General features: G+C 37.7%; 52 protein-coding genes (1 of these 52 cut by a window edge). 11 read left to right on the top strand and 41 right to left on the bottom strand.

Features of this window, described 5'->3' with window-relative positions:
* The 4 genes in view from purL to purC are tightly spaced (at most 16 nt apart) and all read right to left on the bottom strand, a layout consistent with a single transcriptional unit that may run on beyond the window.
* Positions 1-148 carry the start of a phosphoribosylformylglycinamidine synthase subunit PurL gene (purL, locus tag ACFP65_RS03320; protein WP_379915857.1) on the bottom strand. 2,084 nt of this gene lie to the left of the window's left edge, so 148 of the gene's 2,232 nt are visible here — the first part of the coding sequence; it begins with the start codon at positions 146-148; the stop codon falls past the left edge of the window.
* The gene (gene purQ, locus ACFP65_RS03325; protein WP_379915859.1) at positions 145-828 is read right to left on the bottom strand and encodes a phosphoribosylformylglycinamidine synthase subunit PurQ; all 684 of its coding nucleotides are present in this window, start codon (positions 826-828) and stop codon (positions 145-147) included. Before purQ ends, purL begins: the two co-directional genes overlap by 4 nt.
* Before the next feature lie 2 nt (positions 829-830).
* The gene (gene purS / locus ACFP65_RS03330; protein WP_379915861.1) at positions 831-1,091 is read right to left on the bottom strand and encodes a phosphoribosylformylglycinamidine synthase subunit PurS; all 261 of its coding nucleotides are present in this window, start codon (positions 1,089-1,091) and stop codon (positions 831-833) included.
* A 16-nt stretch (positions 1,092-1,107) separates the two neighbouring features.
* The gene (gene purC, locus ACFP65_RS03335; protein ID WP_379915863.1) at positions 1,108-1,818 is read right to left on the bottom strand and encodes a phosphoribosylaminoimidazolesuccinocarboxamide synthase; all 711 of its coding nucleotides are present in this window, start codon (positions 1,816-1,818) and stop codon (positions 1,108-1,110) included.
* 317 nt (positions 1,819-2,135) lie between these two features.
* Between purC and ACFP65_RS03340 the strand changes: the two genes are divergently transcribed.
* The gene (locus tag ACFP65_RS03340) at positions 2,136-2,846 is read left to right on the top strand and encodes a DsbA family oxidoreductase (protein ID WP_379915865.1); all 711 of its coding nucleotides are present in this window, start codon (positions 2,136-2,138) and stop codon (positions 2,844-2,846) included.
* Positions 2,847-3,246: 400 nt separating this feature from the next.
* On the opposite strand, the gene ACFP65_RS03345 is transcribed toward ACFP65_RS03340, so the two are convergent.
* Positions 3,247-4,412 (bottom strand): IS3 family transposase gene (locus ACFP65_RS03345; protein WP_379915867.1). Its coding sequence is split into 2 segments (ribosomal slippage): positions 3,247-4,136 and positions 4,136-4,412, totalling 1,167 coding nucleotides; the frame shifts between segments, so codons are not numbered across the junction.
* A gap of 255 nt (positions 4,413-4,667) precedes the next feature.
* Here ACFP65_RS03345 and ACFP65_RS03350 point away from each other — a divergent pair.
* Positions 4,668-4,865, top strand: a complete 198-nt coding sequence (locus ACFP65_RS03350) for a helix-turn-helix transcriptional regulator (protein WP_379915869.1) — start codon at positions 4,668-4,670, stop codon at positions 4,863-4,865.
* Positions 4,866-4,869: 4 nt separating this feature from the next.
* Positions 4,870-5,277, top strand: a complete 408-nt coding sequence (locus ACFP65_RS03355; protein ID WP_379915871.1) for a hypothetical protein — start codon at positions 4,870-4,872, stop codon at positions 5,275-5,277.
* A 287-nt stretch (positions 5,278-5,564) separates the two neighbouring features.
* Here ACFP65_RS03355 and ACFP65_RS03360 read toward each other — a convergent pair whose 3' ends face one another.
* The 12 genes from ACFP65_RS03360 to purE all read right to left on the bottom strand — a co-directional run bounded on the left by ACFP65_RS03360 (position 5,565) and on the right by purE (position 18,267).
* The gene (locus ACFP65_RS03360; RefSeq protein ID WP_379915873.1) at positions 5,565-7,046 is read right to left on the bottom strand and encodes a flotillin family protein; all 1,482 of its coding nucleotides are present in this window, start codon (positions 7,044-7,046) and stop codon (positions 5,565-5,567) included.
* A 10-nt stretch (positions 7,047-7,056) separates the two neighbouring features.
* Positions 7,057-7,647 (bottom strand): hypothetical protein, encoded by a 591-nt coding sequence (locus ACFP65_RS03365; protein ID WP_379915950.1) that lies wholly within the window; start codon positions 7,645-7,647, stop codon positions 7,057-7,059.
* Between the two features lie 144 nt (positions 7,648-7,791).
* Positions 7,792-8,361 (bottom strand): hypothetical protein, encoded by a 570-nt coding sequence (locus tag ACFP65_RS03370; protein ID WP_379915875.1) that lies wholly within the window; start codon positions 8,359-8,361, stop codon positions 7,792-7,794.
* Between the two features lie 60 nt (positions 8,362-8,421).
* The gene (locus ACFP65_RS03375; RefSeq protein ID WP_379915877.1) at positions 8,422-8,778 is read right to left on the bottom strand and encodes a DUF4288 domain-containing protein; all 357 of its coding nucleotides are present in this window, start codon (positions 8,776-8,778) and stop codon (positions 8,422-8,424) included.
* Between the two features lie 151 nt (positions 8,779-8,929).
* Positions 8,930-10,384 carry a 6-phospho-beta-glucosidase gene (ascB, locus tag ACFP65_RS03380; protein ID WP_379915879.1) on the bottom strand — a complete coding sequence of 485 codons (1,455 nt, stop codon included), beginning with the start codon at positions 10,382-10,384 and terminating at the stop codon, positions 8,930-8,932.
* 76 nt (positions 10,385-10,460) lie between these two features.
* Positions 10,461-12,422: a beta-glucoside-specific PTS transporter subunit IIABC gene (locus ACFP65_RS03385; protein WP_379915880.1), complete on the bottom strand. Its 1,962-nt coding sequence runs from the start codon at positions 12,420-12,422 to the stop codon at positions 10,461-10,463.
* 173 nt (positions 12,423-12,595) lie between these two features.
* On the bottom strand, positions 12,596-13,432 hold the full coding sequence (licT, locus tag ACFP65_RS03390; RefSeq protein ID WP_379915881.1) for a BglG family transcription antiterminator LicT: 837 nt from the start codon (positions 13,430-13,432) through the stop codon (positions 12,596-12,598).
* Positions 13,433-13,762: 330 nt separating this feature from the next.
* A complete protein-coding gene (locus tag ACFP65_RS03395) occupies positions 13,763-14,755 on the bottom strand; it encodes a D-2-hydroxyacid dehydrogenase (protein ID WP_379915883.1) in 993 nt (330 codons plus the stop codon).
* 64 nt (positions 14,756-14,819) lie between these two features.
* A complete protein-coding gene (locus ACFP65_RS03400) occupies positions 14,820-15,260 on the bottom strand; it encodes a hypothetical protein (protein ID WP_379915885.1) in 441 nt (146 codons plus the stop codon).
* A gap of 72 nt (positions 15,261-15,332) precedes the next feature.
* Positions 15,333-16,631: an adenylosuccinate lyase gene (purB, locus tag ACFP65_RS03405; protein WP_379915887.1), complete on the bottom strand. Its 1,299-nt coding sequence runs from the start codon at positions 16,629-16,631 to the stop codon at positions 15,333-15,335.
* 30 nt (positions 16,632-16,661) lie between these two features.
* Positions 16,662-17,786 carry a 5-(carboxyamino)imidazole ribonucleotide synthase gene (gene purK, locus ACFP65_RS03410; RefSeq protein ID WP_379915888.1) on the bottom strand — a complete coding sequence of 375 codons (1,125 nt, stop codon included), beginning with the start codon at positions 17,784-17,786 and terminating at the stop codon, positions 16,662-16,664.
* Complete coding sequence (purE, locus tag ACFP65_RS03415) at positions 17,779-18,267, bottom strand: 5-(carboxyamino)imidazole ribonucleotide mutase (RefSeq protein ID WP_379915890.1); 489 nt, start codon at positions 18,265-18,267, stop codon at positions 17,779-17,781. Before purE ends, purK begins: the two co-directional genes overlap by 8 nt.
* Before the next feature lie 256 nt (positions 18,268-18,523).
* Here purE and ACFP65_RS03420 point away from each other — a divergent pair, with 256 nt between their 5' ends.
* The gene (locus tag ACFP65_RS03420) at positions 18,524-18,925 is read left to right on the top strand and encodes a hypothetical protein (protein ID WP_379915892.1); all 402 of its coding nucleotides are present in this window, start codon (positions 18,524-18,526) and stop codon (positions 18,923-18,925) included.
* 1,072 nt (positions 18,926-19,997) lie between these two features.
* On the top strand, positions 19,998-20,657 hold the full coding sequence (locus ACFP65_RS03425) for a helix-turn-helix domain-containing protein (protein ID WP_379915894.1): 660 nt from the start codon (positions 19,998-20,000) through the stop codon (positions 20,655-20,657).
* Between the two features lie 67 nt (positions 20,658-20,724).
* On the opposite strand, the gene ACFP65_RS03430 is transcribed toward ACFP65_RS03425, so the two are convergent.
* Positions 20,725-21,219: a DUF5626 family protein gene (locus tag ACFP65_RS03430; RefSeq protein ID WP_379915895.1), complete on the bottom strand. Its 495-nt coding sequence runs from the start codon at positions 21,217-21,219 to the stop codon at positions 20,725-20,727.
* A gap of 328 nt (positions 21,220-21,547) precedes the next feature.
* On the opposite strand from ACFP65_RS03430, the gene ACFP65_RS03435 reads away from it, so the two are divergent.
* Positions 21,548-22,381 (top strand): HAD family hydrolase, encoded by an 834-nt coding sequence (locus tag ACFP65_RS03435; protein WP_379915897.1) that lies wholly within the window; start codon positions 21,548-21,550, stop codon positions 22,379-22,381.
* Positions 22,382-22,480: 99 nt separating this feature from the next.
* On the opposite strand, the gene ACFP65_RS03440 is transcribed toward ACFP65_RS03435, so the two are convergent.
* The 16 genes from ACFP65_RS03440 to gnd all read right to left on the bottom strand — a co-directional run bounded on the left by ACFP65_RS03440 (position 22,481) and on the right by gnd (position 44,030).
* The gene (locus tag ACFP65_RS03440) at positions 22,481-23,206 is read right to left on the bottom strand and encodes an amino acid ABC transporter ATP-binding protein (protein ID WP_379915899.1); all 726 of its coding nucleotides are present in this window, start codon (positions 23,204-23,206) and stop codon (positions 22,481-22,483) included.
* Entirely contained in the window at positions 23,199-24,662 is a 1,464-nt protein-coding gene (locus ACFP65_RS03445; protein ID WP_379915901.1) for an ABC transporter substrate-binding protein/permease, read from the bottom strand. The genes ACFP65_RS03440 and ACFP65_RS03445 overlap by 8 nt, the downstream gene beginning before the upstream one ends.
* Positions 24,663-25,092: 430 nt before the next feature.
* Positions 25,093-26,718, bottom strand: coding sequence for a glycoside hydrolase family 13 protein (locus tag ACFP65_RS03450; RefSeq protein ID WP_379915902.1), 1,626 nt, complete (start codon positions 26,716-26,718; stop codon positions 25,093-25,095).
* A 24-nt stretch (positions 26,719-26,742) separates the two neighbouring features.
* The gene (gene pgmB / locus ACFP65_RS03455) at positions 26,743-27,405 is read right to left on the bottom strand and encodes a beta-phosphoglucomutase (RefSeq protein ID WP_379915904.1); all 663 of its coding nucleotides are present in this window, start codon (positions 27,403-27,405) and stop codon (positions 26,743-26,745) included.
* Between the two features lie 56 nt (positions 27,406-27,461).
* Positions 27,462-29,729 carry a glycoside hydrolase family 65 protein gene (locus tag ACFP65_RS03460; RefSeq protein WP_379915906.1) on the bottom strand — a complete coding sequence of 756 codons (2,268 nt, stop codon included), beginning with the start codon at positions 29,727-29,729 and terminating at the stop codon, positions 27,462-27,464.
* A gap of 9 nt (positions 29,730-29,738) precedes the next feature.
* Entirely contained in the window at positions 29,739-30,563 is an 825-nt protein-coding gene (locus ACFP65_RS03465; RefSeq protein ID WP_379915908.1) for a DUF1189 family protein, read from the bottom strand.
* A 35-nt stretch (positions 30,564-30,598) separates the two neighbouring features.
* On the bottom strand, positions 30,599-31,456 hold the full coding sequence (locus ACFP65_RS03470) for a sugar ABC transporter permease (protein WP_379915910.1): 858 nt from the start codon (positions 31,454-31,456) through the stop codon (positions 30,599-30,601).
* A gap of 1 nt (position 31,457) precedes the next feature.
* Positions 31,458-32,765, bottom strand: coding sequence for a sugar ABC transporter permease (locus tag ACFP65_RS03475; protein ID WP_379915952.1), 1,308 nt, complete (start codon positions 32,763-32,765; stop codon positions 31,458-31,460).
* Between the two features lie 105 nt (positions 32,766-32,870).
* Complete coding sequence (locus ACFP65_RS03480) at positions 32,871-34,154, bottom strand: extracellular solute-binding protein (RefSeq protein WP_379915912.1); 1,284 nt, start codon at positions 34,152-34,154, stop codon at positions 32,871-32,873.
* 113 nt (positions 34,155-34,267) lie between these two features.
* Positions 34,268-36,028 (bottom strand): glycoside hydrolase family 13 protein, encoded by a 1,761-nt coding sequence (locus ACFP65_RS03485; protein WP_379915914.1) that lies wholly within the window; start codon positions 36,026-36,028, stop codon positions 34,268-34,270.
* A 25-nt stretch (positions 36,029-36,053) separates the two neighbouring features.
* Complete coding sequence (locus ACFP65_RS03490) at positions 36,054-37,943, bottom strand: glycoside hydrolase family 13 protein (protein WP_379915916.1); 1,890 nt, start codon at positions 37,941-37,943, stop codon at positions 36,054-36,056.
* A gap of 4 nt (positions 37,944-37,947) precedes the next feature.
* A complete protein-coding gene (locus ACFP65_RS03495; protein ID WP_379915918.1) occupies positions 37,948-39,645 on the bottom strand; it encodes a glycoside hydrolase family 13 protein in 1,698 nt (565 codons plus the stop codon).
* A 143-nt stretch (positions 39,646-39,788) separates the two neighbouring features.
* Positions 39,789-40,748, bottom strand: coding sequence for a LacI family DNA-binding transcriptional regulator (locus ACFP65_RS03500; RefSeq protein ID WP_379915920.1), 960 nt, complete (start codon positions 40,746-40,748; stop codon positions 39,789-39,791).
* A gap of 246 nt (positions 40,749-40,994) precedes the next feature.
* A complete protein-coding gene (locus tag ACFP65_RS03505; RefSeq protein WP_379915922.1) occupies positions 40,995-41,300 on the bottom strand; it encodes a hypothetical protein in 306 nt (101 codons plus the stop codon).
* 160 nt (positions 41,301-41,460) lie between these two features.
* Entirely contained in the window at positions 41,461-43,002 is a 1,542-nt protein-coding gene (gntK, locus tag ACFP65_RS03510; protein ID WP_379915924.1) for a gluconokinase, read from the bottom strand.
* Positions 43,003-43,112: 110 nt separating this feature from the next.
* The gene (gene gnd, locus ACFP65_RS03515) at positions 43,113-44,030 is read right to left on the bottom strand and encodes a phosphogluconate dehydrogenase (NAD(+)-dependent, decarboxylating) (protein ID WP_379915926.1); all 918 of its coding nucleotides are present in this window, start codon (positions 44,028-44,030) and stop codon (positions 43,113-43,115) included.
* A gap of 128 nt (positions 44,031-44,158) precedes the next feature.
* Between gnd and ACFP65_RS03520 the strand changes: the two genes are divergently transcribed.
* The 4 genes from ACFP65_RS03520 (at position 44,159) to ACFP65_RS03535 (ending at position 48,922) form a co-directional block, all read left to right on the top strand.
* Positions 44,159-45,010: a MurR/RpiR family transcriptional regulator gene (locus ACFP65_RS03520; RefSeq protein WP_379915928.1), complete on the top strand. Its 852-nt coding sequence runs from the start codon at positions 44,159-44,161 to the stop codon at positions 45,008-45,010.
* Between the two features lie 18 nt (positions 45,011-45,028).
* Positions 45,029-45,784 carry a MurR/RpiR family transcriptional regulator gene (locus tag ACFP65_RS03525; RefSeq protein WP_379915930.1) on the top strand — a complete coding sequence of 252 codons (756 nt, stop codon included), beginning with the start codon at positions 45,029-45,031 and terminating at the stop codon, positions 45,782-45,784.
* 166 nt (positions 45,785-45,950) lie between these two features.
* The gene (locus ACFP65_RS03530) at positions 45,951-47,564 is read left to right on the top strand and encodes a PTS transporter subunit EIIC (RefSeq protein ID WP_379915932.1); all 1,614 of its coding nucleotides are present in this window, start codon (positions 45,951-45,953) and stop codon (positions 47,562-47,564) included.
* Positions 47,565-47,593: 29 nt separating this feature from the next.
* Positions 47,594-48,922, top strand: a complete 1,329-nt coding sequence (locus ACFP65_RS03535; protein WP_379915934.1) for a 6-phospho-alpha-glucosidase — start codon at positions 47,594-47,596, stop codon at positions 48,920-48,922.
* A 77-nt stretch (positions 48,923-48,999) separates the two neighbouring features.
* Here ACFP65_RS03535 and ACFP65_RS03540 read toward each other — a convergent pair whose 3' ends face one another.
* The 7 genes from ACFP65_RS03540 to ACFP65_RS03570 form a co-directional block, all read right to left on the bottom strand.
* Complete coding sequence (locus ACFP65_RS03540; RefSeq protein WP_379915936.1) at positions 49,000-50,316, bottom strand: amidohydrolase; 1,317 nt, start codon at positions 50,314-50,316, stop codon at positions 49,000-49,002.
* Positions 50,313-52,019 carry an adenine deaminase C-terminal domain-containing protein gene (locus tag ACFP65_RS03545; protein WP_379915938.1) on the bottom strand — a complete coding sequence of 569 codons (1,707 nt, stop codon included), beginning with the start codon at positions 52,017-52,019 and terminating at the stop codon, positions 50,313-50,315. Before ACFP65_RS03545 ends, ACFP65_RS03540 begins: the two co-directional genes overlap by 4 nt.
* A gap of 91 nt (positions 52,020-52,110) precedes the next feature.
* Positions 52,111-53,160 carry an ABC transporter substrate-binding protein gene (locus tag ACFP65_RS03550; RefSeq protein ID WP_379915940.1) on the bottom strand — a complete coding sequence of 350 codons (1,050 nt, stop codon included), beginning with the start codon at positions 53,158-53,160 and terminating at the stop codon, positions 52,111-52,113.
* Between the two features lie 33 nt (positions 53,161-53,193).
* On the bottom strand, positions 53,194-54,234 hold the full coding sequence (locus tag ACFP65_RS03555) for an ABC transporter ATP-binding protein (protein ID WP_379915942.1): 1,041 nt from the start codon (positions 54,232-54,234) through the stop codon (positions 53,194-53,196).
* Between the two features lie 60 nt (positions 54,235-54,294).
* On the bottom strand, positions 54,295-55,074 hold the full coding sequence (locus ACFP65_RS03560; RefSeq protein WP_225743024.1) for an ABC transporter permease: 780 nt from the start codon (positions 55,072-55,074) through the stop codon (positions 54,295-54,297).
* Positions 55,067-55,900: an ABC transporter permease gene (locus ACFP65_RS03565; RefSeq protein ID WP_379915944.1), complete on the bottom strand. Its 834-nt coding sequence runs from the start codon at positions 55,898-55,900 to the stop codon at positions 55,067-55,069. The genes ACFP65_RS03560 and ACFP65_RS03565 overlap by 8 nt, the downstream gene beginning before the upstream one ends.
* A gap of 562 nt (positions 55,901-56,462) precedes the next feature.
* Complete coding sequence (locus ACFP65_RS03570; protein ID WP_379915946.1) at positions 56,463-56,753, bottom strand: hypothetical protein; 291 nt, start codon at positions 56,751-56,753, stop codon at positions 56,463-56,465.
* 143 nt (positions 56,754-56,896) lie between these two features.
* Here ACFP65_RS03570 and ACFP65_RS03575 point away from each other — a divergent pair, with 143 nt between their 5' ends.
* Entirely contained in the window at positions 56,897-57,094 is a 198-nt protein-coding gene (locus tag ACFP65_RS03575) for a hypothetical protein (RefSeq protein ID WP_379915948.1), read from the top strand.
* Positions 57,095-57,444 lie beyond the last annotated feature (350 nt).

The following is a 57,444-nucleotide window of genomic DNA, read 5'->3' on the forward strand; positions in this document are numbered from 1 at the left end:
CTGAGAACAAGCCCGTTTCCGTATAATTCGGTAAGCGACCAAGAATCTCTTCTGAAATCGTACGGTACTCTGCGTCCGTCAAACCCCATTCCGCATAAATTCTTTGCTCTTTGATCATTTCAGCTGTTGGTTCCTGGATGGTTTTCATACGTTAGCGGTCTCCTTTGCGAAATTTTGTATCATAGATTTGAAAAAGCGCAGACCGTCTTCTGAACCTAAAAGTTCTTCGATGGCACGTTCTGGGTGTGGCATCATACCGAGTACATTTCCTTTTTTGTTTACGATTCCGGCAATATTTTCTATAGATCCATTAGGATTTTCTGATGCATAAGAGAAGATAATTTGGTTGTGATCTTTCAAGTCTTGAAGCGTTTCAGGATCACAGTAATAACTGCCTTCACCGTGAGCAATTGGAATCGTTAATTTTTCTCCTTGTTCATAAAGAGAGGTAAAGTTTGTTTCGCTATTTTCTACTTTTAGTTCAACCGTTTTACAAATAAAGTGTAGCTGGTTGTTTCTCTGCAAAGCTCCTGGAAGCAGGCCGGCTTCTACTAAAATCTGGAATCCGTTACAGGTTCCAAAAACAGGCTTTCCTTCTTCAGCGAATCTTTGAACTTCACTCATAATATTGGAGAAGCGAGAAATTGCGCCACTTCTGAGGTAATCCCCATAAGAGAAACCACCTGGTAGTAAGACACCATCGAATCCTTCTAGGCTTGTTTCAGTGTGAGAAACATACTCTGCTTCTTCTCCTGCACCATCTCTGATTGCATGAAGTAAGTCCACATCACAGTTTGAACCTGGGAATTGAACAACAGCGAATCTCATCCTTACACCGTCTCCTTTACTTTTTCAATTTCATAACGGTAGGTTTCCATAACCACGTTCGCTAACAGCTTGTCACAGATGGTTTCAATTGTTTCTTCAATGGCTCTTTCTTCTTGACTAGAAACCTTGATTTCAAAATACTTTCCAATTCGAATATCCTCAATTTCATCAAATCCCATACGGTGAACAGCACCTCTAACCGCTTCCCCTTGAGGGTCAAGAATCGATTCTTTATACGTTACATATACTTTTACGTTATACATGGGTTCAGTTCTCCTTTTATCTTTGAGTAAGTCGATTCAATATTTCTTCATACAGTGGAATGATATCTCCCAGATCTTTTCTGAAAACATCTTTATCTAACCTATCGTTCGTGTTTAGGTCCCATAGTCGACAAGTATCTGGTGAAACTTCATCGGCCAAAAGAATCGTGTTGTCTGATGTCTTTCCAAACTCCAATTTGAAATCGACTAAGCGAACAGACATCTTTTCAAATATTTCCTGAAGAGCAGTGTTAATCTCTAAAGCTTGTTTTTTAATTTCGGTTACTTGTCGTTCTGTTGCCAAATCAAGCACTCGTATATGATCTTCATTGATAATCGGATCATTTAAAGCATCTTCTTTAAGATAAAACTCTAGAACTGGAAATGATAAAGGTGTCCCTTCTTCTACACCTAGTCTTTTCGAAAAGCTTCCAGCAGCAACGTTTCTAACGACCACTTCCAGTGCAAACATCTCTACTTTCTGAATGACTTGTTCTGTTTCAGACAATTGCTTAACAAAATGACTTTGAATACCAACTTCTTTTAATTTTTCAAAAATGCGACTGGTGATTTGATTGTTCAACCTACCTTTTCCAGCGATTATTTCTTTTTTCGCTCCATTCCCAGCAGTTGCTTGGTTCTTGTAGGCTACCCAAAGTAACTCAGGATCATCTGTCTTATAAAGCTCTTTTGCTTTTCCTTCATAAAGTAATGCTAGTTTCTCCAAAAAACTACCCCTCCAACTATAAAGCTAATCACGAACATTATTATCTAAAATACCGTTAAATGTTATCTATTGATTTCATAATAGAGTTTGAGGAGAATATAGTCAACCTTTTGCAGGATATCTACAAATAAATATCGTTTATTGTTCGTATTTAAAAATATAAATCCATATTTTATATCATGTAAAGTTGTATCAACAATTAAAAGACGAACAATAAGGTTTGCGATTATATTTCAGACCTATTCCTATAGTATTGTATTTTCTCTAAACTATTGGTATAGTATAGTTACTTACTTTTAGGAAGCGAAGTGAAATATATGATGAAAATTGAAGTTTGGTCAGACTATGTTTGCCCATTTTGCTATATAGGAAAAAGAGAGCTTGAACAAGCGATAAAAGAAACTGGATTGTCTGATCATGTGGACGTTCAGTTCAAGGCTTATGAATTAGACCCAACAACACCTTTAACCGGTGAAGATCCGCTTAAAGAGAGCTTAATGCAGAAAAAAGGTATGAGCGCTTCTCAAGTAGATGGAATGTTTGAATCCGTAACAGAGCGTGCTAAAACAGTGGGTCTGGATTATGATTTTTCTAAAATGATTAATGCCAACACAAAAAAATCTCATCGATTAGCTAAATACGCTGAGGCTAATGGAAAAGGCGCTGAAATTGACGAAGCTTTATTAAAAGCTCATTTTTTAGATAACCTTGCCTTGAATGTCGATGAAGTTTTACTCGATATTGCTGAAAACGTAGGCTTGTCTCGCGAAGGTGCCCAAGAAGTGTTGTCTAGTGATCAGTACGCTGAAGATGTTGCTAGAGATATCCAAGAAGCACAAGCTATTGGTGTACAAGGCGTGCCTTTCTTTGTTCTTGAAAGAAAATATGCCATCTCTGGTGCCCAACCCCAACAACTCTTTCAAGAAACCCTTCAAAAAGTTGCCGATGAGTTAGGGATTAAACTTGGTTTACAAGTCATGGGTGATTCAGGCGTAGGGCTATGTGAAGACGGAAGCTGTTCTATTTAAATGAATTAAAAAAGATGACTACTCTGATTACTGTCAGGATAGTCATCTTTTTTATGTAGAGTGAAAATGTATATCATAAACAGTCTATTTCTTGGTTCTTGTGTTAACATTTGACATACAAAGCCTCTTTCTTTACGGTTATTTTAAGAACAAGAGTCATCAATGAAGAAATACTTAAACTTTGAATTCAATCATATATTTCGAAAGGAGAAATTTGTGTGCACCCTTTATTGTTAGTATTATTAATCCCTTTAGGGCTTTCCGCGCTATGGGGAATGCTTCTTCGTGGCAAAGCTTATGAAGACATGAGTAAGGAACACAAAAAGGAAAATAAGTAACAAAAAGCACTCACCTTCTAATAGACTGACATAGTACTTTGAGACAACTATAAAACACCTCGTTAGGCTACTTGCGCCCCAAATTCTTTGGGTGTCAGGTAGCCTAATTTTTCTAGGATCCGATCTTCATTATAATAGCGGATATATTCTTCCACCTTTTCTACGACGTGGAGATTGGTTATCGAATTGAATTTGACGTACTGAAATTCCTCTGACTTGATATTGGAATGAAATGACTCAATGACCGCGTTATCCCAACAATTTCCGCGACGAGACATACTACTGATAAGATGGCTGGTCTTAACCAAATCTTGGTATGCATAGGAAGTATAGACACTTCCTTGGTCGGAATGAATGATGACCCCTTCGGGGTTTCCCCTTAATTCCAGTGCCTCTTTCAGCGTGTCGATGATCAATGACGTCTGTTGGTGATCATACATTTTATACGCGACAATTTCATTATTAAACAAATCCATGATCGTTGATAGATACATTGTCGAACTTCCGTACTGAATATAGGTAATATCTGTTACCCATTTTTGGTTCGACGCAGAAGCAGCGAAATTGCGTTGGAGAAGATTCGGCGCTACGATGACCGATTCACCTTGCGATTTCCATTTACGTTTCGGTTTTATCCGACATTGTAGGTGATGCTTTTGCATAATGGATTGAACCGTATTTCGATGCCTATCCAAGTTGTATCTTTCCTTCAATGACTTCTTGATTTTTCGATGGCCGAAACGATACTTTGTTTTCTTGCACAATACGATAATTGCTTCTTCCACTTCTGTCAGTACAATTGTATCGCCTTCGGCGAGCCATCTGTAATAAGTGGAGCGAGGCACACCCAATGTAGACAGAATTGCCGTGATTGTATATTTATGCCGGTATACTTCGACCAATTGAAGTATTATTTCTTTTTCAACTCCTCTTTTATTTCCAAGTACTTTTTTAAAATTTCATTTTCCATTTTTAAATGTGCGTTTTGTTTATTTTTCTTCTCATCTTCACTTTCAAATTCCGGCCCATGTCCATAAGAATATTGTTTACCGATTGGTTGGTCGAAACGGTGTATTTCATCTTCACGGTACCATCTCATCCATGTTTTAATTTGTGATCTATTTTTGATTCCATGTTTCTCCATAATCTCTTTGTTTGTCAGCTGGCCGTTCATTTTGTCTTTTACTACGGCCCATTTTGTCTCACTTGAATATACATTTTTGCCCAAGCAAAAACACCTCCGATTTTAGTACTTGAAGTAAGTGTACCATTTCGAAGGTGTTTTATACTGTCTCATTTAATTATGTTAGTCTATAAGTAGTTATACGAAGAGTGGGTGCTTTTTTATCGAATGATTGTTGATATAAGTCAGTAGAGTTTTTAATCAAGTTAATATTATTAAAAATGCAATGTATACATTACATTAAGTCATATATATGTTACGCTAACTATATTAAATAAATAAAGGAGTTTGATAATATTCGTGGAAAATAAAATAAAAATAGCTCGTATCCAAGCTGATCTTACGCAACAACAGTTAGCTGAAAAAGTAAATGTTACTCGTCAGACCATTAGTTTGATTGAGAAAGGTAAATACAATCCCTCTTTAAAACTCTGTCTTAGCATCTGTTATGCCGTCAATAAAACATTGGATGAACTATTCTGGAAGGAAAGGGACTGATATAATGAAAAAAAATACAGATGAGCGTTTAATATTGAAAAATTTGAAGAACATCAGAATAGCTTATGTGATTCAAACGATAGGTATCTTTATGATATTAGCTTATGACAGAATCACTATAGGCTCTAATGCTTTGCGCGGAAATCCGTTATGGTTTGTTTTTATCATCTCAACTACTATATTAGTATTTTCCTCTATAACTATTAGTGTAGATCATGAAGTTCAAAAAAGAGTAACCAAAAAAAGCCTTCTTATCTCTATCGCTATTATTGCATTTATTTCTATTGCAGTTGGTATTTTTGCACCGTTCACGAGTGAATCTGGTCCAATAAGTGGATTTATCACAGGCGGAATATTTTTCATTTGCGTTTTTGTACCCTATATGTATCTTTATTATCTTCGTAATAAATAAAAAAATTAGACAATCATAAAAGAATCGGTTCAGAAACTTCACTCGATTGATTATAGTACTTCAAAGGATTCATGATTATATGGATTCGTTTATGCAAAAATTAAAAAGATGACTATTCTCTTTTCAATCAGAGTAGTCATCTTTTTTTCCGCTAGTTAACTGTATATCTCACTTGCTTCAATAACCGTTTATGTTCATAAATTCAACAGAGTCGCCTAACAGAACCTCATATTGTATCCATTCATTATGAAAACCCGCCACAATGTGACGGGTCTTATTCTGTTTGTCTATTCTGTTACTGATTCACTGTTTTCAGATAAAACTGATTCACTTTTTCCTGATTCTTTTAATGTATTGTTTAATTCTCTTACTTGGCCACCGACATTTTTTGTGCCAGCATATGATTCGATTAAACTAGCGAGATCTAAACCAACAGCGTCTTTGAAGGCTTCTTGTGATGATGCTAATGTGTTCAAAGCAGTATTGGTCAGAGATGATGCACCTTTACCGTTTCCACTGTCGACAACAGTAATCTTGTCGATATTACCTAGCGGCTCAGAAGCAGCACGAATCATTTCAGGATACGCTTCGATCATCAAAGTAGCGATGGCTTCTTGTCCGTATTCTTTTAAGGCTTTAGCCAGAGCGGTTTTACTTTCAGCTTCAGCTTTACCGATTTCACGGATACTTTCAGCTTTTGCTTTACCGTTCAGTTCAATTTCTTTCGCACGTGCTTCAGATTCAGCGATAGCTTTTGATTTGTTCGCTTCAGATTCTGTTTCGATGGCATAACGCTCAGCGTCAGCTTTCTTACGAACAGAAGCGTCGTATTCACGTTCTTTTCTAATGGTTTCTTTTTCTTGTAATTCAATTTGTTTCTCACGCTCGATGATTTGAGCGTTACCTTGTTCGATAAGGACTTGTTTTTGTAATTTTGCTTTTTCTAACTCGTAGGCACTTTCAGCTTGTGCTGTAGCTACATTTTCTTGTCGTTTATATTCTGCAATACGTAAGCTCTTATCTTTTTCAGATTCAGCTGTTTCCGTTTGACGTTGCAATTCAGCCTTTTTCGATTGTTGTTCAGCTAGGGCACGTTCAATACGGGTTTCTTTATCGGCTCTCGCTGACTGAATATCCGCATCACGTCTAACTTCAGCGATACGTCCTTGACCAAGTGAGTCTAAATACCCGTTTTTATCCGTTACTTCTTTTAAGGTGAAAGAAACAATCGTTAGACCCATTTTAGCTAGATCGACTGAAGCAACTTTTTGTACATCTTGACTGAATCGATCTCTATTTTGATAGATTTCTTCGACCGTCAGCGAACCTAAAATCGAACGCAAGTGACCTTCTAACACTTCACGTGCTTCGTTTTCTAAATCTTCTGTAGCTTTACCAAGATACTGTTCAGCAGCAGTAGCGATATCTTCGGTTGTTGAACCGACTTTGATGATAACTGTTCCGTCTGCGGTAACCGGTACCCCTTCTTTGGTATAAACGTCAGGTGTACTCACTTTCAGTTTAGAAGATAACAGAGATAAGGTTCTAGCAGATTGAATAACAGGTAAGACGAATGAACCGCCCCCACTCACGATCTTCATCTTGTTATTTGTGTTTGGATCTGTGTAGACATTTCTGTTTCCGAGTGCCGTTCCACTGATAATCAGTGCAATATCTGGTGAGGCAATACGGTAACGACTAATGAGTAAAATGATAACGATCAGTGAAATGGCAACAATGCCGATGATTCCAAAAAGTCTTGCGTCCATGAATAAATTCCTACTTTCGTTTTCTGTTTTTTGTGTTTGAGTTCCATGTTGGTTGTTGCTCATTTGTTGCTTGGATTGCATTCGTGTACGGTAAAACGTATAAGAAGGAGTCTTTAACGTCCATGACTAGGACATTTGTGCCTTGCTCGATAAACGTCACAGGGTCACTACTATTTTCGTAAATCTTAGCCATTCTATTAGTTTTTGTAAAACCGGTATACACTAACACTTCTCCCACGCCATCAGCTGTGATTGAAACCGATACTGTACCTTCTTTGCCTTCGAGTTGACGAATAGATGTCGCACTCGAATTTTCTGAACGGCTTCGAAAGGGGATAATCACGAAGATGTTAAGTAAAACGATTCCGGTCACAACAGTTACAAGTATAAGTATAAACAGCCCAATCGAAATAGAGGCGTTATCAGGCATGCTTTCGTTGATCATATAACCAATGAATACGGCAATCATTAGACTGACGAACAGATCACTGATATCAAAAAAACCGATCGTCACGATCTCACGTAGTGGTATCGTAAGCAAGGCTAAGATCAGACAAGCGACGAAAGCCAGTTGCATATATGTTTGGTTGGATAAAATCATTTCAATCAAATAAAGTTCACCCCCTTTCAATTTTTCTTTATGTATCCATGCAAAAATCACTTTAACCTGTCTAGCTCTTTTTGACACTTTCTAAATTCAGTATAGCACTTTAAGTACGCTTTAAGTGAAGTGAATGTGAACGATTCACTCTACTTTTCTAATCTCATTGAACAACCTGTCGATTTCTTTTCTATCTTTAAAAGGTGTTTCAAAGATTTCGATCATGGCCAAGAAGTTAGTTAATTCGGGCGATGCTTCTACCAGTTCTTTGGTTGTCATGCCTCTCAAAAAGGAAAAATCATAGCTAAACAACTGACTGCCTGATTCTATTACTCCAACTGTCTTCTCCACTGCAATCACCATAGTCAAGTCATCAAAGTAAGGTTGAAACATACCTTCTCCAGATACACGGATTTCATCATAATATAGTTGACTCTTCTCGTTTTTCACTACTTTATAAAGTTGTATCTCTATTGCTTCACCTGAATATGCCGGAGAACATTTTATATTGTATTCCAAAATTTCCAGATGAGCTTTTACTATGTTTTCAAGAGGGTATTCTTCCAAATCTACTAGTTTTCTAACTACTTCAATAGGAACTTCCTTTACTTCTACAATATTCAACCGGTCAAGATACTTAGTTACCAATGCTTTCGAATCTTTCTCAGCTACCGGTTCTCCTGGATCAATGATTCCTCTAAATTCAGTGCCCAAACTGATTCCTCCTATCTATTTGAAATTCACCTAGACAACTAGCGCATTCTCTTTACTCTTTTAAATGGTCTTTTCCCAATCGAGATCAGAAAAGTATTGCGCCATAACCCCATCTAACGTCAAATTTTCTTCTATAAAGAATCGACTGTACACTTCAGCGCCCCGTTCGAAAGTTACTTTATCTACCATTTCGAAGACATCTACTATTCTAACGACTTTCCAGTAAACACTTTCCCCTGATTCGACCTGGTAAGGTTCTTCGGTATTCTCTTCATAAACGATTTGTTTTAGTACTTTAGAGTCAATTTTTTCATCAAATTGGTAAAGCAAGATGCGATGCTCAAAATGGTTTCTTATTAAATGGTCACTTGCATTGAATGACCCCATCAGTAAACTAACGGCTTGATTTACTCCCATGTTCTGTTCTCCTTCAGAGATTGAATGGATGATTATCTCTCCTTTTCAGTATACACATTTACAATTAAAAGAGGGAGCAACGATTGGTTGCCCCTCTTTTAATTTACAAAAAAACGGAAGAATCCTTAAGATCCTTCCGTTTTTTCTTTAATTATGCTAAATCTTCACCATTTGATTCAATCACTTTTTTATACCAGAAAAATGAATCTTTTTTAGAACGGTCTAGTGTTCCGTTACCATGATTGTCTTGATCTACATACACGAAACCATAACGTTTAGCCATTTCACTTGTTGAGGCACTGACTAAGTCAATACATCCCCAGCTAGTGTATCCCATTAAGTCGACGCCATCTTTAACAGCTTCTCTCATCTGTTCGATGTGTTTTCTCAAGTATTCGATACGGTAATCGTCATGAATACTACCATCTTCTTCTACTTTATCGTAAGCACCTAAGCCATTTTCAACGATGAATAGAGGTTTTTGGTAACGTGAATACATATCATTAAGAGTATAACGTAATCCGATTGGATCAATCTGCCATCCCCAATCAGACGTTTCTAGATAGTTATTCTTCACTCCACCAAATAAGTTTCCACCAACACTATCGTCACTTTCTTTAGAACTAACGGATAGTGACATGTAATAACTAAACGAAATGAAGTCTACTGTATAAGCTTTCAAGATTTCGTCGTCTCCACGTTCTTTTTGAATATTGATATTGTTTTCGTCAAAATAACGTTCCATATAAGTTGGGTACTCTCCACGAGCATGTACATCTGTGAAGAATAAGTTCATTTGATTTTCGTGTTGTGCTAATAATACGTCTTCTGGATTATTTGTTTCTGGATAGAACGTTGAACGAGCCAACATACATCCAACTTGGAATTCTGGATTGATCTCACGAGCTAGTTTAGTTGTTAAGGCACTCGCTACAAATTGATGATGGGCTGCTTGGTAGCTTAGTTGCGTTGGGTTTTCAGCATCTTCTGTTAAAACTCCTGCACCAGTATACGGGCTCATCGTTACAATATTGATTTCGTTGAATGTTAACCAGTATGTCACTTTATCTTTATAACGTTTAAAGACTGCTTCTGCATAGTTCAAGAAAAAGTCTACAACTTTTCTATCTGTCCAGCCGTTATATTTCAAGGTTAAATTTAGGGGTGTTTCATAGTGAGAAAGGGTTACTAAAGGTTCGATTCCGTATTTTTTACATTCATCAAATACTTTATCGTAGAAAGCTAGACCTTCTTCATTCGGCTCTTGATCATCACCATTTGGGAAAATTCTTGCCCAGTTAATTGAAAGTCTGAATACTTTGAAACCCATTTCTGCTAGCAATGCGATGTCTTCTGCATATCTGTGATAAAAATCCGTACCAAAACGTTTAGGGAATGTAGCATCAGATTGACCATCTAAGATCGCTTGGATTTCTTCTCTAGTTACATCTAAAGCATGTCCACCAGTGCGTTCTTCTTTGGGAACAAACTTAACCATATCTGCAGTAGATAATCCTTTACCGCCTTCGTTATAAGCACCTTCGTACTGATTGGCAGCAGTAGCGCCACCCCATAAAAAATCTTTCTTGAATCCTTTGACTGACAAAATAACTCCACCTTCCAAATATGATGCAGGTAGCGTTTGTTCGCTACCTACACTTTTACAATGTTTAGTACTTTTTTTATATAACGACTGTCATAAGATAATCGTTTGTTGATACTGCTGTTTTATCTGTTGTTAAAAGATCTAGATAGTGATCTGCATTTGTAACCAATACCGGTGTTGTTACTGGGTAACCTGCTTTTTTGATTAAATCGATATCGAATTCAATTAATGTTTGACCAACTTCAACGCGATCTCCAGTTTTAACGTGAGCAGTAAAGCCTTCACCATCTAATTGAACCGTATCCATACCAACGTGAATCAGTAATTCTACGCCTTCATCACTAGTGATACCAATTGCATGACCTGTAGGGAACAACGCTGTAACTTCACCATTTACTGGTGAAACGACTTTACCTTCTGTTGGTTCAATTGCTACCCCTTTACCCATTGCGCCTGATGAGAAAGCTTCATCTTTCACTTCACTTAATGGTAATACAGTTCCTGTTACAGGACTTTCAATGACTTCCTTTTCTACATATGATTCGCCATTTGCTTGTACGATTGCGCCTTCAGTTGTTGATGCAGATTTTGTTTCAATTCCTTGATCAGTTGCCACTTCAGCTTCACCAAACAATGTTCCAAATCCTACTAGATACGTTACGACAGCTCCGAAGATAAGACCAGCTACTGAAATACCAATAATCGTAAATAAGTTTTGAACGCCTGATTGAGCTGGATCTAGGAAGTTTGTGTAACCAAACACCCCTAGTCCACCGATAATATAACTTTTTGTTTCAAAGAGAGCTAGTGCTGCTCCACCTAGTGCTCCACCAATACAACTGATGATGAATGGTTTTCTTAGTGGTAAAGAGATACCATAGATTGCTGGCTCTGTTACACCAAAGAACCCTGAAATGATTGCTGGTACTGCTAAAGTTTTAACCTTTGTTTCTTTTGTTTTCAAGAATACACCAATGATTGCGCCGGTTTGTGCAAATGAAGCGATAAATGATAGAGCTAAAATCGGATCAAATCCGTAAACTGACAAGTTGTTAATTGCAACTGGAACAAGCCCCCAATGTAATCCAAAGATTACAAGAATTTGCCAGAATCCACCAATCAATAATCCTGCAATAATTGGGCTAAATTCGTAAACTGCTAGAGTACCTGCACCAATCATGTTAGCTGCAATATTTGCTACCGGCCCAATGACCATGAATGTTAATGGAACAACTACAAGTAACGTAGCAAATGGAACCAAGAACAATTTCACAACATCTGGAATAATTTTTTTCATCAATTTCTCTATTTTAGAAGCAAAAAACACTGCTAAAATAATTGGAATAACGGTAGAACCATAGCCACCTTGCGGTAAGATAACTGGAAGTCCTAAAAAGTCTAGATATACAGGCGATTCAAACAATGTGCCCGGGAAGAGTGTATACAACACCTCACCGCCTGTAATTCCTGCAATCGTTGGATAAACGAGTGCTGCACCGATTGCCATCGCAATAAATGGCGCTACTTTAAATTTCTGAGCAGCTGTATATGCCAAGAAGATTGGGAAGAAATAAAATAGTGAGTCTCCGATCGCGTTCAAAATCTGGTACGTTCCTGAAGATTCCGTTAATACATTAGTCGCTAGGAACAATGCGTTGAATCCTTTGATCATCCCAGTTGCTGCTAATACACCTAGTACCGGTTGGAAGATACCAGAAACTAAATCGATAAACTGATCTAACGGATTCCCTTTAGGTCCTGTATCTTCATCCGTTGAATCAGAAGCGTCTCCTAGGTTTCCTTCTTTTAATACTTGCGCGTAAACATCAGGAACATGGTTACCAATAACAACTTGGTATTGTCCGCCACTTTTCATAACGGTTACAACACCATCCATATTTTTAAGATGATCTGTGTTCGCTTTTTCTTCATCTTTCAGTTTGAAGCGTAATCTTGTGATACAGTGCGTTAAGCTATTGACGTTTTCTTTGCCCCCGACATTGTCTAGGATTTCTTTTGCTAATTCTTCGTAAGCCATTACATTTTCCTTCTTTCTCGTTTTCTTATTTTTTTGAGTTTGGGTAATAAAAAAACCTAATTTAATAGTCGAGAATACAGTTTCCCCTTTTAAGAGAAAAATATATCTGACTATCAACTTAGGTTTTGCCTGCATTCAGTTTACTGAACCAGTAACAATCCATCTGTGATAGATTAATCTTCAGTTGTGACACGTTGGATATGAATCGCTAGATATAATTGCTCATCTGTAGTCAACGCCGCTCCTTGTGTCTTCAGCAGATATTCATTTATCCGCTCCGTACAGTTGAAGGCTTTTTCGTATTTACTTTTCACCTGATCGTATAAAAAGGTGTCCCCTGATTCTTTTCTTTCCTGTTGCAGCAACCGTCTTGCAAAATACTGAAGATGGGTTATGAACCGAGTATATTGAAAAGATTCTTCATTGAATGTTTTTCCATAATAATAGCTAACAATATTCAATATATCTTGGACCATCTCTGTCATTCGAATGGTTACTTGTAAATCTTGTTCGTCTTGTCTTGCATTTACAATGTGCAATGCAACCGCTGCTGCTTCTGACTCTGGTAACTGGATAGATAGGTTTTTTTCAACAAGTTCTAAAGCCTTCAGTCCGATTTCGTGTTCCACTTTGTAAAATCGTTTGATTTCCCAAGTCAATGGATTTTTGATGTCTAATCCATCTTTCGCCCGGCTAATCGCGTAACTTAAGTGATCTGGTAAAGTCAGGTAAATATGATTGCTGAGTCTAGCATGTAATATACCTTGAGCGTATTTAATGACGTTTGTTGCAATCTCAAGGATATCTGGATCAATGTCCCTATACAATGAGAGTAAATGCTCCATTACGTCTTGGCCTTCTGGAATAAACGTTTTCTCGATTTTATCTAACTCGATTTCGTCTCCTGTATGCTTTTGAAAAGCGATACCTCTTCCCATGACGACCATTTCTTGATTTGATTCGTTAAAAGCAAGTACTACGTTATTGTTCAACACTTTCTCAATTTTCATTTCACTAAACCGCCACCTCCGTTTAAATTTTTAATAAAAAAAAACCTAAACTCATCCCAAACCTACTATCAGCGACAATTCGCCCAAGAGTAGCTTTCAGATCAATTTAGGTTTTGCCCATACAACTTTGTTTGGTAACAATCCATTTCATTGAATCACTGCTGTATTTAATTGTTGATGTAACTATAACACGGTCTCAAAATTCTTGCAAGCGTTTTTTTCGTTTTATTTCGAAATTCTACCTCTTTACTTGTCTACTAGGCTTTTCCATTTCTAATTCAACTCTATTTAAAGAGGCTTTTTTGTCTTTCTCTAAGCCTCTCTGACTGATTAGTACACTTCGTTTTTGCTTTCTTCAGTTTGGAGTATTTCTAGTGCACTTCCTAATGAAATATCGACCATATTTTGAACGGCAACGGTTGTGTAGAATCCGATATGAGGTGTAATCAATACATTGTTCATGCTCATCAACGCTTCAAGATCTCGGTCTGGTAAGGATTGATTTTTAAAATTGAAATTAAAGAAGTGTTGCTCGTTCGGTAAGGTATCTAAAGCGGCTCCCGCAATCTTTTTCTCTTTTAAGGCTTTGATTAACGCTTTGATATCGACTATCGGACCTCGAGCAGCATTTATCAAGTACGCATCTGATTTCATTTGTGTCAGTGCTTCAGCATCAATTAACTGAGTCGTTGATTCATTTAATGGGACATGTAAGCTCACAATATCTGCTTTTTCTAAAACAGATTGCTGATCTTGTTCATAAGTAAGGATTTCTTTAAGTTCTTCTCTAACGATTGGATCATACGCAATTACATTCGCACCCAAGGCATTGAATAAACGAGCAGCTGTCCCACCAATTTTTCCTGCACCGATAATCCCCACCGTCAGGGTATTAATTTCTTTTGCAATCATTCCGCCCCAACGAAAATCTCCATTATTCATCTGATCTTCAACAATTGGATTATTACGAATTAATCTTAGTGCCTGCATAACGACTAGTTCTGCGACTGATGTTGGAGAATACGCTGGAACATTGGTGACTTTTAAGTGGTACTTTTTTGCTAGATTTAAATTTATAATATCATAGCCAGCAGTCCGCAAAGCAATCTGTTTGATCCCAAAAGATTCTAATTTGCGGTAAATTTCTTCATCTGTTACGTCTATCCTTTGCTGCAGACATACACCTGAATAACCTTCCACCAGATCCACTGTTTCGAGCGTCAAAGGGTCTGTTACCGTTATAACTTCTGCTCCATTGCGCTTTTCCCATGCTTTTACAGCTGGTTTTTCATCTTCTCTGACACTAAACATAATCAACTTCATTAATCTCATTCTCCACTCTATACTTGTTGAAACTAGTTTAGCATCGGTCATTGACTTACTCAACTCAAGTGACTGTTTCCTCGCTGATTCTAGATTCTATACTCAATAGGTCTCCCGTCTCTTCAATACTGTAAGTTTCTACTAAATCCTTGTTAGCAACTATAAAAAGTGGACTTTCTAAATCATCTTGAGACCCTTCCCAGTCATGCTCAAATAGGAAATCGGTGACTTGGTCTACTTTATCTAGTTTCGTTAAGTAATCTTCATAGTGATCACAAACAAACAGCTGAAATCTGTACTTTCCGTTAATTTTCTCAGCAACTTCTTTTATAATCTTAGTGATTTCTTTTCCTTGCTTTGACTGATTAAAATAACGTCTATACTGTAACACTTCTGCTATTGGATCTTTTTCAGGGATTTCATTGTATCCAATGTATCCCTCGTTTAGTAACTGATTAACTATTTTCTTTTTAGCTTTGAGATATTTAATAAGTGTTGCTTCCATTCTTAGTACCACCCTTTTCTAAGTATATAAAAAGTCCTCTGCATAGATTGTTATCTACACAGAGGAATTTTTCTATTCGCCTAAACCGACTCTTTCAAATATTTCATTTACATTTTTCAAATGGTAATTGTAATCAAACGCTTCTTCGACTTCTTCACCCGATAGATGAGACATGACCGTTTCATCTTGTTCAATCAAAGTCCGGAAATCTTTCTGCTCATCCCATGCAACTGCTGTAAGTGGTTGGACTAAGTCATAAGCGGCTTCGCGGCTAAGACCTTTATCAATCAGCTTCAGTAATACGCGTTGGCTATAAATCAAGCCAAGTGTTGCATCCATATTGCGCTTCATATTCTCAGGGAATACTGTTAGATTACGAACAATATTTGAGAAACGATTCAGCATATAGTTCAGTAGCGTTGTGCTATCCGGTAAAATAATACGTTCCGCTGAAGAATGTGAAATGTCTCTTTCGTGCCATAACGTTACATTCTCGTAAGCTGTCACCATGTGTCCACGAATAACGCGCGCAAGACCAGCCATATTTTCGGACCCGATTGGGTTTCGTTTATGCGGCATTGCTGAAGAGCCTTTTTGTCCTTTAGCAAAGCCTTCTTCAACTTCTCTTGTTTCTGATTTTTGAAGTCCTCTAATTTCAGTTGCGAACTTCTCTACACTTGTCGCGATCAAAGCGATAGAACTGACATACTCTGCATGCAAATCACGCGGTAAGACTTGCGTTGAAATTTCTTGTGGACGAGTACCTAATTTTTCGCAGACATATTTCTCAACGAATGTTGGAATATTCGCAAATGTTCCAACGGCTCCACTGATTTTCCCCGCTTCTACGCCTTCAGCCGCATGTTCAAAACGCTCGATATGACGTTTCATTTCTGAATACCAAAGCGCTAGTTTCAACCCAAATGTTGTCGGCTCTGCATGAACCCCATGCGTTCTACCCATTGTCACAGTATGCTTATGCTCTTTGGCTTTTTCACCAATGACTTCAAAAAGTGTTTGAAGGTCTTTACGCAAAATATCGTTGACTTGTTTTAACTGATATCCGTAAGCTGTATCGACGACATCTGTACTGGTCAAACCGTAGTGTACCCACTTTTTCTCTTCTCCCAAAGATTCTGATACCGCGCGTGTGAAAGCCACAACATCGTGTCTAGTTTCTTTTTCAATTTCTAAAATACGCTCAATATCAAAAGAAGCATTTTCGCGAATTTTTTTTACATCTTCTTTAGGAATTTCTCCAAGTTCTGCCCAAGCTTCATCTGCCAAAATTTCTACTTCAAGCCATGTATTGTAGCGGTTTTCTTCTGACCATAATTGTTTCATTTCAGGTCTAGTGTAACGTTCGATCATCTGATTACTCCTCTTTTTTACGCTATAGGTTCAGGATTTCCATATCCCAGTTTCTTCAATTTCACCCACAGTCTGATTTACGTCGTCTGTAAGAATGGTGACGTGACCCATCTTACGGCCAATTTTCGATTCTGATTTTCCGTAATCATGGATATGCCAGCTAGGATGCTGTTCATTCAACTCAAGTGCTGCTTCTAGATGTTCACCCAAAATATTGACCATAACTGCGGGTTTCAATAACTTAACTTCTGGAAGGCTGTAGCCGCAGATTGCTCTTATGTGCATATCAAATTGCGAATCTGTACACGCTTCAATGGAATAATGACCAGAGTTATGCGGTCTAGGTGCCAGTTCATTTGCATAAATTTTCCCCTGTTCTGTCACAAAGAGCTCAATACCTAGTACGCCTACCAATTTCAGCTGATCCGCAATCGTTTCAGCAATCTGCTTAACTTCTTTCTGTAAATCTTTGGATATTCTTGCCGGTACAATACTTTTCAGTAAAATATTATTCTGGTGGATATTTTCAGAAACAGGAAATACAGAAATCATGCCTCTTTCATTTCTTGTTACCATAACAGAGACTTCCATTTGAAAGGATACCCACTTTTCAAGAATGCAGGTTCCTTGTTCAAGCAAAGTTGCGGCCGATTCAATATCTGAAGGTTGCTTCAGCACAAACTGACCTTTCCCATCATATCCTCCTTGGATCGTTTTCAGAACTGAAGGATAGCCTAATGCCTCACTCTGATTCTTTAAATCTTCTATAGAATCAATTTTAGCATAGGATGCAACTGGAATGCCCGATTTTTTTAAGAACTCTTTTTCTTTTAACCGATTTTGAGTAATGAGTAATAAGTCTGTGCCTTGAGGTACATGAACCTGATCCATAACGCGATCAATCGTACTAGCATCTACGTTTTCGAATTCATAAGTCAACACGTCGCACTGTTTCGCTAGTTTCAATAGAGCTTCCTCATCATCGTAACTTGCTTCAATATGCCAGTCCGCTACTTGAGCAGTCGGACAATTTGCAGTAGGATCTAAAACACCTACTCTATAGCCTCTTTCTTTCGCAGAAAAAGCCATCATACGTCCTAGTTGACCTCCACCAATAATGCCTATCGTACTATGTGGTTTGATCCAATTAGACAAGCTCTTCACTACTTTCTATTACAGTTTGTTTTAATCCTTCTCTACGTGATTCCACTCTGTCAGCTATTTCAAAATTCGTCGTCCCTAGTATCTGTGCTGCAAGTAAACCAGCATTGGTCGCTCCAGCTTTTCCAATTGCTACTGTCGCTACAGGAACGCCTCCTGGCATTTGTACAATAGAAAGTAAAGAATCCAGTCCATTCAATGCACGAGACTGCACTGGAACACCAATTACTGGTAAAGTCGTTTTAGCAGCAACCATACCTGGAAGATGAGCAGCCCCACCTGCGCCAGCGATAATCACTTTAATTCCTTTACTTCTTGCTGACTCTGCAAACTCAAACATCAAGTCAGGTGTACGGTGTGCAGACACAACGGTTTTACTGTATTCAATTTCCAGTTCATCTAGAATCTCACAAGTATATTTCATAGTTTCCCAGTCTGACTTACTTCCCATAATTACAGCTACTTCTACAGACATGATGCGCCTCCTACAGATTGATATTTATACTGTTTATAAACAATTCTTCTATATTCTAGCAATAATCTCTTCATTTAAAAAGCATTAATCGAACTTTAATCAATTAAAAATATAAAATGTTCGTTTTTAATTTGAAATACATTCGATAATATACTCTTACAAATAGAGATAAAAATTAAAAATATGATTTACGACCATGTTTTTTAGCACACCTGAAGCTTTTCAGAGTATACTAGCGACAAAGGAGTTCGATAGTATGAGTGATCGAGATAGACAAAACAAGCACGATAGAGATAGTAATATTAGTAGCTCTATGTATTCAAGGGTGAACATTGGTAACAATTTAAACAACAGTAGGAACGGAACGCGCCACACTGATATTGCAGGTAGCATGAATAATCCGGATGAAAAACTTAAAAATACCCGTTCAAGTTCTCGTTCATTTCTTTACACTGTATTATTTTTTCTGTTAGGTATTGGTTTTAGTTTCGCTTATATGTATTTATCGGCGTTGTTGTTTAATGATTACTTGACTAGCCCAGAATCAAAAGAACTACTCCCTACAATATTCTCTCTCACTTTGCCCTTTGTGTTGGGCTTTTTAAGTGCAAAAGGCTTATTAGCTTTAGTAGCCAAATTCACTAGAATACCTCTCTAGTATGTTTATTTAAGTAAGATAAAAAGAGTTAAGACAACGAGGGGTGAACGTCGTTGTCTTAACTCTTTTTCTGTACGATTCTCATTGTAAATTATGCCTATATCAAACAAGACAACCACTCTTTTTGTTACCAACAATATCCTTCGCTTTTGTGATTAGCTGATTAATTATAGTTCATTGAATTAACGATTAAAAGACACTGTATATCTTTTTAATAACACAAGTGCAGTGAATTGCAGTAAGATCACTACGATCCATAAATATTGAAAATTTGATATCAAGTTAGAACAGAGCGTAGCTAATATAACGAGCATCACACAGATCTTTGTAATCCTTTGTAGCTTCTTTGACTGAAGACATTTGGACTCTAATTCTAAATACGCGATGAACTTTGAAAACAGGTAAAGTGGGTAAACGAACAGGTAAATATGCACAAATAACAAAGTTGCTGCTAATAAATAAGCGTCTATGTAGTTAAAGGTGATGTTGTCAATTGAAACTCCAAAGATCCGACAAAACAATAAAACCAAGTTCAGCGTAAGGTAAAACCAAAGTGAATCTTTCATGTATAATTCATCCGCTTCTTCACTGTTTTCAATACCCAAGCGTAAGAAAAGGTACCCAATAAAATTTGTACCAATATAGATTAAACTATAGTCAAACAACGTGAAGTTAAATTTTAGAAAAAGCAACAAAAAACCGGATAAGATTAAATACATAGTCTGTCCTTTCTGGATCATTTTTTCAATTATTATCATTAGTCATTATTGTATCTAATTATGATTATGCACAAACGAAACGAATAGGGGGAGCAACGCTTCGTTGCCCCTCTTAAAACACTTGATATATCAACGTTTTATTGGTTAAATTTTAAAAACCATTTTCCACTAATTCGACTTACTGTGACAACTATTTTACTTTATCAAGGAGTGACCCAGTCTCTTTATTTTGAAGTGAATCGTCAAATAAAACAAAAAGTCATATTTGTTCAATATAAACTGAAAAGAACAGAACAAAGCCTTTCCTTGCATTAATCTATATAGTAAAATAATCAGTAAATAAGGAGGTGATTATGATGGAATTTCCAGAAAGACTCAAACAGTTGCGTCTGAATGGAGGCTATTCACAAACGGCGCTTGCAAATGAGCTTTATGTCACGCGTCAAGCTATTTCTAAATGGGAACGTGGTCTTGGTAAGCCGGATCATGAAACGCTAAAACAAATTGGTTGTTTTTTCAATATTTCAATAGATAACTTATTAAGTGATTCAGCCGATCTAGAACCTGATTTAGAACCGATTTCTACTGGGGTTGTCTTAGAACAAGCTCCACCTTTGAATACTGTAGCTGAGGAAACCTACATAACCGAACCTGTCGAGAAAGAAAGTAATCTCTCTAGTCCGTCTTTAAAAGACCGTTTGAACATTCGCTTAAAATCACTAGATAGTCATTTTATGATGATGAGTTTGATCTCTCTATTTCCTATAGTCATTCATCCAGCGACGCTTCTATTATCTTTTCCAATTATGTTATTGGCTTATTCTTATAAGAAAAAACGTGTTTATTATGCTTTAGCTATTATTGCTTCTCTCTTATTAGTATCACTTGAAACTTATGGCTATTTTGGTGCTAAGTTTGGCTGGTTTACCAATTACGAAGTGATTCTTTTAGATGAAGATCTTGAAAATATTCAGGTTGATGAATCCGTTAAAGATGAAAATATTTCTAATTGACGACGTTTAAAACAAATTAACTGCTTATACACTACTGTCTTCCAAACTCTGTGTATGAGTAGTTTTTTTATTTTGAAATAATGAGTTGATTCCCACTAATCGTCGAAATCAATGTTCCACTTTTGTCCGTCCCGATTAAAGGACTGACTTTAAACTCTAGCCGTGCTCTTTTATTGGAACTTTCTCTGATCAGTTTTCTTTGCAATACTTTTCCAGAAAATGGTGTGACTTTAGATTCGAATGCTCTAGTGATGAGTCGATTATTTACCGTAATCTTATAACTTGCATCCCAGTACAGTGGCAGCGAACCTTTTATTAAGTAAGTTTTGTTTTCTAGCGCTAATGATGAACTAAGCCTATCGAAAGATTGTCTTTGTAGGGGCTCATCGATTTCAACTATTGTTACCAATAAATCAGTACCTGATTCTGTTTCTATATAAGCAGACTGTTCTCCTCCAACTTGCATATCATATGAAAAAACTTCGCTGGCTTCGACTGATTGATTCATCAAAAGTGCACCCCAACCCATAGCCCAAATGGACGCTAATAATACTGTTTTCATTTTTATCCCCCTTTTATTTTTTATTATATCTCTCTATTACTCAGAAGAAAGAACTATCCTCTTTTAAGGGGGCAACGATTCGTTTCCCCCTTGACATCATGCGGTTTTCGGGAGTTAACGGTCAATGCTCTATTCAATACTTGCATTGGAATTGAATACGAATATTTATAATTTTTATAGATTTAAAAGTGTTTATCTTGCTTAAAGTTTTTGATTCAGTTGAACTCTTATAGAGAATAGCTTACGATTGTGTAGTAAGTATTCAAAGATTTGAAAAATTATTTTCTATTTAATACTTAAAGTAAGCATATGACGAAGAGGTGAACGTATGGAAAAGCAATTAATATTTCTAGATGTAGATGGAACACTTTGTACTTCAGAAGGGACCGTTTCTACACGCACTAAAGAAGCAATTCAAAAAGCACATGCAAATGGCCACCGCTTTTTTATCTGCACAGGCAGATCGAAAGCAGAGTTAACCGACGAAGTTTTATCTTTACCGATTAACGGTATTATCGGAGCAGGCGGAGGATACTGCGAAGTCGATGGTAAAGTTGTCTTCCACAAAGTTCTAGAAAAAGAAGGACTACTCGATTTAGTGTCTTATTTAAAAGAAAATAAAGTAGAGTATTACCTAGAATCTAACGATGGTCTCTTCGCAAGTACAAACTTGAAAAACTTACTCAACGAAATGACGTTAAGAGACAACCCTGATAAAGGTCCGGAAGCACTCAAAGCAATTACATGGTTCACGGATTTATTGATTGAAGACGAGAGTCAGATTGATTATGATCACATTAATAAACTAAGTTTTGTTAACCAGACGATTCCTTTTCAAAATATATTTGATCGATTCAGTTCTGATTTCCAAGTTATTCCGTCAACAGTCCCGGCTTTCGGTGAAGAAAGTGGCGAAGTTGGCGTTAAAAATATTCATAAGCAAACCGCTATAGAATACGTACTGCATTACATGAACGAAAATAAAGCCCACACAATGGCCTTTGGTGATGGTCATAATGACGTCGAGATGTTTGCCGCTGTCCGTTACGGTATTGCAATGGAAAATGCCAGTGAACAATTGCTGGCTGTTGCAGATGAAGTGACGACATCAAACAATTCTGACGGTATCGCCATTGCATTAGAGCGTCATAGATTAATTTAAGCTATTACGATGGAAACGCTAAAAAACACCTTAGAAACTTTATCAGGTAAAGTTTCTAAGGTGTTTTTGGTGCCCTTCGTTCTAGTTAAGGATTAATTTTTAAAGAATTTTCGCTAAGAAATCCTTTGTTCTTGGATGTTGAGGATTCTGGAATATTTCGTCCGGTGTGCCTTGTTCAACAATATAACCATCATCCATAAACAAAACGCGATCCGCTACTTCTCTTGCAAATCCCATTTCGTGCGTTACAACAACCATGGTCATCCCCGATTTAGCCAATTGGTTCATAACGTTCAGAACTTCTCCTACCATCTCAGGATCCAGAGCCGAAGTCGGTTCATCAAACAGCATGACGTCAGGATCCATTGCTAAAGCACGTGCAATCGCCACACGCTGCTTTTGTCCACCAGACAAACTAGATGGATAAGCTTCTAACTTGTCGCCTAAGCCTACTTGCTTAAGTAATTGACCAGCTTTTTCCTCTGCCTTAGATTTATCTATTCCTTTACTTTGTACCGGTGAAATCATTAGATTTTTCTGTACAGTCATATGCGGGAATAAATTAAATTGTTGGAAAACCATCCCCATTTTTTGACGCAATTGATTCAAATCCTGCTCTTTTAATCCAGTCAACGGTGTGCCCTCGAATACTATTTCCCCATCAGTAGGTTCTTCCAATAAATTCAAGCAGCGCAAGAATGTTGACTTCCCGGAACCAGAAGGACCGATAACAACAACAACTTCCCCCTGATTAATTTCTTCATTGATATCTTTTAAAACTTCATTTTTCCCAAATGATTTTTTTAAATGTTTCACACTAATCATGATTCATTCTCCCTTCAAAATAGTTCAAGATTTTCGTTAACGTAAATGTCAGGAAGAAATAGACCATCATCGTTACAAACAGTGGCAAAATTCCCTTGAAAGATGCAGAACGAACGATTCTTGTTTGGAAAATTAGCTCACCGACACCAATAACTGATACAATTGACGATTCTTTAATAATGGTAATGAATTCATTCCCAAGCGCTGGCCAGATGTTCTTTAATGCTTGCGGGAATAAGATATACCGCATTGTTTGGTTTTTACTCATTCCTAAACTACGAGCTGCTTCAGATTGACCCGAGTCGACCGAATTCAACCCACCACGGATAATCTCACAGATATATGCCCCACTGTTTAGTGAAACTGCAATGATCCCTGCTGTCAGTGCTGGAAGATCAAAGAACACGCCTGCACCAAAGTAGATGAACATGACTTGAATCATCAAAGGTGTTCCTCTAATAAATTCTACATAAGAAGATGCAAGGAAACGAATCACGAAGTTTTTCGCCAGTCTCATGAGAGATAAAATAAAACCAAGTACCATCCCTACTAATACACTGATCACTGAGATCAGAATTGTCACATACATTCCATCAGCAAAGTATGTCCAATAAGTGCCTAGAAAATTGTCAGATACATCTTCTTCTGATGTACCCGCCATATATTCTCCAGCCGTTCCAAGATATTCTTCAATCAGATTCTGGTCTAAGATTTCTCCTAAACTTTCATTGACTGCTGCTGCTAGAGAGTCTTCTCCAATGCGCATGGCAATCGCTGAACCTTGGTCTTGCTCATCTAATTCAAAGTCTCCTTCGAATGTGTATAGTGTATTGTCATTTTCAGCGTGAGCCACTGCGTTTGGCCCTTGCATCACGATGGCTTCAATACGGTTTGTCTGTAAAGCTAGAATCAAGTCATTAATGTTCCCCAATTGCATTAATTCAACATCTGGAATTTGTTCTGCCAATTGCTCTTGCAGCGAAGCTGTCTGAACACCAACTTTTTGACCTCTTAAAGATTCTACGGAATCATAAATACCTTTGTCTTCCGCTTGAACCATGATGTTCTGGAATGTCTGGTAATAGATATCAGAGAAGTTTACACTTTGCCGACGTTCTGCCGTAGGTGTCATTCCTGCAACAATCATATCGATATTGTTGGCTTCAAGAGCCGGAATTAAACTATCGAATTCCATATCTCTGATGACAAGTTCGACACCCATATCATCCGCAATTTTTTGAGCGATTGACATATCCATACCAACGATTTGCTGTTCACCGTCAACTTCTGCATAGAATTCAAACGGTGGGAAATCTCCACTTGTACCAATAACAAGTTGTCCCTTCTCTTGTACACGGTCTAATGAACCATCTTCCGCGTAAACCGACTGTGTCGGGACTAGAAGTGTTACTGCCAAAATAAAAAAGGCTATAAATGCTTTAAACGATTTCTTCATCTGTTTGTCTCCCCTGATACTAAGATCAATGTATTTGTATACTTTCCGTATAATCCAACCTCTTGTTTTATAAGAGGTGTTGAAAAGAATCATACCATCATATAAATAATTATGCAATATAATAAATATAAAATTGTATACAAACGTGATTTACAGAAATAATATACATTTAAATTGTATATTATAATTTCTAATTATTCATATAATTTTGGATCACTTATATCTATGCACTTTTTTTATGTATACCTATACAAAACGTAAATTACGAGGTTCTTTTATTATTTCTTATCAATTATCTATCTAATCACGATGTATAAATACCTATTAGTATTCATCTTATTTCAAATGTTCATTTAAAAATATACTTCATATTTCAGACAAAAAAACCATCTAGATTCAATTAAATCTAGATGGTTTTTTTTAATAAACGTTACTGATTATCGTTTTCTATCACAAAACATTCATACGGTTTTAATGTCCATTCAGTTGAGTCAGCTTGTTTTCTATTATAATTACTGAATCGTATACTGGCTTTTTCCGATGTTTCTGGCAATTCAATCGATACGAATTCTTTTGAAAGATTCGCTACGACGATGACTTTATTGCCTTTATGCGTTCTTTCATAAGCAAATATTTGCTGGTGATTTGGAAGTAATAATTTATATTCTCCTAAAACGACTGTTTCATTTTCTTTTCTGTATTGAATCAACTCTTTGTATGTGTAAAAAATTGATTCTTGATCAGCTAGTGCTTGCTCGACATTAATTTTATCGTGGTTCGTATTGACCGCAATCCACGGTGTTCCTTTTGAAAAGCCAGCATTCATTTTGTCATTCCATTGCATGGGTGTTCGAGCATTATCTCGACCTTTATGGTTAATGGCGTTTAACACATCTTCTGACTGTTTCCCGTTTTCAAGTTCTTCTTTGTACATATTGATACTTTCAATATCTTTGACTTCTGAGATATCTTTTATCAGACGATTCGTCATTCCAATCTCTTCACCTTGATAAATGTAAGGCGTCCCTTTCATCAAATGGAGTAGAACTGCGAAACATTTTGCGCTTTCCACACGGTATTCTTGATCATTTCCCCATCTTGAAACGACTCTAGGTGTGTCGTGATTATTCCAGAACAGACTGTTCCAAGCCGACTCACTTAACGCTGTCTGCCATTTGGATAAGACAGTTTTCAGCTCTATTAAGTCGAGCTCTTTGAGTGCCCACTTACTTTCAGGTTCTTGATCTAAAGTGATATGTTCAAACTGGAAAACCATAGACAGTTCATCCCGATCCGCTCCAGAAAATAACTTTGCATTTTCAGGTGTCGCACTCCAAGTCTCACCAACTGTCATGACGTCGTACTGCCCAAACGTCTCTCGATTCATTTCTTGTAAGAACTCATGTAATCTTGGACCCTTATCTGTGATCTTTTCATCTGGTACTTTTCCGATCAAATCAATAACGTCCATTCGAAACCCGCCAATACCTTTTTCAAGCCAGAAGTTCATCATATCGTAGATATCCTGACGCATTTTGGGATTTTCCCAATTTAAGTCTGGTTGTTTTTTACTGAACAAGTGTAGATAATACTGCTGACTCTTCTCGTCAAAGGCCCACGCTGATCCGCTAAAAGTGGATTTTAAATCATTAGGTTTCTTACCATCAACTGGATCTCTCCAGATATAATAGTCTCTATATTTAGCATTTACGCCACTTTTAGCATCTTTGAACCATTCGTGTTCGTCACTTGTATGATTGACTACTAAATCCATTACGATACGAATGGACCTCTTTTTTGCTTCTTCGATTAATTCGTCCATATCCTTCATCGTTCCGAATTCTGGATGAATTGCTTGATAGTCACTGATATCATAACCATTGTCATCATTTGGAGACTGATAAACTGGGCTTAACCATACTGCATCAACCCCTAATTCTTCTAGGTAATCTAAACGTTGAATGATGCCTCTGATGTCACCTACGCCGTCTCCATTTGAATCTTGAAAACTTCTAGGGTAAATTTGATAGACTACTGCATTTTGCCACCACTTCACATCTTCACTTCCTTCAAAATTGTTTTAATGAGCTTCCGCTTTTTCAACTAATGTCTTTAAATCAAGTTCAGCTGTCTGTTCAACAAAATAATCAGCAGCTTTCATTGACTCTTTTGAGCCAACACCGACAGAAAACATCCCTGCACGGTTGATGGCTTCAATGCCTGCTTCTGCATCTTCAATACCAATACACTCAGCAGGTGACAGTCCTAACAAGTCAGCACCTTTATGGAAAATTTCAGGAGAAGGTTTTCCTTGTTTCAAGCTAGCAGGATCAACGATCCCTACAAACTGATCTTTGACTTGTAAGTGTTCAAGAATTGTTGGTGCATTTTTACTTGCTGAGGCTACCGATAATTTGATATTCATCTCCCGTGCATCCATTAGCAATTGTTCCATCCCTGGACAAAGATCTGCTGGGGTGATGTTTTCAATAAAGGTTTTGTACTCTTCGTTTTTTCTCGTTGCCAGTTCCTGTTTTTCTTCTTCTGTATAGGTTTTTTCCTTTTCTCCATGTTTCAAAATTAATTCTAAAGATTCCGTACGGCTGATACCTTTTAACTGCTCGTTAAAGACACGATCGATTTTAATTCCAATTTTTTCTGCTAGCGATTTCCAAGCGAGATAGTGATATTCCGCTGTGTCCGTGATCACACCGTCCAAATCTAAAACAAGACCTTTAATCATTTCAATCTCCTCAATCTTTGACTTTGCATTATCAAATTATTTCAACTTGTTCTAATTTATTGAATTTCTATCGTTACAGAATCTTCCAGCGTGACTGGCTTACCAAATACTTCAAAATCCAGTACTTCTCCCGCTTCTAAGCGAAAAGTCACAGCTGCTTTTTCAACTGTTACACTGAGCAACCTTTCTCGATAATTCAATTTAAAGGCATATGCATTCCATTGATCTGGACAATACGGAGCAAACGATAAGCTTCCTGTTTGAGTTCGCATACCTGCAAAGCCTTGAACGATTGACAACCAACCTCCACTCATGGAAGTGATATGAAGTCCATCTTCTGTATCATTGTTGTAGTTATCAAGGTCCAATCTTGCTGTTCTTTCATACATTTCAAATGCTTTTTCTTTTTTGCCGAGTTCAGAGGCTAGGATGGAATGAACCAATGGAGATAAAGAAGATTCATGAACCGTTAGTGGCTCATAGAAATTAAAGTTCTGTTCTTTCTCAGCTTGACTATAGTTGTGATTCAAGAAATAAATCCCTTGTAAGACATCTGCTTGTTTAATAAAAGGTGATCTTAAAATCTTGTCCCAAGACCAGTTCTGGTTGATTGGGCGTTCTGACGGGTCCAGTGTGTCAACCGGTCTCAAGTCTTTATCTAAAAATGAATCATGCTGCACGAAGATATTGAGCTCTTCGTCTTTAGGCAAATACATTTTTTCAGCAATTTCTTTCCATTGTTTCTGTTCTGCTTCACCGATATTTAACTCTTGAAGCTTCTCACTGGTTACTTTGGTTAACGTTTCTAATGTATAATTCAGACACCATTTTGCCATTGTGTTAGTATACCAGTTGTTACTAACGTTATTTTCATATTCATTTGGTCCGGTTACACCATGAATCATGTACTGTTTATTTCTAGCAGAATAGTGAACACGATCAGCCCAGAATCTAGAAATTCCTACAAGCACATCCACACCTTGGTTTAACAGGTAGTCTTCATTACCTGTATACGTCGTATAGTTGAAAATACCATGTGCAATTGCTCCGTTACGGTGAATTTCTTCAAAAGTAATCTCCCATTCATTGTGGCACTCGATTCCAGTGAATGTCACCATTGGATACAACGCACCTTTAAGCCCTTGTTTTGCTGCATTCTCGTAAGCTTGTTCTAATTGATTGTGGCGGTAAACCAGTAATTGTCTAAAGGTCTCTTCATTTGTAACCGATAAGTACATCGGCAAAATACAAGCTTCTGTATCCCAGTAAGTAGCGCCTCCGTATTTTTCACCTGTGAAACCTTTTGGACCTACATTTAGTCTTGGGTCTTCTCCGTAATACGTTGAGAATAACTGGAAGATATTGAACCGAATGCCTTGCTGACTTGCATCATCTCCACTAATTTGAACATCTGCATTATTCCATCGTATGTCCCATTCAGCTAAATGCTCTTCTAAAACTTTTTGAAATCCTTTATTTGTAGCATCTTGTAAAATTTGCTCAGCTTGTTGAACTTGTTTTTCAGCTTCTACATCCCGGCTTGTTACGACCGCTATGCATTTGGTCAATTCTAACTGCTCCCCCGTTTCAAGCTTGTAGAAGAAACGCTCACCAACATACATGGACTGCTCTTTTTCAAGGTCTTTCGATTCTGCTTTTGATTGATTATGCATCATTGTTGTAACGGTAAATCGCTCTGTACCGAAGGGATTTTCTTTTGTTTTCGTTTGTAAGAAAGGGAGTGGTTGATGCCCTTTTTCAAGTTCGATCCAAAATTGTTCTTCGTAATTACTATCTTCATTTGTCACGTTACCATCTAAATGTGGAATCAACGTAATTTCAGCTGCTCCAGAAAGCATCTCTGCTTCCAATTTAACAACGGCAAGTTCTTTAGTATGCGCACTAACGAATCGCGTAAAGTGAAATAAGATTTCTAATTGCTCTTTTTTCCATTTAAAAGAGCGTCTTAGAACGCCTTCTTTCATATCTAGTTCTATTTTGAACTGCTCAACGGTATCAACGGCAAGGTCTACTTTATGTTCATCCACATAAATATCGATTGGGATAAAGTTCGTTGCGTTGATCACTTTTCCAAAATAGTCTGGATAGCCGATTTTCCACCAGCCAACTTTTGTTTTGTCTGGGAACCAAACACCAGCAATATAGGTTCCGATATGCGAATCTCCAGAATAGCCTTCTTCATAATTTCCTCTTAAACCCATATACCCATTACCAATAGAAGTCAGACTCTCCTGCAGCCTTTTATTCTCTCCCACTGTATCTGAAGTCAGTTTCCATGGGTCAATTCCAAATAGTCTCTCCATTTAATCTATTCACTCCTGTACTCTAGTTTGATCTCTTTTATCGTTGAACTGTGTTTTAAAATAAATTAGAACTAGCATAATGAGTAGTCCTGTTGTTTGAATCGTCATCATCCAGATAATATCGAACTGAATTAATCCATATAGTAAAGCTAAAATCGTTGGTAGTCCCAACCCATAAAGAATAATTGCAACAGACTCTTTATAGGTGGTTATTGAAGTTAAATGACTTTTTTTCGTGAAATAAAGAAATAGCGCTGAGCCCAGGGTTAATACGATTAACATAGCAAAAGTCATACATGAAATTAAAAAAGTTAATGCTGCTACGATATAGACACGATTATTCACTCTCCATTGTCGATTCAACTCCGTTTTCACTTCTTCTACTGAAGCAGATTCCACCGAAAAGTCTTTTGTATAACGTACTTTTAGTTCAGGTTGTGCATATTCTCTGATTGTGAACTCCGTTGGACCAAATGCTATAGCGACATCACTGTCGAGCAAAGGATCATCTAAAGGATCAATGAGCATCACCCCGTCTTCTTTCGTCTGAAGTGTAGATTGTTCGATAAGTAATTGGCCTCCTTCTACAGGAAGCTCAGAAAGCGCCTCTGCAGCTTCGTCATCGATTAATCCGAAAGCTTCTGGATAAAACTGTTCAACACCAATTGTGTCTGTCTGCGCAAAGTTCAATGAAACTGGAATCGTGATCAGTGCATTTAAAAAGATCAGAACGATGACAATGGTTGGCCATCCAATCGCATGACGATTGAAAAAGGCACGCTTAGGTGTAAAAATATTCGTAAAATAATTTAATGGAAAGCTGTCTGTTCTCATATTCATTCCTACTTTTTAAAATCATTTTTTGTACATTAACCCTTCGTTCCACCTGCTGTTAATCCAGATACAAAGTGTTTTTGTAGATAGAAGAACAAAATACAGATTGGTAAAGCAATTAAGATGGCTCCCGCAGCGAATAACGTGACACGTTGGTCTCTAGGATTACTGATAAAAGTTTGTAGGCCAATCGCTACTGTATAGAGTTCAGGTGTTCTGAGTAAGAACCTTGCTAACATATATTCTCCAAAAGGACCCATAAACGCCCAAAGCGCTTGAACAGCGATCATCGGTTTAACGAGTGGAAGAATAATTTGCCAGAAAGATCTCAAGTGTCCGGCACCATCTAATTTAGCTGATTCGTCTAACTCCAGTGGAACAGTATCGAAATACCCCTTCATGAGCCAGGTGTTCATAGGTATCCCCCCACCGATATAAATAACCGTTAAGAACCAGTGTGAGTTCAGCCCACCAACAAGGAGTGCCATAACGTAGAAAGCAGTCAAAGCCGCTGTTGTTGGAACCATTTGAATAATCAAGAAGAACTTAATACTTTGTTTTCTTCCAATGAAACGATAACGACTATACGCGTAACCCGCTAATGTAATCGCAGCTACCTGAATAATCATGGTAGTTCCGGCAACTTTTAAGGTGTTCAAGTACCAAGTACCATAAAGCGTATTATTAAATAATCTTGAAAAATTTGCCAGAGACCAAGGTCCTGAGAAATTCAAATCGAAAGCCATAATATTCCCTGTTCTGAACGCGGAAGTAATAGTGATCAAAAGAGGGTAAATAATAACGATCGACATCCCGATTAGATACGCATAAGAAAAGAATTTATTCCAGAAACGAGAATTTTTCTGTGTTTTAATTCGTTTGGCTTTTTTCATGTTAATCCTCCATTTCAAAAGCACGTGTCCGACTGAAAATAACCATTGAAATCGTAATAACAATTGCAGAAATAATTAATGTCACGGCTGCTGATATGTTATATTGTGGAGACGTTCCGGTCGTTAACTTGTAAATCCACGAAATCAAAATATCTGTCGATCCTGCTCCGCTTCCTACACTTCCGGGGCCACCTTCGTTAAACAGGTAAATCAAGTTAAAATTGTTAAAGTTTCCTGTATATTGTGTGATAAAGATGGGTGCAGCCACTGCGAAAATATGTGGCATTGTGATATGTCTGAATTTTTGTAAAGCTGTTGCGCCATCAATAACAGATGCTTCATACCAGTCATTTGGTATAGACTGTAAAATGCCTGATGTCAAAACATAGATATAAGGATAGCCGACCCAGCCTTGAATCATAATGATTGCGATCTTTGTCCAGAATGGATCTGTTTTCCAAGATATTGCAGGAATTTCAAGGAACGGAATGATCTGGTTAAAGAACGGGATAACTTGCGTATTGATTGCTCCAACACTTGGGTTGAAGATATTTGAAAAAGTCAAAATAGTAATAAACGCTGGAACTGCCCAAGGTAACAGCATAATGACACCAAAGAATCGGTTAAACCGAATGTGGGGTTGATTCAAAACCAGTGCTGTAAATACACCAATAACGAGCTGTAAAGTGGTTGCTGCTAGTGTCCAGATAATCGTCCACGAGAAAACTGCAAAGAACGTGTCTCGATAAGTCGTTAGTGTAAAAATGCTACTAAACGTCTCGAATCCAACCCAGTCGACAATATTCGCTGGTGGTACATTTTGAAAGTTGTAGTTTGTAAAGGCAATAAATATGGTTACCAATACCGGAAATACAATGGCAAAAATCATAACCAAGTAAGCGGGTATGGTTAGTAAGTAAGGAAATCCATTTTCAAATACACTAATTGCTGTATCTTTGATGGTATAGTTTACCGTGTTCGGACTGATGATTCTTTTCTTAGCAACACGATGCGCATCCATCATGACTGCTGCTGTAAAAACTAAATAAATAATGGTAAGGAGAATTTGAATGGTTCCTTCAATTAACAGGAATAATGAATGGTCTTCTCTTGGAATCGTTCCTAAAGTAATGAGACCTTCTATAGCTCCTGCTCCAAACAAGAGGAGTTCAATGACAGCTCCAACGAATACTGCTAAGAACACGATTCCTTTAACCAATTGTTTATTATAAAGCTGACCAAGTCCTGGAATAATGGATAGCCATGTCGCAGTGCGTATTTTTTTTAGCTCTTGATTAGAAAGTACAATCTTATCTTTCTTCTTATTCTTCAATTGTTACACGCCCTTTCAATGATAAAAACGGCAGAGATCATCCTACTATCTCTGCCGAATCATCTAGTCTTCTATTAAAGATTAATATTTCTGTTCAATGTTGTCTTGGATAATTTGAACTGCGTCGTTTGCTGACTCTTCAGCTGTTTTGTTTCCAGATCCTGCATCAAACATCATTGATTCAGCACCTGTCCAAACTTCAGCCATTTCGGGAATATTTGGCATTGGTACTGCATTGTTATATTGCTCGATTACAGCTACTGCTAATTCATCTTCTCCAGCTTCATTGATTGTATTACGAGCATTCTGATTAGCAGGAATTTCGTTAGTGTACTCATCATAGAGTATCATCATGTTTTCTTCATTTGTTATGAAATCTACGAACGCTGCTGCTGTTTCGTAGTTTTCAGTGTAAGAAGGAACGACCCACCCTTTACCACCTGCAAATGGAGCATATTCATTCCCATTAGGTAATGTCGGGATGGCTGCTACGCCGAGATTCACGCCACTATCTCTATAATTAGCTGCCCCCCATGGTCCGTTGATCACAGCTGCTGCATTGCCTTGGATAAACTGATCATCTATGAAATCACCGGCACTTGTTACATCAAGCATACCTTCTGGCCATACATCGTTGAACCATTGTTGTGCGTATTCAATTCCTTCAATTGCTTCTGGTGAATTTAATCCGATATCAGCAGTATCTTCACCGTCTTCTCCAAATACGTACCCGCCGAACCCGGAGATCAATCCGTAAGAGTTATAGAAGTCTACCCAATTTGCAAGGAATGCTGTACTTGTATCCGCTTGTCCTGAGAAAGCATATTGCTCATCTTCTGTAAGAGCTTCCAATTCATCGAATGTTGCTGGTGCTGTATCCATCAGATCCTTATTATAGAAAAGAACAAGCGATTCAATAACGAATGGTGTACCATATACAGTTTCATCAACGGTTACTTGTTGTTGATCTGTTTCATCATATCGTCCATCATCTACAAGTGTCATTTCAGACAAATGACCTTGTTGACCCATTCCACCGATTCGGTCATACGGAGATAAAAGTACATCTGGAGATAACCCTGCTGGACCATCTAGAGGCACCGCTTCTAATGTATCGAACATGTCTCGTTCAGATACGGTAACTTCAACACCATACTCTTCTTCAAATGCTGGAGCAATTGCTTCAACGAATTCTACGTAATCTTCTCCAACCCCAACTTCGATTGAACCCCCGATTTCACCAGTTGTTGTACCCTCACCTTCTGTTTCGCCTTGTGAACCTGAACCGCTATCTGATCCATTTCCACATGCTGCGAGTAATAGTGCTGCTGAACCTGCCATTGCTAATTTATAAAATTTTATCATCTAATTTTTCCTCCTCTTACTTTCTGTACCTGTCTACATTTTCAATTATATTTCATTACTAAATCTTTGCAACCGTTTTCTTTATGTTACCGGTATCAGTATTTTATAACTATTTAAGAACAACCCTTTTCAAATTTGTAAAGAACATGTGATTCTGGCGGTAGCGAGACACCCTCGCCTAAAGTAAGTGAGTGTTGCAAAAGAATATTTTCCCCTTTTCTACCTTTTAGTTCACTCAATTCGATTCGTTTTTGCTCGCTAGACTTGTTGACTAGAAGATAGATAGAGAGCCTTTCTGTTTCTTTTTTTAAAGCTAATATATCGCTCTGAACTTCAAGAAAAGTAAACCGATTTCCTGTGAATAGTTCTTGCTCCGCCTGTCTGACCTTGGATAAAAGCTGAATGTGTTCTTTGAAATCCACCGCTTGATTGTTCGTCCATTGCATCGGTTTTCTATTTTCAGGGTCTTCATCACCATCCATACCGATTTCTGTTCCATAATACAAACAAATAGAACCTGGAAGTAGAAAAAGCATAGTGAGACACAGTTCTGTTTTGCTTCGGTCAAAACCAGTATACTCATACAATCTCGGTGCATCGTGACTATCTAACAATGTCAGCATACCTTGTTGAACATTCTCTGAGTATTGCAATAGAGACTGTACAAATTGTTCTTGAAAATCAGCTGTAGAGATTCTTCCTGCAGCAGCCCACTCAAGAATCGGTTTCCCCAATGGATAATTCATCACACCATCTAATTGGTCGCCCAAAAGCCAAGAATCTGCGTTATGCCAAATCTCCCCAACAATATAACAATCTGGGTACGCACTTTTTAAACGTAATCTCAATAATCTTAAAAAGGCATGGTCAATTTCATTGACTACATCAAGACGCCAGCCATCTATCCCAAAGGTTTCCACCCAATACAACGCAACATCTATCAAATATTTCTGTACCTCTTTGTTCAGTGTGTTCAACTTAGGCATATTCGGTGTGAAATGACGGTAATGCGTATCTAAACGAATTCCCTCAACGCTTTCCAGCGGAAATTGTTCAATATAAAACCAGTCTTTGTAGGCTGATTGTTCGCCATTTTTTAAAACGTCTTGAAAGTATACAGATTGGTCTCCAATATGATTGAAAACACCATCCAGTAGAATTCGTATCCCTAATCTATGCGCGTCGTCAACGAGCGATTTGAATATCTCCTTATTTCCTAGTCTTGGATCGATTTCAAAATAGTTTTCTGTATCATATCTATGTGCAGTCGGACTTTGAAAAATCGGCGTTAAGTAAATCCCTGAGATTCCAAGATTTTTTAAATACGGCAATTTTTTTCGTATACCTTCTAGTGTTCCATTGTGAAAATCGTACTGGCCCAGTTGTTCTTTGCTTCCCCAAGAAATATTTTCAGGATTATAAAAACGGTCTGGCATAACTTGATACCAGACTGTTTCTTTAACCCACTTTGGTGCTTGAAATACTTCAGATTCATGTAAATAAGGAAACGCGAAATAACTATTGATATCATTTTCTATAAATACATCATCTGGAGAAAACCAGCCGCGTTCAATATATAGAGCCCTTTCTTCATGAGTTTCTAGTATAAATCCATAGCGCATTTGATGATTATACGGACGGTGTTCGATTTGCCAATAATCATAAAGGGTTGTTTGAAAGAGTAATTGCATTTTCGTTTTTTCTTTTTTCCAATAGTAACCTTCTGATCCTTTTACCCAGCCATCTGGATGATCTGTCAGCAAATAAACGCACTCAATATCTCGCGCAGTTCGAATGGTTAGACACATCGTTTGAATATCTTTCATGTAAGCATACGAACTATTCGCTTTATGATAGATCGCTTGTTTATTCAACATTTCTCCTCCTTTACCCTAGTAATTAATTTCTAACCAAGTGTGAAGGTAACACTTTTAATTGTTTCATTCTTTCTTTTGTACGCTGGCGTTTTTGCTCTATACGCTCGCGCTTTTCAGCTTCTGTGTCTAAATGATAATAGACAACAAAGCCATTTTCATGAAGGACTGTTTGATTATCATAATGAACTGTGCCTGTTTCTAAAGATAATTCTGCCTCTACTGGAACCGAGTCTAGAAAAGCATCGTCTCTGTCTTGATTGAAGTAGAATATTAATGACTCATTCCCTAAAGTGCGTTTAAATCCGATCAACTGCTCATCATCTCTAACATCGTTCCAATTCGTTGCGCCATAAGTTAGAATGTTTTGATAATTTTTACGGAAGGAAATCAATTTTTTGGTAAACTCTAGCATATCTTGATCCTGAAGTGAGCCATCCCAAACCATGCATTTTCTACAATCAGGATCCATATCCCCATAAAGCCCAATTTCTGTTCCGTAATAAATACAAGGTGTCCCTGACTGTGCAAACATAAAAGATAGAGCCGATTTGACTAGTTCCTTATCTCCTTTCGCTTTTGTCAGCAACCTAGGAGTATCGTGTGAATCCAACAAATTGAACATCACTTCAGAAGTTTGTTGTCTATATAACATCATCTGTGCATTCAATCCAGATACCATACGTGAAGGTGAGATGATTTTCTTTAAAAAGTAATTTTCAATATTATCATTGAAAGCATAATTCATCACTGCGTGGAACTCATCTCCGTTTAACCAGTTTTGCGATGAATGCCAGATTTCACCTAAAATATATATATCTTCTTTAATCGCTGTCGTTTCTTTGAAGAATTTTTTCCAGAAGAAGTGATCTACTTCATTTGCCACGTCTAATCTCCAAGCATCAATATCGAACTCTTCTATCCAGTATTTTGCGATGTCTAATAAATAGTCCTGAACTTCTTGATTCGCTGTGTTTAGCTTCGGCATATGTCCTGTAAAAGCGAAGGTTTCATAATTCACTCGTCCAACGTTTTCCATTTCATCCGTCGTCAACTCTCCGAGATTTTGTACTGGATAATTGTGGATATAGAACCAGTCTGTGTATTTTGAATTTTCTTGATATTTCAGCACATCTTGCCATTGCGGAGAATGCCATCCCATATGGTTGAACACTGCATCCAGCATAATTTTGATGCCTTTTTCGTGGGCTTTACTGATTAATTCTCTGAACGTTTCTTTATCTCCAAAGGCAGGATCAATTTCGTAATAATCGATGGTGTCGTATTTATGATTAGAAGACGCCTTGAAAATTGGGCACAAATAAATACCGTTGATACCAAGATCTTCTAGGTAATCCAGTCGATCGATGATGCCTCTTAAATCTCCACCATAGAAATCGTCTCTGGACGGATTTTCTTTATGCCCCCAAGGCAGAGTGTCTTCGGGATTAATAGATGCATCGCCATTCTCAAAACGATCTGGAAAAATTTGGTACCAAACTGTTTCCTTTACCCATTCTGGAGCTTTAAAGGCATCAATTTCATGGATATAAGGAATTCTAAAGTAAAAGCTCGCTTCTTGTAAAAAGGCTTCTTCATAGGGATAAACACCTTGATCAGAATAGAATACTTCAATCCCGTCTTGACCAGTCACATGAAATCCATAAGACATTCGATTAGTTTGCTCGTGGGTATCAATCAGCCAATAGTCATGTAAGTTAGTACTGGCTATTTTCTTCATTTCCTTACCGTTTTCGTACCATTTATCCGCGTCAATCGTGTAAGGATCTCCACTCAATAGTTCGACATGAGCGACATCTCCAGCTTGTGTTCTCAAGCGGATATGGAAATGATTTTTTTCGTATAGGTAGGCATATTCGCTTTCAGTTCGGTGGTATAAAGCTGCTGTGTTCATTTAATTAACTCCCTTTATAGTCTGATTTAATAACAAGTGAAGCATAAGGTGATAAGACAATTTTTCCATTATTATAGGTGTTGTTTCCAACACTTAACGTACTGTCTTGATTATTAAAATCGGTTAGATCTAGCAAACTCTCCTGTGGCTCTCCACTTAAATTCGAGATGACAATTGCTTGTTCTTCTTCAAATTGTCGACGGTAAGCCATGATTGGGCTTTTGGAAACGAGCATCTCGTAAGATCCATGTGTGAATAGAGCTGTTTTTTTCAGTTGAATGAGTTGTTTATAAAAGGTCAAAATACTGTCTATATCTGTTTCTTGAGCAGCCACATTGTAGGCTATTTCCTGATTGACTCCACTCCAAGGCTCCACAGTAGAAAAGCCCGCATAGATTTGATCTGACCACTGCATAGCTCCTCTACTAGCATTGATACTAAGTGCGCCCAAATAGTTTTGTGCTTCTTCTTCAGTGATTCCTCTGTCCAAAAGCGTTGCATACACTTCATGAATATGCTCAATTCGTGTATTCTCCCAACGCTTTAATTCTAAATTCTTCATTCCGATTTCTTCACCGTTTAAAAGAACGGGTACACCTCTTTGCAAGTACATTGTTGTCGCAAGTGTTTTGGCACTTTCTTCCCTGAATTCAGTGGGATCTCCTAATCTGGAAATCGCTCTTTGCATGTCATGATTGTTCAAATAGAGCGTCATCTCACTGACTTCTCCAACTTTTCTCTGCCATTCATCCATAACTTGTTTAAAGGCTATGATGTTTAACTTCCCTTCTTGATTTTCTAAAGGAAATCGGTCGTCTTTTTTTGTCGTATCCATTGGGAAATATTTAAAAGAGACAATCGAATCACAGGCTTCTCCTTTAGGAAAGGTATACTTGACCGCTCTTTCTGGGTCAGCGGATGCTGCCTCACCTAGCAAATAAGCATCTGGATAATCTTCTCTAATACTTGCAGAAAATTCTCTCAGATAGTCATCTACTTGAGGTAAATTAGCAAAAAATTCTTCTGCACTAACCAGTTGACCAGGATCCGCATATCGGGCGTCAGGATATCCGAGCTCTTTCTCCATGTGAATAAACGCATCAAGCCTATATCCGTCAATGCCTTTTTCTAGCCAGAACTTTGCTATTTTGATCATTTCTTTACGAACCACTTCGTTTTGCCAATTCAAATCTGGCATTTCTTTGTCAAACAGATGAAAATAATAGTCACCTGTTTCAGATTCTTTCTCCCAAACAGATCCACCAAAAAAAGATTTCCAGTTGTTTGGTAGCTTTCCCTTTTGCTCTTCTTCCTTCCATATGTAGTAGTCTCGGTAAGGATTGTCCGGTCCTTTCAACGCTTCCTGAAACCATTTATGTTTGGAAGATGTGTGGTTCAATACAAGATCAAACAAGATTTTAAGTCCTCTTTTGTGCGCCTCCTCAATTAGTAACTCTACTACTTCCATACTGCCATATTGTGGATCGATGGTGTAATAGTCAGAGACATCATAACCATTATCCACATGTGGAGAACTAAAAATTGGATTCAACCATATCGTCGTTACTCCTAATTCTTGAATGTAATCAAGCTTTTGGATGACACCTTTTAAGTCACCGATACCATCCTGATTCGTGTCCAAAAAACTTTTTGGATACACCTGATAGATGACTTCTCCACTATTTATTCGACTACTCGTCACTTAAAGCCCTCCTTCGTGAAGCGGTTTCATTATTATTCTAGCATCTGCCTTAAAAGAAACAAGGTAATCTTCAATGTTACCGATAACAGAAAAAAACCAGAGCTTATGTGCTCTGGTCCTGAATTCATCCTATTTTGAATCATCTAAACGGACGGTTCTCGCGTAGTGCCTCCTAGTTTTAATTCCGTCTCAAAAATCGCATTTTCTTGAGGAAGTCCACCAGCATTGATTTTATTTAATACTAACTGTACTGCAGCCGCACCCATTTCGTCGAGTGATTGTTTCAAGGTCGTCAAAAATGGATAAGCAATTTGATCCAAAAACACACCGTCGTGTCCAATAATCCCATACTCTTCTGGAATGCTACCGCCTTGTTCTTGCAATTCTCTGCTGATTCCTAAAGCTAATCGATCTGTTGCACAAATAAATAAAGTATTCGAATTGAATTCTTGCCAATTTTCTCTAATAAACGTCGCTGAAAATCGTGATCGATTCTCTAATTTTACAACTTGTTGCTTTAAACCATATATTTCCATAGCCTTCCGGTAGCCTTTTTCTCTAGATAACGCAAACGGTTCGTTGACGTCCATACCAATGAATACGATAGTCTCATAATTTAAAAGCACGCCATACTCTACTGCTTTTTCAATACTCTTTTGATTATCACTATCGACAAAATCATATCCATGGGTATTTTCACCAAATAATACCATTGGTTTATCGAGTGTGTTGAGCCATTTGTAATCCGATTCTCTCATCCCACATACAATGTACCCATCTGAATCTCCAATTTGAGTATTGCGCTTGGTTACTAATTGAAGTCCATAAGAATGCTTTTCCAATTCGTTCGCAATACCTACAAGCAATTGCATATAATAAGGTTCTACATAATCCATTTCTTCCAGTATTAATAGTTTGATAATTTGTGTACGGTTTTCAGCTAATGCTTTTGCCATGACGTTTGGTTTATAGTTCAATTCTTTCATTGCGGCATGGACCATAATTTTTAATTCTTCTGTTACCCTTTCAGGGTGATTGATGACTCGAGAAACGGTCATTTTAGAAACATTGGCTTTTTTTGCCACATCACTTAATGTTGGCAATAGAATCATCTCATTTCTGATGGTTGATCACTGATCACCTAGCATGAGCGCACACTGATTTTTTACCATCGTTTTATCCAGTTGATTTTAGCATATTTAAAATACTGTCGCTATAACTTATAATTAACGCTATTCGTTTTCCTTACATCATTATCTTTTTAACCTGGATGGTTAACTAATAAAAAAGACCTATAAAGTCGTAACCTTGTTTGGTTACAAAAATTTCTAGGTCAGTCTTTCAAGGGTTTAGGTGTTCTCTGCTTGTTTCATTTTATAATAATTATATCCTAGTTGAGCAAAGTATCCAATAACACCTATCGTTACTAAGGCAATGCTTACTGATTGTGACCATACGTCGCTATAAAGGATAATCCAAATAGATAACACAATCAAAGGAGCTATCCATAATGTACGAATAAATTTTCTACGGTAGGAAAGACCGTAATACACAAACTGAAATCCCTTGTCTGTCTTTTTATGATTACGATAAATAATCGGTAAAACAATTGCTAAAATCACCCCAACAATGATAGGCAAATAGATCCACCACATGCTGTTTCCTCCTTATTGTTTTTTTCAAGATTAGCTTAACATGACAATCAGTCTATTATCGATTTATACTTCTCTAAACGAATATAGATGAGCAACAACTTCTGACTTTTAATCCTTCTATATTCAAAGCAATATATCTAACTCAATTTCTTTCTTCTCACTATTCTCGATTTGCATACTTATTTTGAAACGCTACAACTGACTGATACTCTTGCTCGTATAATCGACTTAAACGGATAAATATAGGTAATAATTCTTTATAGACGAGTCCTTTTTCTTTATCCGGGTGATTGATTGATTTTGTCTTGACCATTTTCTTCACTTCAAAAAGATCATCGATTTCTCCAATCGCAAATAATCCTAAAATTGCCGCACCTAAGCAGGCACTTTCTACTGATTCTGGAACGTGAACTTCGTGACCAAAGATATCTGCGACCATTTGTCTCCAAACGTTTGAATGGGCGAATCCACCGGTAGCACGAACTTCTTTCGGTGTTCCAATCAATTCTTCTAGCGCCAGCAAGACCATATACATATTCATATTGATCCCTTCAAGGACCGCACGCATCATGTGGTCGCGCTTATGGTGCATCGCCAGTCCGAAAAATGATCCTCTAGCATTCGCATTCCAGGAAGGGGCTCTTTCTCCTGATAAGTAAGGGTGAAACAGTAAACCTTCAGATCCTGCAGCTACTTGATCCATTCGTTCTGTGATCAGGTCATACGGGTTTTGATTCAGTTCTTTCGCCTTCTGTACTTCTTCAGTGCAAAATTCATCTCTCAACCATCTCAATACCATTCCACCATTGTTAACGGGACCGCCGATGACCCAGTGATTTTCCGTCAGCGCATAACAGAAGGTTCTTCCTTTCTCATCCGTAATCGGCTTGTCTGTAACAGTTCTGATAGCCCCACTTGTTCCAATCGTAATCGCAACTTCTCCTGGCATAACGGCATCTACCCCTAAATTTGCTAGACAGCCATCATTTGCTCCAATGATAAAAGGCACTTCAGGATCAATCCCCATTTCGTCTGCAAGCTCTGCATTGAGTCCCTTAAACTGTGTCGTTGTCGAAACGAGTCGAGATAAATAATTAGAATCAATCCCTGCAATTTCTAGAGCTTCTTCGTCCCAGTCGAGCGTATACATATTGAGCAATCCTGTTGCGGAAGCAATGGAATGATCGACAACATATTCCTTGAAAAATATATTGAAAACATATTCTTTTATCCCGATAAATTTAGCTGTTCGTTTAAAAATCTCTGGTTGATCTTTTCTGATCCACAAAATATTCGTTAACGGGGACATCGGATGAATTGGTGTACCCGTTTTTTTATAGAGTTCTAATCCAGTTTGGCTTTTGATCTCTTCTGCGTAAGGTTCGCTTCTTTGATCCGCCCAAGTGATTGAAGGGGTCAAGGGTAATCCCTCATCATCAATCGCAATCAAGCTATGCATGGCAGCACTAAATGAAATGAGCTTTAATGACGTTTTGGAAATCCCGCTTTTATCCATGACTTCTTTGATTGAACGTTTTACAGCTTCTAGTATTTCTGTTGGATCTTGAACAGCCGCTCCCGGTTCTGGTACGTTTAAAGGGTACTCTACCGTAGACTGACTTCTGACTTTACCTTTTTGATCGAACAGGACAGCTTTTGTACTTGTTGTCCCTAAATCGACACCCATCATATATGTGTCCACACTGACTTTCCTTTCCAAATGCACTTCAATATGCCTACTGATTACTTGATTTCATGTATAACTATACCCCTGATTCTAAGTGAACACAAATTAAGATTAATCCGTTTTCATTATCCTTGTTGCTTTTCTACCGCATGGCCACCAAACTGATTTCTTAAAGAAGCAACCACTTTCCCACTAAAGGAATCCGTTTCTAAAGAGCGGTTTCGCATCATGAGGGACAACGCAATAACTGGTGCTGCCGTTTCTAGTTCCATTGCTGTTTCTACTGTCCATTTGCCTTCTCCTGATGCCTGAACGACACCTTTGATTTGATCTAATTTAGGGTCTTCAGAGAAAGCCGATTCCATCAATTCCATTAGCCAAGAGCGAATAACAGAACCATGATTCCATACGTGTGCTACTTTTTCATGGTCAAAATCATAAGGACTTTTTTCTAAAATATCGAATCCCTCACTAATTGATTGCATCATTCCATATTCAATGCCATTATGAATCATTTTAAGGAAGTGCCCACTACCGGATTCTCCCGTATAGAGGTACCCATTTTCTACGGATAGATCTTTGAATAGCGGTTCTAGTTTTTCAAAAACTGGGCGGTCTCCACCAATCATCATGCAGGCTCCCTCTAAAGCACCTTCCATTCCTCCGCTCGTACCGACATCTATATAGGAAATACCTTTTTCAGCGAGCTTGGAGTATCTTCTAACCGTATCTTTGTAGTGACTATTTCCACCATCAATTAATATATCTCCTTCACTCAAATGAGGGATTAATTCAGTGATCAAGTTTTCTGTAATCTTACCTGAAGGAACCATCATCCAGATAATCTTCTGATCATTTAAGTATCTGATCGTCTCTTCTATTGTTTCTACCCCGTGGGCTCCTTTTTTTTCCGCCTGTTTTACTTGATCTAACTTTACATCATAAGCTACAACTTCGTGGTTTTGCTTTAGTGCATTTTGCATTAGATTGAATCCCATTTTTCCTAGTCCCATAATCGCTAATTTCATATCTTCACCCTCCAAGGAAATATATTTCACAAAGTCAGTATATAAAAGAATATTATTTTATTCAAGTTTAATATAAAAATATTTTCTTTCTTTATGTTTCTATTTATAATAGAAATACAATCCATAAAGGAGTTAAAGAATTTATGACACCTACCCAGAGCTGTAAAATTAGAATCCGGTCACTTTATGCCTCTTTCAGTGAAAAGGAAAAACGATTGGCTGATTATATTTTAAATCATCCTGAAAAAATTATTCACGGAACGATTACGCAAATTGCCGCGGATACTCAATTGGCGGATTCGACGGTCTTCCGATTTTGTAAAAGAATTCAATATAACGGCTTTCAAGATATGAAAATTGCCCTAGCTTCTGAACAAACAGAGACGCTTCAAGATATTCACGAGCATTTATCTGTTGATGATGATTCCCGTACCATTATAAGAAAAGTGTTTGAATCCAATATGAAAACACTTGAAGACACGTTGACCGTTCTAGACGAAGCACAGTTCAAACAAGCGATTGATGTGCTTCTTCATGCAAACAGAATAGAACTGTTCGGTTTCGGTGGATCCAACGTCATTGCTTTAGATGGATATCATAAATTGATTCGTACCGGTCTATCCGTTTCTGCGCAAATTGACGCGCACATGCAATTGATGTCTGCCTCACAGCTGACCTCTTCAGATGTAGCCATTCTGATCTCTCACACCGGTCACTCAAAAGATATTCTGGAATTGGTAGATATTTTCAAACAGAATAATGTTCCAACTATTGGGATAACAAGCTTTACGCAATCCCCTTTAAATGATCAAGTCGATTATGCTTTACACACATTGTCCGAAGAAACAGACTATCGCTCTGAAGCGCTCTCCTCAAGAATTGCGCAACTCAGTCTTTTAGATGCGCTTTACGTCAGCATTATGATGCAAATAGAAGAAAAAGGAAAAGCCTCTATCACTAAAGTCCGTAAAGCCATACAGAATCGTAGAATATAACAGTAGAGGAGTTTATCCATGATTGATTTAAATAAATTAACGGCTGAAAACCATTTAACCTCTCTTGAAGAAGAAATTTTCAAGTACTTTATTGAACATATCGATACTGTCCAAGATATGGGAGTCCGAGCTTTGGCCAAAGCGACTTTCACCTCCCCTGCCTCCGTTATTCGCTTATCTAAGAAATTGGGATATACAGGTTTTACAGATATGTACTATTCTTTGTTACCGATCATAAAAAAAGCTGAATATAGTTCTGTCGATTCAGAAGAAACGATTTTAAGTACCGATTTGAAATCGATTATCCGAAACTGCTCAGCCGAGACGACGCAACAGTTTATTGATAACGTACTACTCTTGAAGAACCAATACATCTTTATCTACGCCACTGGTTTTTCACAGATCACAGCGGAATATATTTACAAAAAATTACTCGTACTCGGTAGAAAAGCCATTTTAGCTAGCGGTTCTGACTCCATTGGGGTCTTCGAGAACAATTTAGAGGATATTGGAGCCATGATTGTTGTGTCTAAATCCGGTGAAACAAAACAAGTTTACCAAAAGTTACAAACTGCAAAAGAAGCCAATATTTATACAGTTTCTTTTACTCGAGAAATCGAAAACCGAATCGGTTTATTGTCAGATTTGAATATCCAAGTTTATGATTTCCATAAGTTGGATGACCGTAATATGCTGCCGAACTTGTTTTTTCCTGGCGTGCTCTTATCCTTTGAATCCATTGTAGAACAGTATCTAAATCAATCAAATACTTAATCCTTTTATGAAACGTGTTTCCCAATCAGGAAACACGTTTCTTTTATATGTAAAACGCTAACACTATAACCGCTTACACGTTATACTACTCGTAACAAAGGTCATTCTTATTCATTTTCGAACTAAACTGAAAAAGAATGAAAAAAATCGTATTGGAGGAAAACTAATGAAAGACAAATTGATGAATGGGATGCAGCGCTTTGCAAAAGCGATGTTCATCCCCGTATTGATCTTACCAATTGCAGGTTTACTGATTGCGATTGGGAATCTCTTTACAAACGCACAGTTAATTGAAACATTTCCGTTTCTAGATAATCCAATCACAATGGGATTCGGAACTGTCTTATCAGGGTCTTTGGTCTCTATCTTGACAAACCTTGGACTAATTTTCTGTGTGGGGATTGCAACAGGTCTAGCAGATAAGAAGAAAGCAGAAGCTGGATTTACAGCACTACTAGGCTTCTTGGTTTTCATTTATGCGATGAATAACTTTTTACTCTTCAATGAACTGCTTGTCGATCCTGAAGCATTAAGAGGTTCTGGACAAGCAATGGTATTAGGTGTTCAAGTACTGGATATGGGCGTCTTTTTAGGTATTATCCTCGGTGTTGTGACGGCTATTATTCACAATATGTTCGCTGATAAAGAATTTGACAACGCCTTTCAAATATACGGTGGATCAAGATTCGTATTTATTGTTCTCATTCCTATTGTAGTTATATTTGCTATTTTAATGAGTTACGTTTGGCCAGTTATTCAATCAGGTATTGACTCTACTGGTACATTTATCAATCAAACCGGAAACTTTGGTTTGTTCTTATACGGTACACTTGAACGATTACTCATTCCAACTGGATTGCACCACTTGATTTACACACCTTTCTTATATACATCACTTGGTGGTGTCGCTGAAATTGGTGGCGAAGTTTTTGAAGGTGCTCGTAATATTTACTTTGCTGAGATGGCTGATCCATCTATCCGTGTTCTATCTGAAAGTGTCATCTGGGATGCTCGTGGGATCTCAAAAATGTTTGGTCTAGTCGGTGCTTGTTTGGCTATGTATCACACAGCTAAACCTGAAAACAAAGCGAAAGCAAAAGCGATTTTAATTCCAGCAGTCTTTACTTCATTTATTGCTGGCGTAACAGAGCCGATTGAATTCTCTTTTATGTTTATCGCCCCTGCTCTATTCGTTATTCACTCTGTTTTAAGTGGTTTGAGTATGGTAACACTGAATTTATTGAATGTTAGAGCCATCGGACCAAACGGTTTTATCGATTTCCTTTTATACAATTTACCACTCGGTATCGAACGTACGAGATGGCCACTATTCATTCTTGTTGGTGTCCTCTACTTTGTTCTGTATTACTTGCTTTTCCGGTTCTTAATCACGAAATTCAATTTCCGGACGATTGGACGAGAAGAAGCTACGCAAGAAACTAAACTCTATTCCAAAAAAGAGTATCAAACAGCTAAATCGGGTGCAGTGGTTAATGCGGTTGTCGGAGACAGAGAAACCGAAAAAGAATCTGGTTCAGCTCCGTTGATTGTTCAAGCACTCGGTGGACCAGATAATATTGATACCATCACAAACTGTTATACCCGACTAAGGCTCACTCTGAAAGATCCAGGATTAGTGGATGAACAAACGCTACGTGCTGATACAGGTGCAAGTGGTGTCATTGTAAAAGATCATAATGTACAAGTCGTATACGGCTTACAAGTGAATAGCGTCCGCAGGTCAGTTGAACAGTACCTTGGTCGTGACCCAGAAGAATAAAAATAAAACTCATGGAGGAGAAAAATAAAATGGATAAAAAGTTTTCAGTCGTTATTGCCGGTGGAGGAAGCACGTTTACACCCGGAATCGTTCGTATGTTATTAGAAAATTTGGATCGTTTCCCGTTACGTACATTGAAATTGTACGATAATGATGAGGAAAGACAAGCAACCTTAGGAAAAGCTCTTGCTATTTTGATGAAGGAACAAGCGCCAGATATAGATTTCTCTTTCACAACAGACCCAGAAGAAGCCTTCACAGATGTTGATTTCTGTATGGCACACATTCGGGTCGGGAAATACGCAATGCGTGAACAAGATGAAAAAATCCCTTTAAATCATGGCGTTATCGGGCAAGAAACCTGTGGTCCTGGTGGTATTGCTTACGGCTTGAGAAGTATCGGTGGAATGATTGAATTGATTGATCTGATGGAACAATATTCTCCCGACTGCTGGATGCTGAACTACTCAAACCCTGCAGCGATTGTAGCAGAAGCGTGTCGTGTGATGCGCCCTGATTCAAAAGTCTTGAACATTTGTGATATGCCCGTTGGAACACTGAGAAGAATGTCCCAAATCGTTGGTAAAACACCAGACGAACTAGAAGTACGTTACTTTGGATTAAACCACTTTGGCTGGTGGACAAGTATCAAAGATAAAAGTGGTCATGAATATCTTGATCAAATCCGCGAGTACGTAGCTGAAAATGGCTATCTAACATCTGTAGAAGTAGAAACACAACATACAGATCCAAGTTGGCAACAAACGCACAAAAAAGCAAAAGACCTGCTCGCTGTTAATCCAAGATATTTACCGAATACCTATCTGAAATACTATCTTTATCCAGATGATGAAGTGAGTCACTCTGACTGTTCTTACACACGTGCTAACGAAGTCATGAATGGCCGTGAAAAAGAAGTGTTTGATGCAGCGCGCACGATCACTGAAAAAGGAACAGCTGCTGGTGATGAGTTCCATATCGATAGCCATGCCTCTTTTATTGTTGACCTTGCTCGTGCCATTGCATTCAACACACATGAAAGAATGTTGATGATTGTTGAAAATAACGGCGCTATCGCTAACTTCCCAGATGACGCTATGGTAGAAGTGCCTTGTCTTGTTGGCGTAGATGGACCAGAGCCACTTGCACAAGGTAAGATTCCTGAGTTTGAAAAAACGTTGATGTATCAACAAGTTACTGTAGAAAAAATGGTTGTTGAAGCCTATATAGAAGGCAGCTATTTAAAACTATGGCAAGCTCTGACTTTATCTAAAACCGTTCCAAGTGCGGGCGTTGCAAAAGCCTTACTCGATGACTTGATTGAAGCAAATAAAGGCTTCTGGCCAGAATTAACCTAATTTATCTGTAGCAAACGAAAAGACCCTGTACTTACTAAGCAACGAAGCTTAGTGAGCCGCAGGGTCCTTTTTATGCCTTAAAGACGATCTTTAGCGCTAACAGTAAAATTCTCCATATGTTCAAAAAGATTTTGACGTAATGTATGCAGATTATGTTCATTCAAATGTTTATCTTTGATCTTTCTCTTTCCATGAATAAAGACGTCCTGAACATTACTTGCATTCGCTGAGTAAACTAATGCCGCATAGGGATCGAATATCGGAAACATATTAACGGATTGTGTTTCCACTAATACGATATCTGCTTTTTTACCAGTTTCCAGTGACCCAACCTTGTTTTGTAACCCTAATACTTTCGCCCCACCTATCGTAGCGAGTTCTACGATCTCGGATGCTGGAAAGGCACCCCTATCTTTCAGATTCGTTTTATGGAAATTCGCAAACAGCTTCATTTGAGTAAACAAGTCAAGGGTATTTCCACTGCTTGGACCATCTGTCCCTAAACCAACGGGTATCCCTTGTTCCAGTAAATCTTTTACTCTCGCTACACCTTTTGCTGATTTCGTATTTGCCCCGATGCAATGCGCAACACTTATTTTATGATTCTTCAGTAACTCAATGTCTTTGTCGTTCAAATGAATACAATGAGCCGCTATGAGTCGGTTGGTTAATGCACCAATACTAGAGAGAAACTCAACAGGGGTCTGATCAAAAGTATTCTGGAAGTACTCCTGCTCATAGTCCATTTCTGAAACATGCATCGTAATCGGTACTTGATACATTTCAGACAGTTTAACCGCTTCTTGCAAGGCTTCTGGACTATTCGTATTTGGTGCATGTGGTGCAATGGCTGGTGTGATCAATTCATGGTTTAACCACTTCGGAATGAACGAGCGTGCATAATCAAGTCCGCCATGTGCAGTCGTTGTATCACAAGTCGGAAAATCAATCACGGTCTCTCCTAAAATAGCACGCGAGCCCATTTCTTCGGTTGCTTGCGCTATCGCGTCTTCAAAATAATACATATCCATAAAAGTTGTAACACCAGCCAATTGCATTTCTGCAATCGCGTACTTTCCACTATGATAGGCTAATTCTGCGGTCATACAATCCTTTTCTAAAGGAAAAAGGAAGCGGCGCAACCGGTCCGGATAATCATCTCCTAATGACCGAAAAGGAATCATCCCGACATGTGTATGCGTATTAATCATCCCTGGCATAGCAATCGCCTGATGACCATCGATGACTTCTGTACCCTCTATTTCTTTGGGAAGATGTTCCATACTCCCAACAGAAGAAATGTCACTATCTTCTATTAAAATATAACCTTTGGGATATTCCCTTTTTTCTATATCCATCGTTAACACATGCACATTTTTAATGAGTGTTTTCATTTAATCTCCTCAATCAGTGGAATTTGGTCTTGCGTACGAACATCAAACATGCCTTGATCCGTTATTTTCAAGACTGGTGAAACTGGTAAAGACAACGTAGAAAAAGACATAATTTCATTTGTATTAATGTATCCTAAATTTTTCATCGCTTGACGCACTTCTTTGAGCTGTTTACCTGTCTTTTCAATTGGGGCATCTGTAATGATGCCTCCAATAGGAAGCGGACAACACCCAGTCAACTCTCCTTCTCTAGTCACGACGTATCCACCCTGCATTTCCAGCACTTTGTGTTGTGCCTTTAAGATATCCATTGCGGACGTGCCCATCACCATTAAGTTATGATGATCATGTGCCCACGTTGTTGCGATGGCACCTTTTTCAGTTAAGGTATTTTCTACTAAACCAAAAGCAATCGCTCCATTTTTACCGTAACGTTCCATAACTAGAATCAATGCTAATCCACTCGATTCCCAATCCAGTATTCCATCTCGAACCGGCACCATTCGCTGAACGTGTTCTGTAAAGGTTCCTTTTTCTTGAATGCGCATCACATTACATAGTGCTTTTTCGCCCTCAACTTTAATGATTAAATCTTCAGCTTCTAGCTTTTCACACTCAATGGATTGATAGAAATGAGCTGGAAAAACTGGTTTCGTTTCTGGATAATCAAAAGCATCCCCTTTTTGATGCTTCAGCTGCCCATCTTTGTATACTTCTGAAATGGTTAGTTTGTTTAAATCATCCAGCAAGATAAAATCAGCCTTCAATCCAGCTGCAATAGCGCCTCTGTCTTGAAACCTCATTCTTCTAGCAGGTGTATACGTACTGATATAAATCGCTTGTTCAACCGACATTCCGCAGTCCATTGCCAGTTTAATATTTGTATTTAAATGCCCTTCTAACAAATCATCCACAATGATATCGTCTGTTACCAAAGCAATATATTCATAAAAACTATATTTTTTGATTATATCAATATTTTCTTTGTTGATCGATTTTCTCTGCAACTCAATGAACATCCCGCTACTGATTTTTTCATAAATCGATTCTGGCGTTTGCTGAGTATGATCCGCTGTAATACCCGCAAATTGAAATTTAGCTAAATCCATCCCTGTCACCCGTGGGACGTGTCCTTCAATCGGCATGAAAGGATCCACTTGCTTCGTTTCTTTTAAAATTTGGCGAATGAGGGAATCTGGTTCACTGACAATGCCTTTAAAGTTCATGGCTTCTCCTAATGCAATGATTCGTGGAGAAGCCAATAGCTCCCGAACTTCATTCAAGCCGATTGTTCCACCCGTTGTTTCCAATACATTCGTTGTGGACGGCACTGATGAGGGGATGGCATAAAAGATATCCATCTCCGTTTTTTCATCCATAAAGGATTGGATACCTTCCATACCAAAGACGTTTGCGATCTCATGCGCATCCGCTACAATTGTTGTAACCCCATGTGCCAAGCCCGCTTTCGAAAAGATAGAAGGTGGCATCATAGAACTTTCAATATGCATATGAATGTCTATCAGCCCTGGAATCATGTATTTCCCTTTAGCATCTATCACTTGCTTGGCTGTTAGACCCTCTAAATCTTTTTGACCGATATAAAAGAACTTTCCCTCTAAAATACCGACAGTTTTCTGTTCAAATATTTTCAAAAAAGTGTTGTAAACTTGTGCATGTTTAACGATCAAATCGATTTCCATTTCATCGGTCACTCCTATATAGGTATTCTAACGACTATCCGTAAAACAAAAAAGGATGGAACAAATGTCCCAGCCTTTTTTGAAGTTAAATTTATTGATTGATGGTTCTATTCCATTGATTGATCCAGTCTTCTAGGTGAGCATTTACAAACGTATAATCAATCGGCTGAGTACGTTCTGCAATGTCTCCGTATGTTTTGTCTGCAGCTACTTCTTCGCTCAGCTCAACATTTGCATTCGTTGGTGCTTCATTCAGAGATTCCGCTGTCACTTGTTGCAATTCTTCACTGATTCTCCAGTTGATAAATTCATACGCTAAATCTTTGTTTTCAGAATTTACATTTACATTAACGGTGTTGAAATTCCCATAAGTTCCTGATTCTGGAACGACATACTGAACATCTGAATTCGCTCCTGAAATAATCGGTACAGCGAAATCACCAATTACAGCAGCCACAACTTCACCAGATTGGAACATATTGACTAAGTCAGAAGATTTACTATACGTTTTAACGATGTTAGGAGATAATTCTTCTATTCCTTCAAGTGCCGCTTCACCGTCATCTTCTTGTATATCCACACCTTTATAATCACTCGCTACATGGAGCATTGCTGGGCCAAAAGTTGTTGCAACGTCCGGTACAGAAATTTTACCTTCTAGAGATGGATCCCATAAGTCTGACCATTCTTCAATCTTCATTCCTGCAGCCTCTTCATTATAAATAATTCCGATACTGTTCACTGTATAAGCCGGGCCCGAACCATCTGCTGAAAGTTCTTTTGCGCTAGTGATCAAGTTATCCATATTAGGTACTTTTGTCGCATCCAACTCTTCAAACAGACCTTCTTCAAATCCTTTTGCAGCATTGGATTGAGAAATATCTAGGATATCCACCGTAGTATTGCCATTGCTCGCAAATTTTGTATAGCGCTCTGAACTTGTTCCCGTTTCCGTAACGATGTCAACGTTATGCTCTTCTTCAAAAGGTGCGAAGATATCTTCTTCCATGACGTCTTCACTCAATCCAAACGTCGAAATCACTAGTTCTTGCTTGTTTTCACCTGTTGCATTATTACCACAAGCAGCCAAAACCGCTGTACTCATCAATGATAATCCTAATAATTGAATTTTCTTATTCATTTAAATATCCCCTTTTATCGTTTAATAGTGTGGTCAAACCAAAATCAGTTTTTCTTCTGGTATATAAAGGCATACCTGATCTCCTGGTGCATAAGCAGTTGAATGGCTATCTTGTACGAGTATTTTTCCAAGCGGTGTTTCGACTTCATATTGGTAACTTTTTCCTAAAAACGTGCGTACTTTCACTTCACCAGGAAGTGTGTTTACCGTTTGTTCTGACTGTTCTTCAAGAAGTGTAATATCTTCCGGTCGAATCGTGCCCACTTTTTTTGCAGATTCCCAAGCACGTTTAGTCTTGAACAGACTTCCATCTGATGCTGCGTAGGTCTGATCATCAACAAGCGTCAGATCAAAAAAGTTTTCGAACCCGATAAAGCGTGCTACGAATTCTGTTTTAGGATAATTGTAAATCACTTCCGGTGAGTCAAATTGTTCGATAATACCTTGGTTCATAACCGCTACTTTATCAGAGATAGAAAAACATTCTTCCTGATCATGGGTGACAAATACAGACGTGATCCCTAGGCGTTGCTGAATTTTTTTGATTTCCAAGCGCATATTGATTCTTAATTTTGCATCCAAATTACTAAGTGGTTCATCCAGTAAAAGTAATTTCGGTTCAATGACCAATGCTCGAGCTAAGGCAACACGCTGACGTTGACCGCCCGAAAGTTGTTTAGGATAACGATCTGCAAAGTCCGCAAGCCCCGTCACTTCTAACATTTCCATAACTTTTTTATGGATGGTATCTTTCGGTTCTTTCCGTAATTTCAAGCCAAATCCTACATTTTCTTTGATTGTTAAATGCGGAAATAACGCGTAACTTTGAAACACCATTCCAAAATTCCTTTTATGCACGGGTACTTTTGTAAGGTTCGCCCCTTCTACCTTAAATGCTCCGTCATTTGGTTCAATCAAGCCTGCTATGACACGCAACGTTGTTGTCTTTCCACACCCTGATGGTCCTAATAATGAAACTAACTGTCCTTCTTCAATAGATAAATTCAAGTCTTTTAATATATTATTTTTCCCGTCGTAAGAAACGCGAATATCTTCTAGGTCAACGAATGACATACCTTTCTACTTCCTCCTTCAACTTCTAAAACAAACAATCATAAATCCAGTCGTTTAACTTTAAGCCACACTCGCTAGCCCTAGTGTTTTCTCAATTAAATACATCAGTACAATCGTTCCTAACATCAAAAGCACAGACAGTGCAGAAACTGTTGGGTCGTAATTATATTCAATATAATTCATTAATGTCGTTGGTAGAGTGGATACCCCTGGTCCAGATAAAAATTGAGAAACAGGAATGTTATTAAATGAATTGATAAATGCGAGCATAAAGGAAGCAAAGATTCCTGATGTGATGTTCGGTAGTACGATGCGTATAAAAGCTTTAACTTTCGTGCATCCAAGCGTCCAGGCAACTTCTTCAATAGAAAAATCCAATTGCTCCAGACTAGACCCGACAACTCGTATGACGTACGGTAAGCTGATCAGGAAGTGCCCCAGTAGTAATCCTTGATAGATCGGAAGATTCAGTTGAACTACAATAAATTGAAACAAGGCATATCCGACGACAACTCCCGGAATCACAGTAGGCGATAGGAAGAAACTTTTTAACCACGCTGTTTTTGGTGTTCGGTAACGCGCCAACGCGTAAGCCGCAGGAACTCCAACTGCTAGCGCCAATATTGTCGCAAGAAATGAAATTTGTAGACTCAAGAAAAAGCTGTCGATAAACGAACTAATTTCAAACACTTTTTTGAACCATTCAAAAGTGAAGCCTTCTATTGGAAATTGTATACTTGGATTTTCGCCAAAAGCCGTCACCGTAACAATAATTAAGGGCAAACAGAGAAATACAAAAACGAGTAAGACAAAAATCGATAAACCTCTTTGTTTACGCATATTCCTCACCTCGCTTATCCAATCTTGAAGCTAAAAAGTTGAATCCTTTCATAACTAACATCGTAGTCACAATCATGATTAAAGCAATCACACTAGCACTTTGCCAGTCGCCAAGTGCCATGGCATTTTGATAAAGGAAGGTCGACATCATCATATTTCGGTTACCGCCAAGTAACTGAGGTGTTGTATAAGCTGTTAGCGTACCAGTGAAAACGAGAATACTTCCGACGATGATTCCCGGAATGCTTAAGGGTAAAATCACTTTTATAAATGCCGTCAAACGATTAGCACCCAGCGTTTCCGCAGCTTCCATAATTTCAGTATCGATATTTTCAAAAGTACCTACAAGCGAGATAATCATTACAGGTAAAAACAGATAGAAAGACCCGATAATAATCGCAAATTCTGTATATAGTAACGTAATGGGTTCAGAAATCATTCCAGTTGCAAGCAGTAAACTGTTAATAATACCGTTTCTTCCTAAAATATTGATCCAAGCAAAGCTTCGAACAACAGAATTGGTCAGTAGCGGAAATAATGTTAAAGACATCAGTAAACCGCGCCATTTTCTTGGGCTAGTAGCGATAAAATACGCTGTAGGCACCCCAAAAATAATACTGACAAAGGTAACCATTAGAGAGATTTTGATTGTTCGATATAAAATATTCACGTTATACGAATCTTGGAAAAATAATAGATACGCATCAAATGTAATACCACCTTCATAGAAAGTCGGCCATATGATAGTAATCAGGGGAAGAATCAAAAAGAAAAGTAACAGCACCAATCCAGGTGCTAATATTAAATAGGAGGTTTTTTTAGACATTCTGATAAATCATCCTTTTTCATGAATTAAAACTGTTATTTTTTCGGTAAATCCATATATTTTAGCTACTATGTATATCAATTGTTAAGTTATGGTAAGCATACAATGAATTATAGGTAAATAGAAATAACATTTCAACATAAAAACGAATGTAATATGAAATTCTAATAATTAATGTTCGTGTTTTATACTAATAACGTTTTCAAGTTATTTTTATGTATACCTCTTATGTCGAATCTTAGCGTAAACTAGAGCGCTTTTCTCCAAGTTAGAGTTTTTATTACCATAAAATTCGAAAAATTAGAAAATTATGGCAATCATCCTCATATTTCTCTTTTGATGTTCGTGTTTTAGTATTTTTGGTTTTAAAAAATCATTTTCTTTTCGTTATTAACATTTAATATCTTAACAATATTCCGCCTTTTTTAAAAAGTTCTTTCTCTATTTGAATTGTCTCAATGAATATTCTTTCCAATAAATACAAAAAAAGCGAACTGGCTTATATTTACCCGTTTGCTTCAAAATTTAATTATAATTAAGAGAATCTCTCTTCTGTATGTAGCTATTCACTTATATTAACTAAGTAACTTACTTCAGACATTTTTAAAAACATACTAACTTGTCTGACAACTCTCTCACAAAAAGCTTTCTTTTCTTCTTCTGAAACTTCATCCGAAAGAAATACTTCAAAGCCTATATCATCATTTTTCTCAATAGGGTTCATAACAATTTCTTTGCCTACTATTAGTCCATTTACTAAAGAGATTATATTTAATACAGAGACGTGAAGAATCTTTTGTTCTTTCATTGACAATATTTCTTTGGTTTCTATTGGTACTATATTAATTTTCATTGTTTACCTCTATTCTTTTTATATCATACTGTAGATCATAAAAATTAGCACTTTTACTTTCACAGTCAATTTCAGTAGGCGGTTTGTTTGACATAAAGCTTTCTTCTCTTTAAGTTTACTTTATAGGAAAGTAGGTGAAATCAATGGAAATAAGTCCAATGGATGTTACAGCACCTTTAAGGTTAGGCCGTTTCATGACTTATCTAGATATTGTACTTAAATTATCACTTGTACTTTTAGTTGTCGTTACTATCGTTGCAATCATATACGGAGTTGTTTTACTCAAACGTTATGTTCAAGCTTATACAGCTGAAAAATCTATGCATAGAAAAATAAAGTAACCATATAAAATACTTCTTATAAAGCTACTTGTACTAGAAAGTTGGAATGTGATTGGATAAGACCGCACTAATCATAACTGAATCATTCTTTTTATTCGCTACTCTTTTATTTTTGTATTTTTATTGGAGTAACGAAGATTTGTTTAATCTCCTAATGGCTCTTATCTTCTTAACCGGGCTATTAGGGACGTATACTACCTACTCTAAAAAGTGAATAAGTCTAGGTACAAAAATAACCGTCCTTAATTTTGGTTCTATGTCAATTAGCGTTGGTGAAGAATAAAGCTAGAAAATAATCGTACTTGGAAGAGAACAGATAGTTAGCTTATGCTGCTATGTGTTCTCTTTCT

Source organism: Marinilactibacillus sp. GCM10026970, assembly GCF_042660675.1.
GTDB lineage: Bacteria > Bacillota > Bacilli > Lactobacillales > Carnobacteriaceae_A > Marinilactibacillus.

Excerpts from the sequence above, each read along its gene's own strand:
- ACFP65_RS03550 (WP_379915940.1), bottom strand. The coding sequence starts at position 53,160 with ATGAATAAGAAAATTCAATTATTAGGATTATCATTGATGAGTACAGCG.
- ACFP65_RS03385 (WP_379915880.1), bottom strand. The coding sequence starts at position 12,422 with ATGGCTTACGAAGAATTAGCAAAAGAAATCCTAGACAATGTCGGGGGC.
- ACFP65_RS03400 (WP_379915885.1), bottom strand. The coding sequence starts at position 15,260 with ATGGAAGCAACACTTATTAAATATCTCAAAGCTAAAAAGAAAATAGTT.
- ACFP65_RS03545 (WP_379915938.1), bottom strand. The coding sequence starts at position 52,019 with ATGGAAATCGATTTGATCGTTAAACATGCACAAGTTTACAACACTTTT.
- ACFP65_RS03340 (WP_379915865.1), top strand. The coding sequence starts at position 2,136 with ATGATGAAAATTGAAGTTTGGTCAGACTATGTTTGCCCATTTTGCTAT.
- ACFP65_RS03575 (WP_379915948.1), top strand. The coding sequence starts at position 56,897 with ATGGAAATAAGTCCAATGGATGTTACAGCACCTTTAAGGTTAGGCCGT.
- ACFP65_RS03430 (WP_379915895.1), bottom strand. The coding sequence starts at position 21,219 with ATGAAAACAGTATTATTAGCGTCCATTTGGGCTATGGGTTGGGGTGCA.
- purQ (WP_379915859.1), bottom strand. The coding sequence starts at position 828 with ATGAGATTCGCTGTTGTTCAATTCCCAGGTTCAAACTGTGATGTGGAC.
- pgmB (WP_379915904.1), bottom strand. The coding sequence starts at position 27,405 with ATGATTAAAGGTCTTGTTTTAGATTTGGACGGTGTGATCACGGACACA.
- purS (WP_379915861.1), bottom strand. The coding sequence starts at position 1,091 with ATGTATAACGTAAAAGTATATGTAACGTATAAAGAATCGATTCTTGAC.
- ACFP65_RS03365 (WP_379915950.1), bottom strand. The coding sequence starts at position 7,647 with ATGATTTTATCCAACCAAACATATATGCAACTGGCTTTCGTCGCTTGT.
- ACFP65_RS03425 (WP_379915894.1), top strand. The coding sequence starts at position 19,998 with ATGATGGAATTTCCAGAAAGACTCAAACAGTTGCGTCTGAATGGAGGC.
- ACFP65_RS03375 (WP_379915877.1), bottom strand. The coding sequence starts at position 8,778 with ATGGGAGTAAATCAAGCCGTTAGTTTACTGATGGGGTCATTCAATGCA.
- ACFP65_RS03520 (WP_379915928.1), top strand. The coding sequence starts at position 44,159 with ATGACACCTACCCAGAGCTGTAAAATTAGAATCCGGTCACTTTATGCC.
- ACFP65_RS03470 (WP_379915910.1), bottom strand. The coding sequence starts at position 31,456 with ATGAAAAAAGCCAAACGAATTAAAACACAGAAAAATTCTCGTTTCTGG.
- purB (WP_379915887.1), bottom strand. The coding sequence starts at position 16,631 with ATGATCGAACGTTACACTAGACCTGAAATGAAACAATTATGGTCAGAA.
- ACFP65_RS03565 (WP_379915944.1), bottom strand. The coding sequence starts at position 55,900 with ATGTCTAAAAAAACCTCCTATTTAATATTAGCACCTGGATTGGTGCTG.
- purE (WP_379915890.1), bottom strand. The coding sequence starts at position 18,267 with ATGTCTGTAGAAGTAGCTGTAATTATGGGAAGTAAGTCAGACTGGGAA.
- ACFP65_RS03355 (WP_379915871.1), top strand. The coding sequence starts at position 4,870 with ATGAAAAAAAATACAGATGAGCGTTTAATATTGAAAAATTTGAAGAAC.
- ACFP65_RS03540 (WP_379915936.1), bottom strand. The coding sequence starts at position 50,316 with ATGAAAACACTCATTAAAAATGTGCATGTGTTAACGATGGATATAGAA.
- ACFP65_RS03465 (WP_379915908.1), bottom strand. The coding sequence starts at position 30,563 with ATGAGAACAGACAGCTTTCCATTAAATTATTTTACGAATATTTTTACA.
- ACFP65_RS03555 (WP_379915942.1), bottom strand. The coding sequence starts at position 54,234 with ATGTCATTCGTTGACCTAGAAGATATTCGCGTTTCTTACGACGGGAAA.
- ACFP65_RS03445 (WP_379915901.1), bottom strand. The coding sequence starts at position 24,662 with ATGAAGAAATCGTTTAAAGCATTTATAGCCTTTTTTATTTTGGCAGTA.
- ACFP65_RS03530 (WP_379915932.1), top strand. The coding sequence starts at position 45,951 with ATGAAAGACAAATTGATGAATGGGATGCAGCGCTTTGCAAAAGCGATG.
- ACFP65_RS03505 (WP_379915922.1), bottom strand. The coding sequence starts at position 41,300 with ATGTGGTGGATCTATTTGCCTATCATTGTTGGGGTGATTTTAGCAATT.
- ACFP65_RS03560 (WP_225743024.1), bottom strand. The coding sequence starts at position 55,074 with ATGCGTAAACAAAGAGGTTTATCGATTTTTGTCTTACTCGTTTTTGTA.
- ACFP65_RS03435 (WP_379915897.1), top strand. The coding sequence starts at position 21,548 with ATGGAAAAGCAATTAATATTTCTAGATGTAGATGGAACACTTTGTACT.
- licT (WP_379915881.1), bottom strand. The coding sequence starts at position 13,432 with ATGAAAATTGAGAAAGTGTTGAACAATAACGTAGTACTTGCTTTTAAC.
- ACFP65_RS03490 (WP_379915916.1), bottom strand. The coding sequence starts at position 37,943 with ATGAACACAGCAGCTTTATACCACCGAACTGAAAGCGAATATGCCTAC.
- ACFP65_RS03420 (WP_379915892.1), top strand. The coding sequence starts at position 18,524 with ATGAGTGATCGAGATAGACAAAACAAGCACGATAGAGATAGTAATATT.
- ACFP65_RS03360 (WP_379915873.1), bottom strand. The coding sequence starts at position 7,046 with ATGGACGCAAGACTTTTTGGAATCATCGGCATTGTTGCCATTTCACTG.
- ACFP65_RS03480 (WP_379915912.1), bottom strand. The coding sequence starts at position 34,154 with ATGATAAAATTTTATAAATTAGCAATGGCAGGTTCAGCAGCACTATTA.
- ACFP65_RS03395 (WP_379915883.1), bottom strand. The coding sequence starts at position 14,755 with ATGAAGTTGATTATGTTTAGTGTCAGAGAAGATGAAAAACCAGCTGTA.
- ACFP65_RS03535 (WP_379915934.1), top strand. The coding sequence starts at position 47,594 with ATGGATAAAAAGTTTTCAGTCGTTATTGCCGGTGGAGGAAGCACGTTT.
- ACFP65_RS03525 (WP_379915930.1), top strand. The coding sequence starts at position 45,029 with ATGATTGATTTAAATAAATTAACGGCTGAAAACCATTTAACCTCTCTT.
- ACFP65_RS03440 (WP_379915899.1), bottom strand. The coding sequence starts at position 23,206 with ATGATTAGTGTGAAACATTTAAAAAAATCATTTGGGAAAAATGAAGTT.
- ACFP65_RS03460 (WP_379915906.1), bottom strand. The coding sequence starts at position 29,729 with ATGGAGAGACTATTTGGAATTGACCCATGGAAACTGACTTCAGATACA.
- ACFP65_RS03570 (WP_379915946.1), bottom strand. The coding sequence starts at position 56,753 with ATGAAAATTAATATAGTACCAATAGAAACCAAAGAAATATTGTCAATG.